Consider the following 57120-nt stretch of genomic DNA (forward strand, 5'->3'; position numbering starts at 1 on the left):
TGAGGACCCGAAGCCTGCCGATCCCAAGCCTGAGAATCCGAAGGAAGAAGCCGCTAAGGACCAGATTGTTCTGCCCTACACGTCCGAGTGGAAGTACATGGTCTCTACCCAGGCTCCCAACCGTAAGTACGGTTGGAAGTACAACTTCCACTTCAGCCTGGAAGATATTGCGCAGGAAGCATGGCAGACCGGCAAGACCCCGATTGGGGTCGGTACTGGTAACCTTAACACCTCCGTTAAGGTTCCGCTCGTGCGTTCCCGCCACAATATCTACGCCTACACCACCATCCAGCTCACTCGTGAGCAGGCCAGCCGTGATCTCGTGCTGACCACTTACGCGGATGACGCTATTGCGGTGGGTGTCAACGGTGAAGAGGTTGGTCGTTCCAACTTTGACACTCGTGGAAAGCTGTGGAATAGCGCGATTGCATCGAGCTCGATTGATACCGCTACGGCTCAGAAGACTCCGGTGACCTTCACCGTTCCGGCTTCTCAGCTGAAGGCTGGTGAGAACCTCATCGCTGTTGAGGTTCACCCGGGCATTAGCCGACGTAACGTTCGCCCGAATGTGAGCTTCGATTTGCAGGCTACCTCCAAGGCACCGGTTGCTGAGCAGCCCGCCGAGAAGGAAGGCGACAAGGAGGCGGATGCTCCCGCCGCACACGAGGCTGAGCAGCCCGTGGTCGACAACGCGAACAACGCGGCAGCCGGCCAGGGCGAGCGACGCATCGTCAATAACGGAGTCGGAACCCGCGTTCCGATGCAGTCTCGAAGGAACTAATACCTTCTAGATAATCTCAGCTAAATGGGGTTTGATTTTCTGAATGATTCAGGAAATCAAACCCCATTTGCGTATATTCCCCACTTTTCCGTGTTTTTTGCATCATTTATTCCCATTATTTGTGCTTCTGTCATGTGCCTCTCTGCACAATGTTCAGAAATGTTTTCTAAATCCACAATTCACGAGAACAAAGCGCCGATAACCCCCTCTAACAGCACACCAAGCCTACCCGAAGGATCCCGCAAATCTGCACCAAAGCGCATTGTCAGAGGGTTTTTACGACACAATTGTTGACCCTGACCACACGCCCCCTGTTGCACTTCATCTCGTTGTAAAATATCTATATAGTGGTGTACGTGAAAAAAGGGACCAACCACCTCTTTTTTCGCGTGCGAGACTTCCGGACTTTCTCGCAACCACCCCGAAAGGGAGTAATTCACTCTCCTTCACTCCTCTCACCGATTAAAAAGGAATGTGCATGTCCACCTCTGAGGCACCTCACGCCCCGAACTCCGCACCCGCATCGGGATTTTCTGCGAAGTTTTCTCACACCCTGCGCTCTCTTGAAGCAGCGCAGAAGCCCGGCATTGGCGTTCCCGCCTACACCCGCTGGGTCAACCGCCGAGTAGCACGCTACTTCGCCGCGGCAGCTGTCGCTCTGGGCATCACCCCCAACGGCGTCACCGCGATTTCCGCTGCATGTTCCGCTGCAGGCCTCATCGTTCTGATTACCTGCCCTCCCAGCATTGGTGTGGGCATCTGCGTTGCACTGCTTTTCGCTCTCGGTTACGGCCTGGACTCCGCTGACGGCCAGGTTGCTCGCGTGACCGGCGCGTCCTCCCCCGCCGGTGAGTGGCTCGACCATGTGGTCGACTCCATCCGTGTGCCCTCCGTGCACATGGCAACTCTGCTCTCCTTCCTGCTGTACCCTGCGCACTACTCCTTTACCGGTTCCAACGCATTCAACGGCTGGATCATTGCGATGCCCATGATTTTCACCGCGCTGACCGCCGGTCACTTCATGAGCCAGATTCTTGCTGAGCAGCTACGCAACAACCGCAAGACCGCTGCTCCCCCGACCGGTGGCCCCCTGCGCTCCTTCATCAACCTGCACATGGACGCTGGTACCCTCTGCTGGATCTACATTTTCCTTGGCTTCGGACCCGTGTTCGTCATCGTCTACGCGCTGCTTCTGCTGGCTAATGCCGCAACCGTCCTGCTGTCCATGCGTCGCAAGTACGTTAGCCTCGCGACCCCCGCTGAGTAAGGAGAACCCCAATGATGCACTTCACCTCTCGCAACCCTGCTGTTTCCGCCGTTATCGCAACCAACGGCAAGCGCCCCGAACTGCTTCGCGTGGCGGTCCGCTCCATCCTTGAGCAGAGCTACCGCGGCTTCGTTGAAGTTGTTGTCGTCTTTGACCGTGTTGAGCCCGACCGCCTCGAGGACATTGAGGTCGGCGAAAACCGTGCCCTGAAGATTGTCTCCAACACCCGCTCTGGCGGTCTGGCTGGCGGCCGCAACAGCGGCATCATTGCCTCCAGCGGTGAGATGATTGGCTTCTGCGATGACGACGACTATTGGATGCCGTCCAAGCTCACCCAGCAGGTCGCTCTCTGGCGCGAAAACCCCGAAGCAGCCGCTATCTCTTCGGGTATTACCGTCCGCTCCGGCGGTCAGGATATCGTGCGCCTGGCGCCCGAGCGCGCAACCTTCGCGGACTTCCTGCGTTCGCGCATCACCGAGATTCACCCTTCCGCTATGCTGTACTCTCGCGAGGATTTGCTCGGCGTTGACGGTAAGCCCGCTCGCATCGGCCTGGTCGATGAGGAGCTGCCCGCTGCCTACGGTGAAGACTACGACCTGCTGCTGCGTGCAACCCGCCACGGCGATGTGCTGAGCGTGCCCGAGCCGCTGATTCTGGTGCTCTGGGACCGCCCCTCATTCTTCTCCGGTAAGTGGCAGTCCATGGTTGACGGTCTGAGCTACATTCTGCGTAAGTTCCCCGAATTTGAGCAGGATCCCAAGGGTCTGGCACGTATCGCCGGTCAGATTGCGTACGCTCAGGCGTCGCTGGGTAACAACAAGGAGGCGCGTGCCTACGCTCGCTCCGCTCTGCGCCGCGACCCCAAGCAGCTTCGTGCTTGGGCGGCGTATGTTGTGTCCACCGGCATTATTAAGCCCGCTACTCTTCTTGATCTCGTCCAGAAGACCGGTCGAGGTCTCTAACCAGGTATCGCACAGACATGGTTTCCTCTTCCGTTCTTTCCCCTCCGGGTACTTCGCCTGTGGCTCTGAAGGATTCCGCCGGGTCGGTTAATACGCCGCCTAGCGGTATTCTGCGTGCCCGCGCGCGCATCCGCCCGGTGTCTACGGCGCAGAAGAAGCTCCCCGCCTGGCCTCTGCTGGCGTTGCTGTACGGCTTCCCGGCGCTGTGGGCTCTGGGGCTGCTTCAGATTGCACCGCTGGTACTGGCAGCGATCATACTTTTTTACCTCATCATTCGAGGTAATGTGCGTGTTCCCGGTTCCCTGTGGGTCTGGGGTGCATTCTGCGTGTGGGTTGTTGTTGCGGCACTTGCTCTGACCCGTTCCACCGACATTATTGGTTGGGGTCTGCGCTTTGTGAATATTCTCAGTGCCGGCATTTACGCCCTGTACTACTACAATGCGCGCTCCTCTATTAGCGTCAATAGGCTGCTGGGCGGTCTGGCAACTCTGTGGGTGACCCTGATTGTTTTGGGTTACGGCGGCGTTCTCTTCCCCGAGTTCCGTCTGCGTACCCCGATGAGCTTCATCATGCCTTCTGGCTTTATGCAGAACCTGCTGGTGCGCGACTACATGCTTCCTCCCCTGGCGGAGGTTCAGCGTCCTTGGGGTGCGCCTGAGGCGTATATTCGCCCCTCCGCGCCGTTCCCTTACGCGAATAGTTGGGGTCTGGCGTACACCCTGCTCACCCCGGTGATGCTGGCGTGCCTGCTGCGTCTGCGTTCCATCTGGTTGCGTATCGCACTGCTAATCGGCATGGCGCTTTCTACCGTGCCGGCAATTGCGACCAGTAACCGCGGTATGTTCATTGGTCTGGGTATCAGCGCAGCGTACGTACTGCTGCGTCAGTTCCTTGCAGCTAATTGGCGTGCTGTGGGTATGGGTGTTGCGGCAATCGTAGCTGTGGTTGTGGCGCTCTTTGCGTCGGGCACCGTGGATAATATTCTGGGTCGTCAGGACTACTCGGACTCCACCGGTGGTCGTGCGGCGCTCTACCGCGCTACTTGGAAAGCGACTTTGGAGTCCCCGATTATTGGTTACGGCACTCCGCGTATGGAACCGAGCATTGGCGTGTCAATGGGTACCCAGGGATACCTGTGGACTCTGATGTTCTGCTTTGGCTTCGTGGGTCTGGCGCTGTTCGCGCTCTTCATGGTGTGCACTGTGGCAAGCGGTGCACGAGTGAAGACCACGCCCGGGTATTGGCTCCATAGCGTGCCGGTAGCGTGCTGTGTTGTCTTCATCTTCTACAGCTTCGATATCGCTCAGCTGACCATTCTGATGCTCGCGTCGATGGCATGTATTCGTTCCATTCGGGATGGTGAGGGGCTATGACGAAGAATCAGTCCCCTCGTGGTTTAGAGACCTCTGCGGTTTCAGCTTTCGATGATGCCTACTCGACGGGTGGTCACCCTAGCCGCCGTGCACGCCTACGTGAGAGCGGCGAGTACGTGGAGCCGGTAGTGGAGCTGACTGATTCGCAGGTGGAATCTTCTGCTGATGAGTTCGCTCCGACGGTGGACGACATCCGTTCCGGTCGTTTTCCTGCGACCACGGCGCTGTCGATTGTGCCTCCGGCTCGAGGCTTTGCTTCCGAGGAGTCGTTGCCCGGTTCTTTGGAGGCGGGTTCCTCAGCGGCGAACGCTACCGCTGTAGCGGGTGCTCATCTGCCCGGTTCCCGGCGGATTGCCCCGGCTACTGCTGAGTCTGTAGAAAAGGCACAGGAAGAAAAGACTCTGACTGAGAAGGCTAAGCCTTCCGCGTCAGGTGTTCCGGCAGATAGCGCATCCGCAAAGAGCGCGCCGGTTAAGAAAGCTCCCGCTAAGGGTAAGCAGCCCAGCCTGGCGAAGAGCGGCTCTCTTGCTTCGCTGTGCGTGATGTACGGTGCGGGTATCGCATTTGTGACCACGATGGTGGTGTCGAATGGTATTGGTGCTGAGGGTTCGGGCGAGTTCTTCCGTCTGATGGCGTTGTTCGCGATTGCGATTTCACTGGTGACCTTCGGCGCGGATACTGGCTTGGTTCGTACGATGAGCGCTCAGCGGGCGCTGGGACGTTACGGTGTGTTGCCGCAGCTAATCCGTTACGGTCTGATTCCTTCGCTGGTGACTTCGGTGCTTCTGGTGACGGGTGTTTACATCTACACCGGGATTGTGCCGATGGCTCCCGAGTATCAGGCGGCGATGCGCGTCAGCTCCGCTTTCGTGCTGGTGGCGGCGTTGATGACGGTGTTCTTCGGCGCTCTGCGTGGTCTGCATCGTGTGGTGACTTTTACGCTCCTGCAGAATGTTCTGCTTCCTACTCTGCGTTTTGCGGCTGTGGGTTTGGTGGTTCTGTTCTCGGGTCAGCTCATGGATTTGGTTTACGCTTGGACCATTCCGGTGGCGATTACCGCGGTGGTTGCCCTGTGGCTTTTGGAGCGGGCGTTCCCCTCGGAGGAGCATCTGGAGGTTCTTCCTTCTGAGGATTCTCCGACCGAGACGTTCCGTTCGTTCTGGGGTTTCAGCTCTGCACGCGGTGTCGCAACCGTTGTGGAAACGATTCTGGAGTGGATTGACGTGCTGGTGGTGACGGCGTTCTTAGGTGCTGCTGCAGGTGGTGTCTATGGTGCTGTGAACCGTTGTGTTCGTGTGGGTGCCATGATTGAGCACACCGGACGTGTGGTGACCGGCCCGTCGATTAGTGCGGCGTTGGCGACTCGTCAGCTCGATCGTGCTCGAGAGATTTTCCTATCGACTACTCGCGTGTTGACTGCTCTGTCTTGGCCGTTCTACCTCTCCTTGGCGTTCTTTGGTCCGGTTCTTCTGGGCTTCTTCGGTAAGGGTTTTGAGGCTGGCGCCGGTATTCTCTGGGTGATTTGCCCGGCGGCGATGCTGTCGATGAGTGCCGGTGGTGTGCAGTCTGTTCTGCTGATGAGCGGTAAGAGTCGCTGGCAGCTGTTGAACAAGTTCTCCTCGCTGGTGGTGGCTGTGACTTTGAACTTCACCTTGGTTCCGGTCTGGGGCCTGTACGGTGCGGTGACGGCGTGGGCATCGGCTCTGCTGATTGACACCTTCTTGGCGAGCTACCAGGTGTTCCGTTTGGTGGGTATTCGTGCTTCGGTCCGTGAGATGGCTCCTTCGCTCTTCTTGGGTGCGGCTGTTCCGACAGCGTGTGCTCTGGTGTCTTTGACTTTCTTGGATCAGAGCGTATTGGGCGTCATCGTGTACGTGGTGCTTCTGGTGCCGGTGTACGGTGCGGTGCTGTACCGCTTCCGTAAGGCTCTCGGTATTGAGCGTTTCCTTTCCGCCCGCCGTGCGAAGTCTTAGTCTTCCGCTTCTTCTACGTTTTTCTCCGATATTTAGTGTCCGTTTCTCTTCCTCTAGGATGTCCTCATGGATAACACCTCTCATTCCTCCTCGGTTACCCTTGGCAGCCAGGTACGTCGCATTTTCCGACACCCTCTGCTAATTCTGCTGTCAGTCGTGGTTTTCGCTGTGGCGGGTGCCGTCTACGGCTACATGACCAATAGCAAGTACACTTCTAAGGCTTCGCTGGTTGTTTACCCGCTGGTGGTTGATCCCGCCGGTACCGGTAGCGCTAACTCCGCGAAGGTGGATATTGCGACCGAGTCTCGTGTTGCTTCCTCTCGTGAGGTTGCGCAGAACGCCGCGAAGTCTCTGATTGCTAATGGCGATACCCTCTCTGAGGCTCAGCTGACCAGCCGCCTGATGAACTCCGTCAAGGTGACCGGTACCTCCCAGACTGCTGTGCTGGATATTGAGGTAACCCGCCCCAACGGCACGGATGCTGCACGTTACGCTAACGCTATGGCAAACGCGTACCTGCAGGTTCGTTCCGAGTCTCTGAAGAGCAGCGTTGATTCCGCTCTGCACCAGATTGATGAGCAGATTTCTGCTCTCGAGGGTGATAACGGCCGTGCGGGTCTGCTTTCTCAGCTGCAGGAGCGTCGCGCCCAGATTCAGCTGACTTCCACCACCGGTGGCCGTGTGATGAGCGAGGCTCAGGTTCCTTCTTCTTCCTCGGCTCTTGGCCCGGTGAAGATGGCTATTGTTGGTGCTGTTGCCGGTCTGCTGATTGGTGCTGTGCTGGCTTACGGTCGTGACCGCACCATGCGTCACGTTGGTTACGCTGACCGTCTGGAAGATGCTGGCATCCCGGTTCACGAGCTGGGTTCCTCTTCGGAGGCGAATGACGCGTTCATGCTGCTGCGCACCATGGGTGCTCCCGACGGCGATGTGAAGAGCGCTGGCGCTTCCGGCATTGTCATTCTGCCCGGTACTGACCGCGGCGTTGAGCACCTGTACCAGATGCTGCAGCGTGTTCTGCCCACCGAGTACGCACGTTTCACCGATTACGCTTCGGTCCGTGACGCTCTGACCCGCCACACTCCCGAGTCGCTGGTTGAGAAGAGCGAGACTCCTCTGGTGATTAGCCTGAGCACCGCTACTCCCCTATCGACCCAGCTGCGTTTCGTTCAGGCTGGCGGCGTGGCTCTGGTTCCGGTGGCTGCAGCTACTTCTCTGCAGCAGGTTCGTGAGCTTTTCGCTCAGCTGGATCAGCTTGAGGGCGTGAACGCTCTGGCTGTTTTCCTGGACCGCGAATAACTAGACCGGGAGTAACTGGACCGCGCGTAATCGGGGTCTATTGATGGATGCCTCGCCTCTGTGCGGGTTCGTCCTTCGTCCTTGAGCGTAGGGTGCGGTGGTACCTGCTGAGGCGGATCTATTGTGATAGGTCTGTTGATGCCGGTTCCGTAGGGCCCGTCAGCTCACCCTTATCTTCTCTTCTTATTTTTCTCTTGTATTGGGGCTTTAGGAGAACACTATGACTGAGGCAACTTCCTCTCAGGCACCGAAGAAGCTTCTGCTGGTTTCTAGCAGTGGCGGACACTTGAAGCATCTGACAGCTACTTCTGCTGCGTGGCAGGATTATGACCGCGTGTGGGTTAGCTTTAAGCAGCCCGATGTTGAATCTTCTCTCGCGGATGAGAAGACCTATTGGGCGTATTACCCGACCACTCGAAATATTAAGAACGCTATTCGTAATCTGTTCTTGGCATTTCGTATTTTCCCGAAGGAACGTCCGGATGCGGTTGTTTCTGCGGGTGCAGGTGTTGCTGTTCCTTTCTTTGTTGCAGCTAAACTTTTTGGCGTAAAGACTCTTTATATTGAGTGTTTTGACCGCCCAACTCTGCCGACGATGACCGGCAAGATGCTGTACACCTTTGCTGATCGAATTATTGTTCAGAGCGAGGAACAGCAGGAGAATTTCCCTGATTCTCGTGTGATTCATCCCATTTTCTAAGAGTGATGAATTTATCCTGAAAATAGCGTCCCCGCGTGTGCTGAGGGCGTTATTTTCAGGGTATAGTATTTATTAATACATACAGATACGCATAAGTCGTGCGCTCCACTGTGGACTCACCATCCAAGCGAACTAACCACTCGCCAGAGAAGCGTATGCGGAGATTACTCACCATTTTCTCCGGCACGACGCCGCCACGTATACCAATGATGCCCTCCGGATTTTTGCGTCAGGTATACGGGGTTACTACCGATAAATACATAGAGAGGAATAGGCTATGTCTATTCAGAACTTCCCCCGCGTCAGCGTTGATACTTCCAAGTTCGACCTGCCCGTATTTACTCCTGCCGTCGCGCCCGTTCGTATTCCTACCAAGACTTACGATTTGGTGGTGTCCCTCGGCACCGACGTTCACACTTTTGATCGTCTTCTGCGTTGGGTTGAGGCTTATCTTGAGGCTCACCCCAAGGTCACCTGCCTCGTGCAGCATGGTCACACTGCGCCCATTAAGCACGCAGACAACCTCAAGCTTCTTCCCGCCTCCGAACTGCTGGACTACTACGCAACCGCGCGCGTAGTGCTGGTTCAGGGCGGCCCCGGTTCCATCCAGGATGCACGCCGCACCGGCGCTCTGCCCCTGGCTGTTCCGCGCCGCGCAGAGTTCGACGAGGTCGTTGACAACCACCAGGTCCCCTTCACCACTCTGATGGAGAAGCGCGGCCACGCTGTTGTTGTTGAAAGCCGCGAAGACCTCTTCGACAAGCTGGATCTTGCTCTGGCGAACCCCTCCCTGTTCCGCACCGCTGAGCCCTACATCTCCACCCCGGAGATTTCTGCAGCACAGCTGAGCGAGGAACTGCAGGATCTGCTTGCTGGCAAGACCCACCGTAAGGATTCCTTCTGGGGTCGCCTGAAGCAGGCTGCTCGCGCACACCGTGCGGGTAAGGCTGAGATGGCTCGCATCGACGCGATGGCTCCCAGCGCCTAAAAAGCTTTAGCTTTCTATGCCCCGCATCCTTAGCGATGCGATGTGGGAGCCGCCCGAAGGTGTTTCCCTCATTTTTAGACCGGCATGCGAATCCTCCAACCACCCTGTGAGAGGCTGTGGATGTTTTCCCTTGTTCACGGCATATTCTCAGGTGGATTCGCGTCTTTACATTGGTTGCGAAACCCCGCGCACCGTATCCTTAGAAGGGATAATGCGCGGGGTTTTCGCGCACTACGAAAGGAACAATTATGGCAGTTCAGGAATCGACCGTTATCAACGCAAACGTTGAGCAGGTTATCGAGGCATTCTCCAGCGAGGACTTCGCACGCTTCGTCTGCTCCGAGGTTGGCGTTGAGTTCGGTAGCTTCTCCGTTTCCGGTGACACCTCCGCTGAGTTCACCGCAACCACCGAACGTACCGTGCCCGCTGAGCGCGTGCCGGACATCGCTCGTAAGTTCGTCGGCAACGGCGTTGCTATGACCCAGGTGGACACCGTAAGCGCACCGGCTGCTGACGGCTCCCGCACCGTTTCTACCGAGGTCAAGGTCAACGGCGTTCCCGTGTCCGCTCAGGCTACTCAGAAGCTGACCCCCGAGGGTGAGCAGACCCGCCTGGACGTCAACGGTGAGGTCTCCTGCTCCATCCCGCTGGTGGGCAAGAAGATTGCAGCCGCTGCTGAGCCCCAGGTTGGCCGCGTACTGAAGGTTCTGGGCACCTCCGCTGAGAAGTGGCTGGCACAGCGCTAAAGCTTATGAGACGCTCACCTTTGAGGTGTAGCTGATATACGGCTAGATACACCAAGATACAGAGGATCCCCGTCGTAAGTAATTACGGCGGGGATCCTCTGTTCTTTATGGGTCTCTATGAGCTCTAGAGCCCTGATAAGGACATATAAGCATTAGGAGGCGACAGCGTTAGGAAGCGACAATCGCCTCGGAGTATTCGCGCTCGCCAAGCAGTTCGGCGAAACGGCGCATCTCTACGCGCAGGTCGTGCTCTGCTTCGAGCAGGTCAACGACCTTGCGCAGCTTGGTGCTGGAGGTGTGCTCGGTGTAGGGGAAGTAGTGTACTTCAACGCCAACCTCTGCGAAGCGTGCTTCCAGGGCGTTACCCTTGTCGGTGCCCTTCCAGTCGTCGCCCTTGAAGAAGACGTTGAAGGGCTTCTGCTTCCAGGTTTCGAGTTTGTCGGGGGTGGTTTCGACGTGCACTTCGTCCACGTAGTCGATGTGGCTGACGATGGCGGCACGCTCTTCGATGGGGATGACGGGGCGGCGGCCCTTGGTCACTTCCAGAACGTCATCGTGCACGACGCCTGCGATGAGGTAGTCGCAGTTTTCCTTGGCCTTGCGGAGAATCTCGAGGTGGCCGTAGTGGAAAAGGTCGTAGGCGCCTGCGGCGTAGCCAATAATCATGGGGGTTCCTTGTGGTTGGTAGCGGCGATGGGTATTCCGGTGTGGTTGAGGTACCAGAGCGGTGAAAAACATATCCGCGGTCTGGGGTGAGAGCCTAAGAATAAGTGAAGAATGTGCAATATTGAGAAAATATTTTCTTATTATTGCCCTATTTCTTCTCGCTGTCACCTCAGAGTGTGCGGGTCCGAAAAGAGTTTCTCGAGGGTGCTGGTTGGGCGCCCTTCGTCCTTTTATTTTACCAGTCACCTTTTTGGAGGAAAAAGAGAAAGATATAAAAATGAGGCGGATACAGTGTAGTATCCGCCTCATATTTTCTATACGTCGCTTGAAATCAAAGAAAGCTTATATAGATAAACAATTAACCGCTAGATTTTAGCGAAGAGTTTTAGCCAGTATTTTCTGCACGCTTTGACCGCATATACTTACGTTCTTGTGCAATATTTTAGGTTCAGTAGCCATTTGGTATTTTCGATTGGCGTTCAAATACTAGCTACTCCCCCACCGGTTCAGCCTACCTTCTCAGCAAAGGTTTAGTTCTTCGCAGCTGCTTCCTTAGTGGCTTCCTCAACGGCAACCCAGGAGAGCATCGCGCACTTCACGCGCGCCATGAACTTCGAAACACCGGAGAATGCAGCCATATCGCCGTACTCTTCTTCATCCAGGGTCACCTTACCGCGCGAGCGCAGCATCTCGCGGAACGCATCCACGTGGTGCTGAAGCTCGGAGGTGGTCATGCCAGGAGCCATTTCAGAGAGCACAGAAGCGGCAGCCATGGAGATAGAGCAACCGTCGCCTTCCCAAGAGATCGACTCGATGGTCTTCTCGCCATCCTTCAGCTCATCAGAGAGCACCACACGCAGGTTGATTTCGTCACCGCAGGTGGGGTTGTACTGGTGGTTATCGGCACTTGCGTGACCGGCGGGTACCTCTACGAGGTGCTCGCCGCTACGCTGCTTAGAATGCTCCAGAATAATTTCCTGGTACAGGGATTCAAGAGACACGGTGTTCTTCTTCCGTCAGTTGGTATGTCTGAAAAATTTGGGGCGCTAGCGTCTAACGCGTCTGCTTTAGAGGCCGAAGTAGGGGCGTACTTCGGCGAGTGCCTTCAGGAAAGCATCCACATCTTCGGTGGTGTTGTAGATGTAGGTGGAGGCGCGGGTCGAGGCAGTCACGCCGGCGCAGCGGTGTAGCGGCTGGGCGCAGTGGTGACCCACGCGCACGGCGATGCCCTGAGTGTCGAGTAGCTGACCCACATCGTGCGGGTGTACACCCTCGATGGCGAGGGCGACCAGGCCGGCACGCTTGGTGGGATCGGTGGGGCCAAGCAGTCGCACGCCTTCAATCTTCTGAACGCCCTCAACGAGGCGAGCGCCCAGTTCGTGTTCCCACGCCTCAACGTTCTCCATGCCCAAGTGCTGCAGGTAGCGCACAGCGGCAGCGAAAGCAACCGCCTGCGAGACGCGCTGGGTGCCCGCCTCAAACTTGATGGGGGCGGGCATGTACTCGGCGTCCTGCAGACCCACACGGGTAATCATGGAGCCGCCGGTCAGGAAGGGCGGCAGGGCGTTCAGCAGCTCTGCGCGGCCGTAGAGGGCGCCAATGCCGGTGGGTGCCAGCATCTTGTGGCCGGAGAACGCCGCAAAGTCGACGTCCAGGGCGTGGAAGTCTACGGGCATGTGCGGCACGGACTGGCAGGCGTCCAGTACAACGATTGCGCCGTGCTTACGAGCCATAGCAACCATGCGGGGCACATCAGTAATTGCGCCAGTCACGTTCGAGACGTGGGTGAACGCCACGATGCGGGTCTTCTCGTTGATGATGCTCTCGGCTGCCTCGTAGTCGAGCTGACCGTCCTCGGTGGAGGGGATGTGGCGCAGGGTTGCGCCGGTTCGCTGAGCAAGAATCTGCCAGGGAATGAGGTTCGCGTGGTGCTCAATCTCGGTGGTGACAATTTCGTCGCCAGGGCCCAGCGCGAAACGCTCAGCAGCCGGACCGCCGATACCCTGAGAGGCGTTGCCAATGGAGTAGGCGACCAGGTTCAGCGCCTCGGTTGCATTAGAGGTCCACACGAGCTCTTCATCAGTGGCGCCAACGAAGTTCGCAACGGTGATGCGCGCATCCTCGAACAGGTCGGTTGCCTCAACCGCGAGGGTGTGTGCGCCGCGGTGCACGGCAGAGTTAGCGTGCAGGTAGAAGTTACGTTCAGCGTCGAGCACCTGAAGCGGTTTCTGACTGGTTGCCCCCGAATCCAGGTAGACCAAGGGGTGCCCGTTGACCTCAGTGTTGAGGATCGGGAAATCCTGGCGAAGCTGGCGTACGATCTCGTCGCTCAGCGGGGTGTTGGCGGGGGTGGAGTATTCAGCCACGGGTACCTTCTTCTCTCGCTCATACGCTCCACGGGTCGGGTATTTTCCCGTCGTGGAGCGTATAACGTCATTCTTTTCTAGCTTATTCCCTCACCGGGCTCTTGCATAGTTAGGTAGAGCCTAGTTCACACATCGGCCCGCATCATGCATTACCCCAGTTCAGTGTTGACCCAGTTCAGTGTTTACCCGGCACGGGTCATACGGCTAGGAGCCTGCGCCGTGGTAGCGCTGCTGGGTTGCCAGCAGGCCTTCCTTTACGAGCATCATGGTTGCATCCGCTGCGTTTGAGATGAGGAAGGGCAGGTCCTTCGCTTCGGTGCTGCTGAAGGGCTTGAGCACGAAATCTGCGGTGTCCATGCGTCCGGGAGGTCGACCGATGCCGGTGCGCACACGGTAGTAGTCCTTGGTGCCCAGTGCTTTGGTGATATCGCGCAGGCCGTTATGGCCGCCCTCTCCCCCACCAATCTTGAGCTTAATGGTGTCGAAGGGGATATCGAGTTCATCGTGCACAACGATGATACGGTCGGGGTTAATATCGTAGAACTGGGCTAGAGCCGATACCGGGCCGCCCGAGGTGTTCATATAGGTCAGGGGCTTGGCCAGCACTACCTTGGGTCCGCCTATACCCAAACGTCCTTCCAGCACCTGGGCGCGCGCGCGTCCGTGCTCCTTGAAGCCACCGCCTACTTCACGCGCCAGTTCATCAACCACCATCTGGCCGATGTTATGGCGGGTTTTCTCGTACTCCGGGCCCGGGTTCCCCAGACCAACAATGAGCCACGCATCAGACATATCTTCGCCCTTTCCACGGCGCTGTAAAAGGTTTTTAGAAAATTCATGGACTACACCATTCTATGAGTATGGCCCGCTACCACCTCAGAAGAGAGGTAGCGGCGGGCCATCCACAAATCATTGTTGCGCTAGGCGCAGGGCGCGGTCTAGTGCTTTGAGTTATCTGAGTCGTGAGCTTCGCCAGCCTGATCTGATTCCTCGGAAGCTTCAACGATGTCACCCTCGGGTGCGTTTTCGCCTTCTTCACCGGGCTCGGGAACGTCGAGTTCCTCGGGCTCAGAAACGTTAACGATCAGCAGTTCAGCGTCTGCAACCAGGGTTACGCCTGAGGGCAGTTCAACGTCTGATGCCAGAACGTGAGCGCCAGCTTCGCGGCCTTCGATGCTCACGGTCAAAGCTTCGGGTGCCTTCAGTGCGTCAGCTTCAACCAGAAGAACGGTTTCTTCCTGGTTAGCAACGGCGCCAACAGCAGGCTCGCCTTCAACGTGTACAGGAACCTCAATCTCAACGCGCTCGCCGCGCTTAACGGTCAGCAGGTCGATGTGCTGCAGTTCAGGGCGGATTGCGTGACGCTGGATGTCCTTGATCATTGCGAGGTGTGATTCACCTTCGATGTCGAGGTCGAGGATAGCGTTGGGGACGCGGGCAGCCAGGGTGGTTGCGTGGCCGGGGAGTACTACGTGCTTGGGCTCTTCGCCGTGGCCGTAGATGACGGCGGGGATGTCGCCTGCCATGCGGATGCGGCGCGCGTAGCCCTTGCCGAAGTCGCTACGTACGGTAGCTGAAATTTTGATGGTATCTGACATGAGTTGTCCACCCTTTCTTGGTTAGAAGTTATGCGCCAAGTGGAATAGGGACTGGCGCCAGAAATCTCTTTCCAACCAGCCACCGTCAGTTACGGACCTACACGTTTCGTGTATTCCACCGCCTTGGCCAAGACAATATTGTACAGGTTCCCGGCTCTTCTTCAAGGGCCGGGAACCTGTGATATGGCGTTTTTCACGCCTTTTATGCTGTTGTCAGCAGATATAGAGCCAATTCCTTAGAGGATTAGGAGCCCATTTCTGCCAAGTAGGCGGCAAGCGCCTCGCGGTGATCACGCGGGGTGAAGCCTGCAGCAATCAGCTTGGACAGGTCCATTGCCGAGTTCGTCGGACGGTGAGCGAAGAGCTCAGCGTTGGCGAAGTATTCCTCGGTGGTGGTGTCGCTGACTCGTGCCGGGTCGTGGCCGGTGCCCTCGTACACTGCACGAGCGAACTGCGCCCAGTTGATGACTTCACCGGTGTTCGACACGTTGTAGGTGCCGTACTCTGCGCCGGAGAAGAGCAGGTGCAGGGCAGCTGCTGCCAGGTCCTGGGTGAAGGTCGGGCGGCCCCACTGGTCGGCGACCACGGACGGGTCGATACCGCGCTCAGCCAGGGATGCCATGGTACCCACAAAGTTCTTGCCGGCGCCAACAACCCAGCTGGTGCGCAGGGTGTAGTGCTTACGCCATGCGGCGGCGGCAACCTCACCGGCAGCCTTGGATGCGCCGTAGACGCTCAGCGGTGCCAGGGGGTAGTCCTCCGGGTATTCCTCGCCCAGGGGCAGGGAGCCGTCAAAGACGTAGTCGGTGGATACGTGAACCAGCGGCAGGTTAGCTTCTTCACAGATGGAGGCAAGAGCGCTCACACCCAGGGCGTTAGCTGCCCAGGCGTCACGGCGCCCCTCGGGGGTTTCTGCCTGATCCACTGCGGTGTACGCTGCAGCGTTGATGACCGCGCGGAAGGAGCGCCAGCGGAATGCGTCGCGCCACTGCTCGGGCTTGCCCAGGTCGAGGCGGTCGCGATCCACAGCCAGGAAGGGTACGTTCTGCTCGGTGAGCTGGCGAACCAGCTCGGTGCCGAGCTGACCGCCCGCACCAATAATCAGGATCGGGTCGGCTTCCAGGGGCTTGATCTCGTTCAGACGCGGGTGGTTACGGTCCTTCTCGGAGAGTTCTGCCTTCGCCAGGTCGATAGGCCAGTCGATTGCGACGGTCTCATCGGCAAGGTTCAGGAAGCTGTAGCCGGATACTGCATCCGCCGACCAGTGGTCGTTCACCAGGTAGGTGTAGGCGGTGTTCTCTTCCAGGGTCTGGAAGGAGTTACCCACGCCGCGGGGCACGAAGATTGCGGTGTCCGGGCCCAGCTCCACGGTGACGACCTTGCCGAAGGACTCGCCGGCACGCAGGTCAACCCACGCGCCGAAGATACGGCCGGTCGCAACAGAAACGTACTTATCCCACGGCTCGGCGTGGATACCGCGGGTGGTACCTATCGAAGCGTTGAACGAGATGTTGTTCTGCACCGGGTTGAAGTCGGGCAGACCGGCTGCGACCATCTTCTCGCGCTGCCAATTTTCCTTGAACCAGCCGCGGTTATCGCCGTGAACCGGCAGGTCAATGATGAGCAGGCCGGGAATCTCGGTTTCAGTAACCTTCAATTCCTTGGTCATTACTGGCCAGCCTTTGCGTACTTCGCCTCGACCTCAGCCTTCAGGGGCTCCCACCAGCCGCGGTTGTCGGTGTACCACTTAATGGTGTCGGCAAGACCGGATTCGAAGTCGGTGAACTTCGGCTCCCAGCCGAGCTCTGCACGCAGGCGGCTACCGTCGATTGCGTAGCGCAGGTCGTGACCGGGGCGGTCAACCACGTGCTCGAAGTCGTTCTCGTCCTTGCCCATCAGTCGCAGGATGGTGCGCAGAACCGTGATGTTGTTCTCTTCGCCGTCTGCACCGATGAGGTAGGTTTCGCCAATCTTGCCCTGCTCCAGGATGCGCAGCACAGCCGAGGAGTGGTCGGATGCGTGAATCCAGTCACGGACGTTCAGGCCCTCGCCGTACAGCTTCGGGGTCAGACCCGAGAGGATGTTAGTAATCTGGCGGGGGATGAACTTCTCGATGTGCTGGTAGGGGCCGTAGTTGTTGGAGCAGTTAGAGATGGTTGCTTCAATACCGAAGGAGCGGACCCATGCGCGCACGAGCAGGTCGGAGCCTGCCTTAGTGGAGGAGTAAGGGGAAGAGGGGTTGTAGGGAGTGGTTTCGGTAAACTTTGCCGGATCGTCCAGCTCGAGGTCACCGAAGACCTCGTCGGTGGAGATGTGGTGGTAGCGAGTGCCGTGCTTACGGACTGCTTCCAGGAGGCTGAAAGTACCGATGAGGTTAGTGTGGATGAACGGTTCGGGGTTGGACAGGGAGTTGTCGTTGTGCGATTCCGCAGCGTAGTGAACGACAGCGTCTGCCTTGCCGACCAGTTCGTCAGCCAGCTCGCGGTCGGCGATGTCGCCTACGACGAGCTTGAAGCGGGATTCAGGAAGACCCTCCAAAGACGCAGCATTTGCGGCGTAGGTCATCTTATCCAGCACAGTAATAGTGTGATCAGTGTTATCGATGAGGTGGTGAACAAAGTTCGAACCAATAAAACCGGCACCGCCGGTAACAAGAATGTGAGCCATACGGTATATTTTACCTGCCTAAATAGCGATTTTTATGCCTCAACAAAGAGATAAACATGACACAATAAGAAGTTATGAAGGGAATTATTCTTGCCGGCGGCACCGGAAGCCGTTTGCACCCTATCACTCAGGGTATTAGCAAGCAGCTCACTCCGGTCTATGACAAGCCGATGATTTACTACCCGCTGTCCACTCTCATGCTGGCGGGTATCCGCGATATTTTGATTATTACCACTCCTACCGATCAGGAGCAGTTCCAGCGACTGCTCGGTGACGGTTCCCGTTTCGGTATTAATCTCGAATACAAGGTGCAGCCTTCTCCGGATGGTCTGGCACAGGCATTTATTCTGGGTGCTGATTTTATTGGCAACGACCCCGTAGCCCTCGTGCTCGGTGACAATATCTTCTACGGTCCCGGTCTGGGTACTCAGCTTGCCACCTACGAGCAGAAGGATGGCGCGACCGTCTTCGCTTATCGGGTTGCTGATCCTCGCGCTTACGGCGTGGTGGAGTTCGATGAGAATTTCAACGCACTATCTATTGAAGAGAAGCCCGAGAACCCCAAGAGCGACTACGCTATTCCGGGCCTGTACTTCTACGACTCGAAGGTTGTAGAGTACGCACGTCAAATCAAGCCTTCCCCTCGCGGTGAGCTGGAAATCACTGACCTCAACCGTGTCTACCTGGAACAGGGTAAACTGAAGGTTGAGGTTCTGCCTCGCGGTACCGCGTGGCTCGATACCGGAACCTTTGATTCACTCGCTGATGCCACTAACTTCATCCGCACTGTTCAGAGCCGTCAGGGTCTGTCAGTTGGTTGCCCGGAGGAAATTGCGTGGCGCCACGGTTGGCTCTCCGATGAGCAGTTGCGCGACATTGCTACCCCCCTCGTCAAGAGTGGTTACGGTAGCTACCTGCTCGGATTGCTCCGCTAATAAACACCTGGGGATCTTCGCATCCCTTCACCGCCTGCAACAACACTCCACGTCGCAGGCACACTAACTCAAACTTTCTGGAGTATTCTCACTACCATGACCATTTTGGAATTTTTCCGCACCACGAGGGCTAACCTCTGGCTGCTGATTATTGGCATCGTTGTCGGTGCCGCAGCGGGCTTCGGCTATGCATCTCTCCAGCCGAAGGTCTACGCTGCATCATCCTCGGGCTACGTGACCGTGGGTGAGTCCGGTACGGTGGATGTTCTCTCGGGCTCTACGGCCGCTAAGGAGCGCGCTCGCTCCTACGCTGCTATCGTCTCCTCTGAGGCCGTGGCACAGAAGATTAAGCAGAACAACCCCGAACTGTCCCTGTCCACCGGTCAGATTCGTTCTAGCCTCACCGCAACCGCAGGTGATAACGCTGCACTGATTACCGTTAACGCGAAGGCTTCTTCCCCGAAGAACGCACAGGTTCTCGCTAACAGTGCGCTACAGGCTACCGCCGACTACATCAAGGAAATTGAGCAGAACCCCGGTAACGCTCAGGCTCTGGTAAACGGCGAAAACACCGGTGCATCCCCGACCGGCGGCAACACTGTTCGCGTGATTCCGCTGAATAACGCAAGCGTGAACCCCCCGCTGGTGGCTCCGAACTACCAGCAGAACGTACTCGTTGGTGCCGCTGCTGGCCTGGCGCTGGTGTACCTGGCTATCTTCCTGCGCCGCGCGCTGGATCAGCGCATCCGCACCCGTGACGACGCTACCAAGGCAACCGGCGCAAGCATCCTGGGTGTTCTGCCCGTCAGTGACGACCTGAACGAAGAGAACATCGTTAAGGGCAACACCGACGACCACATCGCTCAGGAGTCTATCCGCCAGCTGCGCACCAACCTGCGCTTCGTGAACGTTGACACTCCCCCTCGTTCGTTCATCGTCACCTCCGCAGTGCCCGGTGAAGGTAAGTCGACCGTGTCGCTGTCGCTGGCTCGCGCAATGGCTGACGCTGGTTCGCCCGTCATCCTCATTGACGCCGACCTGCGCCGCCCGACCGTGGCTAAGAAGCTGAAGCTCGACGCTAAGGTTGGTCTGACCCAGGTTCTGGCTGGCCAGGTTGAGATCGCTAACGCCGTGCACCAGCTGGGCGATTCGAACCTCTTCGTCCTACCTGCAGGTCGTATCCCCCCGAACCCCTCCGAACTTCTGGGCTCGGATAAGATGCGCCAGCTGATCAACGAGCTCTCCGAAGAGTTCATCGTGGTTGTCGACGTTCCGCCGCTGCTGCCCGTGACCGACGCTTCGCTGCTCTCCCACTCCGTGGATGGCGTGATCCTCGTTGGTTCTATCGGTCGAAGCCACCGTGAACAGATGACTGAGGCAGCAAGCATCCTGAAGAAGGTTAACGCTAACCTCTTCGGTATGGTTCTGAACCGTGCACCCCGTAAGGGTCTGGGTAACTCCTACTACGGCTTCGGTTACGCAAGCGCCTACGTTGGTTATGCAACCTACTACGGTTACGGCAAGGAAGGCGACAAGAAGTCGTCAAAGAAGTCCTCGACCAAGAAGTAACAACGTAATAAGCGCCCTAAACCATAGGGAGCGACTTAGGGCGGGATGGGCAGTATTTTCTGCCCGTCCCGCCTTATACTTATCTGGTATACATGTGCACCGAAAGGCTATTGTGACCACTCACTCACCCAATACCCCGGAGCCGCAGACTACTCCGCTCGCGGCACGGATTCGGCTTGCGCACGCCTACTTCCAGCGGATTGCCGACATGCACTCCATCGATATTCTGCATGTCAAAGGCTACGCTTTCTCCCAGGAAATTTACCGCAAGGGCAGGTACAGCTCCGACGCTGACCTGCTTGTCCGGCCCTCTCACGTGGACCGCTTTGTAGAGATCCTTATGGCAGATGGATGGCGTATCCAAGCCCACTTCGAAACAGGTTCCGTGTTCGAGCACGCGATGACGCTCTACCACGCTTCATGGGGCCTGACTGATATTCATCGTTTCTTTCCCGGTCTAGGACGCCACGGCGATTATGAGAAGGCGTTTGACCGCATCTGGGCGGCACGCAAGACCCGTATGATTGCTCACCGTCCCTGCACTGTCCCCAGCGATCTGGATGCGCGTCTTCTCGTGGTGCTTCACCGCGCCCGCGCTGCATCACGCTACAGTGCAGATATTAACTATCTAGTCTCTCTGCTCTCCTATAGCGATTGGCAGCGCCTACGAGCCCGCGCGGAGGAGCTTGACTCTTCCCTCGCATACAGCGCGGCTATGGGCGGTCTGGAGCAGTACCGTGACGACCGCGACTACCTACTGTGGCTGTCGGTCTCCCAGGATGTGCCCCACTACATCCAGTGGATCGGACGCCTGCAATCAGCAACGACCCTGCACGATAAGCTACGCACACTCAAAAATATTTTCTTTGTGAATAAGGACCATTTGGCGATGCAGCTGGGACGCACCCCTACTAAGGCAGAGATACGTGCAAAGTTCTTTGAGCGTTTCGGAATCAAGGTGAAAAAATGAGCAATCCGGTAGATTCCCGTCAGACCGTATACGGCATCCCCGAGAACATCGCGTATGTTCATTCTGAAGAGTTCGCTAAGTACTCCCCCACAGCAACTTATCTCGCGAATCTTGCCAACGGTGAGCTGTCTGTTCTTCAGGATTCTGCCTCCATTATTTGGAGTATTTTTGAGGACCCGATGCCGTTGCAGGACGCTATCGACGTGCTCTGCGAAATGTATGAACAGCCCATAGAGACTATGGGACCGCAGATTGAGGGTTTCATTCCTGAGCTGCTCTCCAAGGGGCTCTTAGAAGCCCGGTAAGGCCCTCAGAACGAATAAAGAAGGCGGGGCGGTAGAACTATATAGTTCTACCGCCCCGCCTTCTTCTATGGGCCGAGCTCTTTTAGTCTTCGGGCAAAGCCTGCACGTAGGTCTTCAAGCGGCTGATAAAACGAGCCTCCGAGAAACCGTCAACGTGCTCACGGATGTAGTCGGCGTCCCAGTCATCCGGGTTGAAAGCTTTGAGGGCTTCCACCAGCTGCTCCACGGTCGGCTGGTTGATGAACATGCCGGTCTTGCCTTCCTGAATGGTATCCAGGAAGCCGCCCGCACGGTAGGCAATCACGGCCTTGCCGCTAGCACCCGCTTCTAGCGGGGTAATGCCGAAGTCCTCATACGAGATAGCCAGCAGCGCCAGGCAATGACGGTACGCGTAACGAAGCTGCGCATCCGAAACACCCGAAGCAATACGAATAGTCGGGCCCGCAAGCGCTTCCAGACGTTCCTTCTCCGGACCGCGGCCAATCACCAGTAGCTTCTTACCCAACTCATTGCAGGCTTCAACAGCCTTATCAACATTCTTGTAGGGCAGCAGGCGAGAAACAATCAGGAAATAATCGTCCGATTCGGTGAACTCTTCCAGGCCCGGAATAGGCTCAACCGGTGCGGTGGTGTCTACCGAGTGCGGCGGGAAGAAAATCGGAACGTCCTTCTTGCCGTACACGTTCTCGATGCGCTTCTTAATCACGCTCGCGTTCGCCACATACACCGCCGAGCGGTGAGCCGCCCAGTGATCCCACAACATCAGTGCAGGACGCAGAGTCTTCAGCAGCAGCGGCACGGGGCCGGTGCTCTTCTCACCCAGGTACTGATCGCTCAGGTACAGCCAACGCGCCGGCGAATGGCAGTAAATGAACTTACGACCGGCAAAGTTGAAACCGTGTGCCCAACCGGTCGTCGACACCACAGCGCGTTCAGCCGGTACCTTCAAGAAAGAAGAAGCAAACGGCAAAATCGGCAACGCCATACGGTGGTTACGACGCAAATAACCAATCTTATTCAGCGGGCTGGTAATGATCTTCGCGTCTTTGAACTCAGGGAAGGTACCCTCCGGGTCGTACAGAGTCGTGTAAATCGGTGCATCCGGGAACGCACGGTGCATTGCCAGGACAACACGCTCCGCGCCGCCGCGCTGAGTCAGGTAGTCGTGAGCAATCGCAATCTCTTCAGTAGCCTCAGGCTTGACCAGCGGCACGTAACGGCGCGCCAGGCGGCCAAGCTTCTTGAGGCTCTTCGGGATATCCGCGAGCACCGCGTCGGGGTTCTTCGGCCCGGTAAACGGAGCGGAGGTCAAGAGCTGAGTGAGTGACATTTTCTTTTCCTCCTAGAAAACTTTCTGAGCTCGCTCAGGATAGTGAATACCGGCGTAAGATGCAGCCTCAACCTGCAAAGCCACAAGCTTCTCAGCCGCCTTAGCGGGCAGCTTGAGCAGAATCTTATCGCTCGCATCCCCCAGAGCCTTGATGGTCTTCTCCGTGGTGAAACGAGCAAGGGCCTTGACCAGCAAGCCCCATGCACCCGTCGGGTTCGGGGCGGGGTGCGCCGCATCGCCGTGCTTACGCACGAAGATGGTGCGGGCAGAACCCGAGTGCAGGGCACGCAGGGCACGCACTGCAGTGGTGGTAGCAGCCACGTAGTGCTTAGTCGCCAGCTCAGGGGCAATATGGATTTCGCCACCGTGCTGAGCAACCTCATAACCCATGTCTACGTCTTCCCAACCGTAGAGACGGTACGCGGGGTCATAGCCACCAATCTCGTCGAAGAGCTTCTTCGACATAGACACATTACCCGCCCAGTAAATCCAGCGCTTCTCAGGCGCAACTTGGTACGCAGCTTCACGGAACTTCTGGTCGCGGTAGTTACCGTACACACGAGAGTAGGGAGTGTCCGGGAACTGGTTCAAGTAGATACCGATTACGCCGTGCTCACCAGGAGCCTCATGGTACTTGAGGTGGTTCGCAACGTAGTTGGGATCGGGTTCCAGATCATCATCGCAGCGGATAAGGATGTCCGCATCAGCCGCACGGTGACCAGCGTTCAACGCAGCCACGCGGCCGCGGTTCTCCTCGAAAACAATCTTGGTCAAGTTCAGCTTGCCTTCTGCAATGTAGCGGTCAAGCACAGCTTCACTGTTGTCAATATCGCCGTCGAGGACCACGATAACCTGGAAGTCCTTCTCAGTCTGAGCGGCAAGCGCATCCAGCGGGTAGTGCAGAATATCTGCACCACCGCGAGAGGGAATGATAACCGCAGCCTTGTAGCGGTGAGTAGTCGTCATAATTTTCCTTCGGGGGTTTGAGCGAGAGGATATCCGTTGGGAATGGCCTATACGTTTAGAAGCACCTTAGCGGATAAAACGTTCCAGAATCTCACCAACACGGACCTTACCTGCTTCAGGCGAGTAATTCTCCTGCCAACGCCAGAACAGCTCGGAGGTTCGCTCCGCCAGCGCATCCGTATCTTCTCGAAGCTCAGTACCCAGGCTCTTAATAGCCTGGGCAAGAGCTACCGGCTGGTCAGCAGGCACAACGTACGGGTACGATGCACCGCCCAGTACCTCCGACAGAGCACCAGCATCACTGACGATCACAGGGACGCGTGCGCTCATCGCTTCAGCGACCACCAGACCAAAGGACTCGGGGGCAATCGAAGGTACAACGAGCATGTCGATGTCACCGAAAAGACGGTCCGGGGTAGTCCAGCCCAAACGAGTGCTGAAGGTGGCGACACGAGCTAGCGCCTCCTCAACCTCAGCTCGTTCTTCGTCAGATGCGAAGACAGGCTCGCCGCCAATCACCAGGTCGTATTCAATGCCGTTAGAGTTCAAGGAACTCATCGCCTGGCACAGGGTCGCAATGCCCTTAGAGGGAGTCAAACGCCCCAGGTAACCGACGCGAAGTCTGCGCTCCCCCACACGGTGATCAAGCTCGGTGGATACGCCGCTGACCCAGTTCGCAAACAGCTCGCTGCCGGGGCAGGCGCGAGCCACATAGCGGCTCGGGACCAGGGGGACGGACGCCTTATGGCGAGCAAAGGGTACGAGCTTCGCGTTCACGCCGGCAGGAAGCTGGTGCAGGTGCACGATGCGGTTCTTGCGACCGCCCGTTGCCGCTGCGGGAACCAGACCGTTACACCACAGCAGAACGTCCTTGTGGCGAGCGTGCCAGCTACGCAGAGCCACCATGTACTGTGCGCGGTTCTTAGCCGGCAAGACAATGCGGGGGAACCCCTCATCCGCAGCGGCTTCTACAAGCTGCTTCGGCTCGGAAGGGCCCACAATGGTGACCTTGTAGCCAAGGCTACGGGCCGCGCGGGCGATGTTCAGAAGCATGACCTCGCCTCCGCCCATGTCACCGTTATTGGTGGCGATGTAGAGTTCTTTCTCCATCCTTCTACTCCTTCACCAGCTTGCGTGCGGGCACATAATTCTTACCGGAGTATTTGATACTTCCGCGGATACGTCCCAGCGATGCAACCCAGTTGGCAACATCTCGACGAGCAACTTTACGTTGGGTCACAGCCTGACGCAGGATATTCAACAGCTGCTGAACGCTGCCAGTCACAGTAGACTTCAACGAATACGTTGCAGAATCATACTTCGGGAAACGACGGGCCATCAGCACACGTCCCACACCCAGCTCGTACTTCTTACGGATAGAGCTCTTCCCCTCCGAGAGAGTAAAACGAATCTCTGCTTCAGGGATAAAGCGCATCACACCGTCGGCTTCCTGATGACGCCACGAAATATCCACATCCTCGTAGCCGTAGCGGGGAAGGGACTCATCGTAGCCGCCAATTTCAAAAAAGCGTGCACGGGTAATAGCACAGTTACAGTTGCCCACGTGCGGCAGATAAGGAGTTGCAATCAGACCTTTGCCAAAGGCATCGGGGCGAGGGCTGCCATTAGCGTCAAAAGCGCGAATCCAGCCACCTGCCAGTTCCTTATCCTGCACCTCTGAAAACGCCTGAACCCACTGAGGAGATACTTCATCATCAGCATCGCAGAATGCTAAGACTCTACCCGATGCGGCACGTGCACCGGCGTTACGGGCCGCGGGAATACCTGGAGTTGCGGAGGCGTCCACGACCTTGACCGTGAACTTATCCTCTCGGGGTTCCTGAGCCCACGCTTCCATAACGGCGCGGGTGTCGTCCTCTGAACCGTTGTCTACCAAAATCACTTCGTACGGAAGCTCAGTTTCCTGGTTCTCCAGGGCCTTAAGCTGGCGAGGAAGAGTCAATGCAGCGTTCAGCGCACAAATAATGACGCTAACTTCAGGAGCTCGATCAGTCTTAGACATTTTCTTCCTTCCACATCGGCGCAGCGTGCTGCGACTTCTCTTCCGCCTCACGAATTTCAATTCGCTCGTCGAAGCCTTCGATATTCGCTTCATCATGGCCGGTGCCAAGACGCTGTTCGCGTTCAAGCAGCAACACGCGCAGAGCCAAACCACAGGCAACAGCCCACGGCCAGGTGTAGAACACCTCGCCCAGACGCGATGCACAAATCATGATGGCAACGCCAACGCCCTGTACAACATAGAATTTAGCCGGCAGAGTCTTCTGGCCGCTAAACACATTCACGATAAAGAGCAAGGTAATGGCAACGACCAGAATCATCCACGGCCAGCCGCCCTCCACAAGCGCAGACCAGTACGAATTGTGGAAGAACCAGGTCTTCGAACCAGTATGTGCCAGATATACATACGCTTCGCCCAAGCCCTGGCCGAAGAAGCCAGTTGCCTGAACCTTAATCTCAGATGCCTGGTCGATCAGTGAACGAAGCGCATCGGTACCGGTACGATCTGCGAAGGCACCAGACTGCGCGTAGTCACTAGTCAAGATATCAATTAACCAGTACAGGGCCACACCCAAGGCAATGCGGCCAAAAGTCTTCATACGGTGAGCAATAACGATCCAAATCAGACCCGCTGCATACGCCGCGATAGAGGTACGAGAACCCGTAGCCCATAGCAGCCCGGAGAAAACAACAATAGTGCCGATAACTTCAATTTTGTTACGGGCAAAGCTCAGAATTAACAGACCAAACAGACAGTACACCAGACCCGAGAAGTTTTTGTCACCCAGCCAGCCGGTCAGATAGCCAACATAACCAGTTGCCGGGGCAAAACCTGCAAAATACCCTACAGCGTTAAAAAGAATCGCCGATGAGTATCCCAGAACAATAGAGCGAATATGCAGACGTCCGGCTGCAATAGCCCAAATCAACACGGTTGCAGCCACAAGACGGAGCAAACGTCGAGTCCAATCCGATGCGTCCTCGGAATGTACACCGTAGAACGAGACAATTGCGAGGTAACCCATTGCAATAAACATAATTGCGCGCAGACCCGAAAAATGACTCACGTCAAAAGTTGGCTTACGGGTCAGACCGTACAGCGCCAGCAAAAGAATGATTACCTGGTTAAAGGGCAAACCAACACCCGGTACTGGGTCACCAAAAAGCAAGAGGAACGCCAGGATGAACTCAGGCATACGAATCTGGCTGGTCTGATGGCGGACGTAATTACTACCGCGAGACACAGTTTCAGAGAAACGCGAAACCTCTGGCTTCTCGGTGGGTTCGTTCAGATGCGCGTAAACCTGCGAAGTCTGGCTCATCATCGGCCTCCTCGAAGTACACGAGTGTAAATATCAACCGTCTGAGCAGCCATCTGCTCGTTCGAAATCCAGGTGAAAGGCTCAGTCTCACCCTTCTGCAGCTGCTGGCGCATGACCTGCAGAACATCCTGAGTCAGGGTTGCACTCTGGCGGTCCACCAGCTCGTCAGCACCCAGGATCTCCGGGTTACCACCCACAGCGGTAGCGACCGTCTTCAGGCCAGCAGCCTTAGCGTCCAGCAGAGTGTAGGAGCAGTTCTCCCACACCGACAGCTGAACAATCATGTCACTACGACCCATCGCCTCAATCGGGTTAACGAAGCCGCTGAAGGTCACCGAATCACCCAGGTTCAGACGCTGAGCCTGAGCCTGCAACTCGGACGCCAAATCGCCAGAGCCCGCAATCTCAAGATGAGCCTGCGGGTAATCAGCACGAAGCTGTGCAAAAGCATCCAGCAGCACGTCGATGCCCTTCTCAGGAGACAGGCGGGACAGCGAGAGAATACGCGGACCTCCCTCTGCGGGAACACGTTGCTGCTCAACAGCTGCATGCACCTCGGGGATATCCACGCCGTTGTACACCAGCTCCACGCCACGAGCGCCCCACTTGGCACGCATCTGATCAGCGGTAGAACGAGAAACAGCAATCGCCTGATCGGTACCCCACAGGCGCACACGGTGCACGGTCTCCATGAGCTTAGAACGCCAGGAGCTACCGTGGTACACCGAGTCATTACCGGCAATACCGTGCTCAGTGGTCAGAAGCTTCGGCACGCAGGTGCCGCGCTTGATGACGCTACGGATGCGTAGTGCGTTGACCACAGCGGTTGCGACAACGTCTGCATACGCCAGGTGGCTGTGGACAATATCCGGGCGGAGCTGCTCAACAGCCTTCTGCAAAGAAGCAAAAGAAGTCTTAAAACCGTAGTCAGGACCGAACTCAGCCTTGATGACGGTGACGCCCAGTTCCTCAAGACGGCTCGTGAGCTTACCCTCGGGTGCGAGAACCACCAGGTTAAAGCCGGGGAGCCCGGCACGTGCCATATCGACAACGTGCCGAGCTACTCCACCAAACTCGGGAACCGGAACGACCCACAGGGCAGTGGGAAATCCGTTTGAATTCATGAGTGAGTGTCTACTTTCTACAGCCACTTCTCGAGGCGGTCCAGTGCGGTGAAGAAGCCTTCACCGTTGTTGATGTGGCCCTGCCAGATTTCGGGAATGAAGGATGCCTTCGGTGCCAGCTCACGCAGCTGCTTGCCCAGGGATGCCCAGTCGACATCGCCTTCGCCGACCTGAACGCCCTCACCGTCAACGCCGGTGCCGTCCACCAGGTGCAGGTGGATGGACAGCGGTGCCAGCTGCTCAACAGCCTCCGACAGCGGAATGTTCAGGAAGTTGCAAGCAAGCATGGTGTGGGAGATGTCCAGACAGAGCGCGGTGTCGAACGCACGCGAGAACTCTGCAGTGTCCTTCGGATCCAGGAACAGGTTGTGGTACTGCTGACCACCCATCAGCCAGGGGTACGGGGGCAGAGTCTGAGCCGCCAGGCGAACGCCGGATGCGTCCAGACGCTTCAGCGCCTCACCGATACGCTCGTACTTCTCAGCACGTGCGGATGCGGGGATGTGCTTGTCCTTGGTGAAGCCACCCATGGTCACGACCATGACCGGATCCTCGTCTACGGTGAAGTAGCGGGTCAGGTCACGGGTGATGTCGATGGTGCGCTGAACCTCGGCGATGGAGCGCTCCCACACCTCGGGGTCCTTGGACGCGAGATCCACCAGGAAGTCGCCTGCGAACAGGTCGGGCAGGTGGGTGGTGAAACCCATGTCCAGCTTGGAGTCAAAGACGTCGTCGATGTTGATCTCGAGGTCCTTGTAGGAGAAGTGGAACTCCAGGAAGTCCGGCTTTGCCTCTTCAATCAGCGGCTTGTAGTCGTGGTAACGAACCGGCAGACCCCAGGGGCGGTCGAACTTGAAGTCGCGGCGGGTCACCAGATCGTCCTTCAGGTCGCCCTCGAAGAAGAACGAGCCTTCTTCAACGTCGCGCTGCATGGTGCGGCCCAGCAGCTGCGGCAGGTAGTTCGGCTGCAGACCGCGGCCGGGGGACTTCACAGCAACGTCAGCCTCGGTCACGACCTCGCCCTTAGCGATGTGGCGGGTAGCAACCAGGGACTTTGCCAGGTTCACGCGGTTCATCAGCTCACCGGTGGACACCTCACGAGGAGCAGCAGAACCAATAGCGGTCTCAACCTCACGAATCTGCTGAACCATTGCCTTGAATTCCTCAGGCAGCAGGGAGACGGTGTGGTCGTTACCCTCGAGGGTCTTGTCGGTGGTGAAGTGCTTCTCAATGATCTTCGCGCCGCGAGCAACAGCAGCAATCGGCACGTGGTAGCCACGCTCATGGCCGGAGTAGCCGACCAGGCACTGACCAATCTCAGCCAGGCGGTCCATGTACGCCAGGTTGACGTCCTTGAAGGGTGCCGGGTACGCGGACTGGCACTGCAGCAGAGCGTAGGATGCGCCAGCGTTACGCAGCAGAGCCACGGACTCGCGGATTTCCTCTTCACGGCTCATACCGGTGGAAACCAGCATGGGCAGGCCGCGGGAAGCCACGTCACGCAGCAGCTCGTGGTTGGTCAGGTCAGCAGAAGCAATCTTCATGCCCTGGATACCGTAGTCAACCAGTGCCTGAACGGAGGGTGCGTCCCAGGGGGTGCACATGATGTCCATGTCGTGCTGCTTGACGTGGTCGAAGACCTCGTACATCTGGTCAACGGTCAGGGAGAAGCGGGACAGCAGGTCCAGGGTGTACTGAACGCCCAGGTCCTCACCTGCGGTTGCTGCGCCGCGCTGGCGGTACAGAGCGTCCATATCGCGCAGCTGGAACTTCACAGCGTCTGCGCCGGACTCAACAGCCAGGTCCACCAGCTCCTTAGCGAAGTCAACGCTACCCTGGTGGTTGTTACCAATCTCAGCAATGATGAAGGAGGGGGAATCCTCGCTGATGGTGTGCTTACCGATGCGCAGGACGTCCTGCTCATCCATTGCCAGTGCCACGAGGTGACCGCGCTCGTCGGTCAGCGGCACGTGGTTGATACCCTTCGCGAAGTATGCGCGCAGGGTCTCGGGATCAGCATCAGCCGGTGCGGTCTGCGGGTTGGTGTTTGCAGCGTCCAGGGCGCTGGTCTCCAGGGATGCGGTCGGGTTAGCAATCAGCCAACGACGGAAGTCGCCGTCAGAGAGCGAACCGCGCAGGATACCGGACTCGTTCACCAGGAAGATGATGCGCTGGCCGTTAGCAGAAATCTTCTGCAGTGCGTTGAGAATCGGGTCTTCAGCGAAGACCACGTAGGGGGCAATATTGCGTTCAATAATCACGATTTTGACCTTTTCGTTTGAGCGTTTAGTTGAATGCCTGAGTGCTGGTCAAGCCGGAAGCGGCAGAAGAGGTACTGCCGCGGGTGAAGGTTACTTGCCTTCGGCCAGGATCTGAGTGAGCTGGTGCTCTGCCACGGAGAAGTCAATCGGCGCGTCAATGTCGACGCCCTCGACCTCGTCCAGCATGAACAAATCAATGGTACCGCCGGGGTAGCCCGCCAGGCGGTTGTGGTGGTCCGTGTACACGTGGGTCTTGGTGATGTACATTGAACCGTTCTCACGGTAGCGGAAGGTTTCCTTGGTCAGCTCCTGGCGGCGCGGGCGAGCCATAATCTCGAACGCCGCGGTGGGCTCACCGTCAGCGTGCCAAGTCCAGATGAACGGACCAATCGGAATCACACCGACCATGGAGTCCTTACCGTTCTCCGCGAACTGGCGGACCGCACGAGCCAGAGTACCGGGCAGACGCACCGGGCTGGTTGCCTGCAGCAACATGACAGCCTCGGGTTCCCAACCGTTTTCGGTGTAGAACTCGATGGCGTGCTCGATGACCGGCTCGGTTGCGGTGGTGTCTTCAGCCAGGTGTGCCGGACGAATGAACGGTACCTCAGCACCGTACTCGCGGGCGATATCAGCCAGCTCAGCATCGTCGGTGGAGACGACAACACGCAGCTCGTGCTCGCCGGCTACTTCTTCCTTAGCAGCCAGTGCCTGCTCGATGGTCCATGCGACCAGCGGCTTACCCGCGATGGGGCGCAGGTTCTTACGCGGAATGCCCTTTGAGCCACCGCGCACGGGGATGACGCAGAGAATACGCATTATGCCTCCAAAGTTTCAATCATGAGTTCAGCGATACGCTGTGCCGGTTCCTTCTTCGGCTGAACCGGTGCCGGGGTCGGTTCCTGACCCCACTGGTTCATGCCGTAGCGGTCCCAGAATTCCACGAGCCATGCCGGCGGTGCCGGGTGGTAAACCCACGCCGGGATACCGCGGATCGCAGCCTCCAAAACACCGGTAGAGAAGATGGACACCACCGGGTTTGGCACTTCGTTCAGCGGAGTGCCGGAGCGGTCAATGCGGATGCCTTCCTTCTCCCACAGCTTGTGGGTCAGCACCGACAGCTTGTCCTTCTCGCTCGGGTGCGGGCGGTAGGTTCCACCAAACTTCTTCAAGAAGGAGTGCGAAGCGTACGCGAAGGATGCGCGCGGCAGTTCCGCACCGTGCATCTGTCCTAGGAAGATCGGTTCCAGGTCGTTCTGTTTCTGCGCCTCAGCACCGGCAGCCTTCTGCGCCGCGAGGTAGAGCAGCTGCGAACCCACCGCGTGAGTGGTGACGTCGCGGCGACCCGATGCCCAAAATTCTGCGTCAGCTTCGCTGAAAGCCAGCAGGGTGCATCCGACCGGTAGCGGCGGCGCCTGAGGCACCAGTAGGCCATGCTGAACCATCCAGTACTCAGCGCCAATCGCGCGAGCGTACTCGTAGGCGGCCGCACCGCGTCCAAGGAACTGTGCGGCAGAAAGCACAATGCGAATATCAGGCAGGAGGCGCATCAGCTCATCGCCGGAGATCTCCTGCTCAGACCAGTCCTTGCGTGAGTAGCGCTCGCTGGCGTACTGCCCGTCCAGGTACTCGCTAGCGTCCTCAGGAACCCACAGGGCAACATCGACAGCATCCAGGTGCTTGAGAGGCTCCAAGATTGCGTTGCGGTTCGTCGGAGAGAACGAATCCATAACGATCAGCACCTGAGGCTTAGTACCGCGAGTGTACAGAAGGCCGTGTACGGGCTCCTCCGCAACGGTCCGAGAACGCGCGGAGGCAAGAAGTGAATTCAGCTTGTACTTAGCCCACTTCAGCTTCTTCTGACGCCTCTGCCATGCCTGCCAAGCATCCAAATCTAGAGGGTATTTAAGCATCCTGCTTCTCCCCAGAACGGACTCGAATAACGGTAGCCGGGATACCCACAGCCACGGCATTAGCCGGAATATCGCGGGTGACCACAGCTCCAGCACCAATCACAGCACCGTCTCCGATGGTGACACCACCGAGTACAGACACATTCTGACCGAGGAAAACGCGATCACCAATCACGATGTCGCCACCGGGCTGCACATCATGCAGAGAGTCCAGAGGGTGCTCGCCAGAATTGACCATCACGTTATCGGCAAAGACACAATCCTTACCAATAGTCACATTCGACAGAGCGTGAATATGGCTACGGTGACCGACATAGGTCCCAGAACCGATACGCAGAATACCTCCGGCTTCAGAAGCGATCCAGGCATCCTCGTAAATTGCGATTTGGTCACCAAGGTAGATGTTCTCTACACCGACCATACGCAGGGGGCGGACAAGAACAGTCCCCGAACCGAAAGAGCCGAACGCCCGCGAGTACAGGGTCTTGCCCAGCAGGTCTGCCATGTGCCAACGCACGCTCGGCATCTTGGTCACAATCTTAGAAAGGTTTAGGCCCATAGCTGCTCCAAAATCTTTACACGCTGATCGAAGGTGTGCTCAGCCAGAGTACGCTTCTGACCGGCTTCACGAATCTGACGAGCCCACTTCGGCTCACGGAAAATACGGGTACAAATCTCGATGAGCTCATCAATGCTCTCGTAGACCAGGACCTCTTCGCCAGGAATGTAGTAGCGATCCACATCAGCGCGGTCAATCACCTGCAGGGCGCCCACGCCGGGAGCCTCAAAGGTGCGCATGGTGAAACCATCCTGGTTATTGTGGATGTTCAGCGTTGCCGGGGAGGATGCCATAATGCCGTACGCCTCAGAGCGGTCAATATCGCGGCCTGCGGGCACGCCGGAATCCTTGAACTGCTTAGTGCGCAGAATGTCATAGGGGTGACGCGACCAAGCACGACCGTAAGCACGCACCGGCAGACCGGCTGCGACGAGCGCCTGCAGGGTCTCCTCACGGTTGGGGTACTTAGCGCCCACAAAGTTGATGGAGTCCTCGCGCATGGGGACAACCGGGCAGTGAGTGTCGTAGGCGTTGGGCATGTCGAGCACCTCGAAGCCCTGCTCACGCAGGTGCTGCGCGTCCAGCGGGCTGTAGCTTGCCAGCGAGCCCAGGTGGTGCAGGTCCTCTTCGGTGTAGCTCATACGGCGCATTTCGTCGTAGAGCCAGGTGCCGTAGCGAACGCCGGAGGTCTCCAGCAGGTCCCACCATTCGCGGGAGAGCATATCGCCCTTAATGACCAGCACAATATCGGGGCGGAATTCGTTGAAAGCGTCAATCGCCTTACGAGTAGCCTGAGCAGCGAAGCTTTCGGGGCGGTACTTCTCGGGCAGCTCGTGAGCAAGCTTGTTGAGGATACGCTCGGGCAGAGTACCCGGCGCATCGTAGATGTGGGTGCGCACTTCGTATCCGTGCACTTCCAGGGATGCTTGAATTGCCTTCCAGTACCCGTGGAATGCGGGTGAGAGCAGTAGAAGTTTGGGCTGAGTCATATGAGGATTGAATCCTGTCGGCGTTTGCTATGAGAACCCGCAGGGTAGAACCGTGCGGTGCTATGTGTTGGAGTGAAGAGGAACGGAAAGTTTCACCTGCAACTTGAGGCAAAACATACCTACTGAAATTTTACAACGAAAGCAGGAGACGACACACTCGAATGCACTGTGTCGCCTCCTACGTTCTATATGCACCTTCTGACGAAGAGGGCTAAAAATCTTGCGGAACTGCCGCTGTAGATTCCGCACGTTTCGCGCCTAGTTCTCGCGGCGCTCTGCCTTGGCGATACGCTCCAGCTCGGTGGCGAGGAAGCCACGAGCGTCCACGTCTTTATTGCGCAGAGCACGCACGGAGTTCACCAGGAAGTTTGCGTAGCTGGTAGCGCGCAGAGCCGTAGCAAGCTTCTTCTCCCAGCCCCACTTATCGGCATAAATAAAACGAGCAGTGGTTAGCCACTGTACACGGCGCTCGGAGGGCGAAGATCCGCCTCCCTCGTGGGTGACAGTTACCGAAGGAATCAGGTAGCGGTCCACACCAGCATTCGAGAGGCGGTACTGGAAGTCCACCTCTTCGCTGTTCATGTAGAAACGCTCATCCATGCCGCCGATGCGGTTGAAGGTCGCGCGAGGAACGACCATGCACGCACCCATAACCCAGTCGACCTTCGCGTCCGAGGTGCCGGTGCATGCCTCAACATCGTGGCCGACACCGCGGTGCCACCAGTTAGTCGGCTTGAAACGAGCCAGCAGGGTGAACCATTCCCACGCCACATGCGCTGCGGTGGGGAACTTGCGTGCGACCCACTGCTGCTTGCCGTCGTGGCCAATAATCTGCGGGCTAGCCAGCACCTCGCCGTGGCGTTCCACGGCTGCGAGCATGCGCGAGACAAAGGTGTTATCCAGTTCCAGGTCGCTGTTGAGGATGAAAACCCATTCACCGGTCGCGGCAGCAACACCGGAGTTCACAGCTTTACCGAAACCACCATTCACAGGGCGGCGAACCACGGTCACACCCTCAACCTCGGGGAAGGGGGTGGGCGAAACGTCATCCGAGACGACGATTTCAATATCGGCGGGGTCAATACCCTGCTGAGCACGCAGAGTGTCAATAATGGCAAGAACCGGCTCCGGCTCGCCGTAGAAAGGAATAACCGCAGATACGCGGGGATGGAAGGTCATGTATTACAATCTTTCTTGAGTGAGAGGGATGATAGAAACCACCGTAAATGTGGGCGCTATCGTCTCTAGGATTATACAACTTCACTACTTTTTTAGCTGCACTTTTCAATTACCTATGCAGTCGATAAATGCTCACCCACTATCAACTCACTGTCTTACACATCCGAAAGGGGACTTTCTCATGGATTCTGATACCCAAGCCATCACTGAATCAGAAAGGGTCGCCGTATACACTGTTCAGCAACCCGCTTTCAAACGTGCTGTCAATACGGCTTACAACTCTATTCGCCATAAGTATCTGGCGAAATATATTAACCTGCTACGCCGCGGCGAAAAATTTATTCTCCTTTCCTACCCTATCTCCCGGGGAGGTAATTGGCTGTATCTATGGGCCCGCGCGGCTACTCTGCGCCATCACGGTACTGACAAAGCATCTTTGCTTTATGGTCCCGGAATGGAGGCATGGACCGAGGAGTTCCCGAAGCTTGCCTCCATTACGGCTTCTTCGTCAGAGTATACGTTCTTTACCCGCCGTAGCGGCTACTTCCCGACGGATATTGAGAATGATATCAGCGAAGAAGATTTGCACTTTTTTATTCGCGAATACCTTCTTTCTTCAGAATCCTTTAGCAAGCGCCTTGCAAGAATGCAGAACGTAGTGGATGAAAATTCTCTCGTTATTAACATTCGCCGTGGCGATTACTATTCTGTGCCTCAAATTAATGAGGTTTTCGGAATTGATACGGTGACCTATGTGGAGGAAGCGCTGAAGAAGCTTCAGGAGACCGTTACTCCTTCAAAGATTATTTTTGTATCGGACGATCTTCAGTGGTGTGAGGAAAATCTCTCACATCTAAATTCGGTTGCGCCATGCATTTTCGAAAAGCAGGGTTCCGGCATGTTCGATGACCTGGCGCTTGTGGCCAGCGCACCTTACCTAATTCTAACCAATACGACCTTCGGCTATTGGGGTGCTTACATCGGTGAGTTGTTGACTCAGAAGATTGTCCTTTCCCCTGATATTCATCAACTTCTTCCTAAAGATGCCCATATCTATCAGCGCCGCCCAAAGATGCACCGCACTCATTGGGTTGCAGTGCATCACCCCGAAGGTAAAAACTGGATTACGGGTGAGTAGCTGTGATTAACATTCTTAAATCCCTCAAGCACCAGCTTTTCCTGCTAAAGATAAATCATGATAATAAACGCGAAGCCATTGCACTTCGTGAGAGTGCTGAGTTTAAAGAACGTTACGCTTCGCTTAACAAAACATTTACCCACACGGTTCTCCCCTCCGGCCCCTTTATCTGGGGCATAACCATGGTGAAGAACGAAGCAGATATCGTCGAGCAGACAATCCGACATCTGCTCGATCAAGGTGTGGACCATATCTTAGCAGCTGATAATGGCTCTTCAGATGGGACCGATGAGATACTGCTCGAGCTCAGCAAGATTCTACCTGTGCACGTTATTAAGGACCTTTCCAGACGGTAAAAATACAATATAAAACCAACAGAAGGGGCTCTCGTTCATGACGAGAGCCCCTTCTACTTTAGATATGCAAGCTATGAGACTAATCCGGCAACTGGCCCAGCTTCACCAGGTTAGCGAACTCTGCGTTTGCTCGCTGCACCTCAGCGAAGGTTCCTTGATTAGCAATTCGGCCATTGGAAAGGTAAACCAGCTGATCAACATTGCGGACCGTTGACAGACGGTGGGCAACAATAATCACGGTGATATCCTTCGAGATTCGTTCAATGGTCTTTGTAATCTTGTACTCAGTCTCGTTATCCAGGGCACTAGTAGCTTCATCAAGAATCAACACACTCGGATTCCGGTAGAGGGCACGGGCTATGCCCATACGCTGCTTCTGGCCGCCTGAAAGACGGGTCGCATTGTACCCAAGTTTAGTGTCTAAACCATTTTCCAATGATTCTACTACCTCAGTCAGTGCAGCAACCTCAAGACAGTACTTAACACGCTCTACATCAATCTCATTGGGCTCAAGGCCAAAAGCAACTGCTTCAAGTACAGAGCAGTCTGCAATAAAAACATCCTGAGGCACATATCCAATACGCTGATGCCAAGAACGCAAATCCTTCTGGATCGGCTCACCATTCTTGAGCACTTGTCCATGGGTCGGAGCGATAAGACCCAAGATAAGGTCAATTAGAGTCGTCTTACCCGATCCTGAGCCGCCTACGAAAGCAATTGAAGAGCCCATTGGGATATCCAGCGTAATGTTATTAAGAACCGGCTTATCACCATCCGGGTACTGGAAGCTCAAATTATCAACCTGAATGTTAATCGGTTCAATAGTTTTATTGATGTACTCATGGCCTTCCGGAACGACAGGCTTAGAAGCCAGGTTAAACATTCGGGCTTCAGGTGAGAGCTGCTCGATCTCCTTCACGAGTTCATTGCTAGCATGCTCACCAGCGCGGATGCCACCAAGAGAGGCAACCATACGGGTGTAGTTAGGCAAAATACGAATGCAGGCACCAGCGAAGAGAAGCAAATAGCCAGTGCTATCAGCACCTTGCGTAGCGCTCATAAAGGCCATGAGAGCAGCAATACCAATAATGAAGATGATTTCCAAGGTGTACTTAGGAAATTCCGCAAGGAAAGCACTACGCATAGAAGCGCCTACCGAATCCAGACGCTTTTCCTGGTAACGATACATGTAACGATCGGTCGCATCGTACAGACGAATCTCACGGAAGCTGTCTACCGACTCAACCATGGCAGACCATGCACCCCTAGTCGCATTCAGGGCGATAACACCCTGTTCGCGGTTCTTACGCTTAAGAACGCTCTGCAGAACGAAGGACGTCAGCCCGAAATAAACCATTGCCAGCAACGCTGGAACAGGCATAATAACCAGCAACATGACCATAAGCATTAGAATTGACAGCAATTCACCGATAAGTCCTAAGACACCACCAACATAGGCGCCATATGCTTGGGCAGTAACGTCATTCACCGCGTTATAAATTGGGGCTATGCCACGCTTGCGATGATCCAGATAAGGCTCACGAGTGTACCGATTCAAGAGGGCTACCGACACCGCGCTCTGCTGGGTTGCAAGAAAGCTAAGACTCCAGCGACGGACAACCAGCGAAAAAACGCCTTTAAGTACAAACGCAGCAACAAGAGTCAAACCGAAGATAATAATCAAGGTCGGAGTATCTGGGTTGCCAAAGAAATTAGAAACTTCCAAGATGAAACCCTCACGGGGAGCTCCCATAGCAAGGTTCACCAGGGGAAGCACCAGCGCAACACCAAGCATCTCCAACAGCGATACAAGGAAAAGGCCAATGATATTGACGATGAGGAGCCTAAATTTCTTACCTGGGAAGAAAAGTCGGATCTTAGAGTACATAGTCTTCACAATAAAACCTGCACCTTCTGCAGATAACAATCCGCAATAGAATAAATGACTTGAGTGAGAGAAGAAGCATTACAATTATCTGTAGTAAATTCAGAGTTTTAATCCAAATTTTACTATTAGACACAAAGTTAAGCCTTCAACAATAAACAAGTTTGAAATAGATATTCCAAAATTCAACATTCTGCACCATAAACATCGTTTCTGGTGCCGCGAGCCTGTTTAACTTCTACTACCCGCCATAGAGGGATACGATCTCCGTGCCTCCCTTACTATCGTCGCATAGAGAAGAGAAATGTAACAAGCTGTAAAGAAACCCGTTAAATCTCAGCATCTTTTACCAAAAGACGAATCTAGTGTTTGCGGATAGAACCGAGGTTTCGCTGCGAGAAGGTTCATGATGCCTTTCTCGACCCGTCACAAATTGCAGACGGGCCCATGTAATTGAGGAGTGATGAGTAGAGTCTAGGCATAATTTTAGCACGCAGGCTTTCCTCAGCTTTAGAGGGTTTTCTGTACTTTAGGTCATCTTTCGTGGAAAAAACTGGGAGAGATGTCAACTTTACGTACACCTGTAGGGTATTCGCCACACGCAGGAGAAGGAACCGTTGAAGGTGCAAGTAACTCGGTATGATAGATACTATTCATTCAGCAAACCCAGCACTTCCGGCTTCCCTGTTCACTGTTGGGTACGTCAATTAGAAAAGGCTTTTTGATGGGCATCTTCAACATCAAGTCCCTCAAGGACAAGTACGCGTGGGGTTCCTCCGAGGACAAAACCAACTCAGCAGAAACTGCCGAGGCGCAGCAGGCAACCGCCGCCTCTCCCTCCGCAAATATTGCTGATGGAGTCCGCTCCCTCATTAAGAGCAACCCCGAGCTGGCAGGCAAGAACCGCCACGGGGTAGCCGGTCGCACCATTTCCCCTGACGGTTCCCTCCTCGAAGCAGTAGACGACTACGAGGCATACACCGCTACGCAAACCCATCAGCAGGAAGTCACCCCGGAAGAAGAACTGAGCGCCGACGGCACCGCAACCGTCTCGCAGCCTCTCACCCATACCGATATCGAGGCAGCCCCCGGTGACATCCTCGATGTAGACGGTAAGCCCACCGGCCCCAGCATTATCCGTGTGAGCCAGCACAACGCGCCCATCGTTGATGCCGAAGAGCTCGCCAACCCCGAAGAAGCCAACAGCCAGAACGCACAGGCTTCCCGCCCGGCTACCACGCCCCGCGGCGAACGCCCCTCCCTCTTTAAGTTCTCCCCCAAGACTCTCAACCGTACCGACAGCGCCCGCAAGGACGGCCCCTTCGAAGCGCTCTTCGTGTGCACCGGCAATATTGCCCGCAGCGCATCCGGTGAGGTAATCTCCAAGCACCTCGCCGCAGAGTACGGTCTGGAAGACAAGTGGATTTTCTCCAGCGCGGGCACCGGCGCTCTCGTCGGCCACGGCGTCTACGAACACGTAGCCAACGAACTCATCGAACGAGGATACAACCCCGAAGGTTTCGCCTCCCGCCAGCTCAACGAGCAGATTATTGAAAACGCCACCATCATTCTGGTGGCCGAGAAGGTACACGCCGACTGGATCGTGCGCGAATGGCCCCAACACCACTCCAAGATTAAGCTTCTCAAGCAGGTTGCACGAATCCGCGAGGACGCACGCCGCGCCGAGCCTCTCTCTTACCTCTACTCGCACGGCGCCCGCCCGCTTGATAGCGACAAGCTGGAAGACCCCTACCGCCGCGGCCCCGCAGCAGCAAAGGTTGCAGTGGATGAGGTGGAGCAGTCCCTCCGCGTGATTCTGCCTTGGCTCGCACAGGCACACCGCTAAGCACGCGGCGCTAAATACAGCACTAACCCGGCAGGAACAGATATCTATTCCTGCCGGGTTAGCTTTAGCCTCATACAACAGAAAATCCCCCACCGACCTAACGGTCAACGGGGGACTTTCTTTAGGCTTTAGAAGCTTAGTGCTCGAAAATCTCGGTCACAGAGCCCTCATCGAAGACCTCGCGAATAGCGCGAGCAATCAACGGAGCAATGGAGAGAATAGTAAGGTTATCGAACTGCTTCTCTTCCGGCACGGGCAGGGTGTTGGTCACGACGACCTCCACAGCACCGCACTGAGACAGACGCTCAGCAGCCGGATCGGACAGAACCGGGTGGGTTGCCGCGATGATAACTTCCTTCGCGCCCTTGTCCATGAGGACCTTCACGGCGCCAGCAATGGTGCCGCCGGTGTCAATCATGTCGTCAATCAGCACGCAGGTACGACCCTCAATGTCACCCACAACAGTCTTAGAAACAGCCTGGTTGGGGACGTTAATATCGCGGGTCTTATGCACAAACGCCAGAGGCGCGCCGTCCAGCAGGTCAGCCCAGTGCTCAGCCACGCGGACACGACCGGTATCCGGGGACACAACGGTCACGTTGGACAGGTCATCCACGCGCTCGCGGATGTGCTTAGCCAGAACCGGAATTGCGAAGAGGTGATCAAGCGGACCGTCGAAGAAGCCCTGAATCTGCGAAGTGTGCAGGTCCACGCACATCAGGCGGTCAGCACCCGCGGTCTTGTACAGGTCCGAAATCAGACGTGCCGAGATGGGCTCGCGACCCTTGTGCTTCTTGTCCTGACGAGCGTAGGGATAGAAGGGAGACACCACGGTAATGGAACGAGCGGATGCACGCTTGAGCGCATCGATCATAATGATCTGCTCCATGAGCCATTCGTTGATGGGTGCCGGGTGCGACTGAATCACGAAAGCGTCCGCACCGCGCACCGACTCCTCAAAGCGGACGTAGGTCTCGCCATTGGCGAAGGTGTATGCGGAGGTGGGCAACAGGTCGTGATCAAGTGCCTGTGCAATCTCCTCGGCAAGCTTGGGGTGTGCTCGACCGGAGACCACTACAAGCTTGCGCTCACCGGGGTTGGTAATCTCGCTACTCATGGTGTTGTTCTTTCCTCGAATTAGGATTCTGCCGGTTCCTGCGCGCCAGCAGCCTTAGCGGCCTCGGCGGGTTCGGTACCGGCACGGTTCTTCAGAACCCAGCCATCGATGGTGCGCTGGGAAGTCTCAGAGTAGGCGAGGGCGCCAGCAGGAACATCCTTACGGATCAGCGCGCCCGCGCCGGAGTAGGCACCGTCACCGACGGTAACAGGTGCAACGTAAATGCCCGCAGAACCCATACGGGCGTGCGCGCCGATAACGGAGCGGTTCTTCACCAGACCGTTGTAGTTCGCGAAAATAGATCCAGCACCAATGTTCGCGCCCTCACCGATGGTGGCGTCACCAACGTAGGACAGGTGCGGAATCTTTGCGCCATCGCCAATCTGCGAGTTCTTAGCCTCACAGAAGGTGCCAAGCTTAGCGTCCTTGCCCAGGGTGGTACCGGGGCGCAGGTATGCGAAGGGACCAACAGTTGCGCCCTCACCAATGACAGCGCCGTAACCGTGCGCGCGGATGATGGTAGCGTCAGCCTCAACGGTCATGTCAGTCAGGGTGGTGTCCGGGCCAATGGTGGCACCGGTAGCGACGGTGGTGGAACCGTGCAGCTGAGTGCCCGGCAGCAAGGTTACGTCGTTTTCAATGGTGACGGTAACGTCAACCCAGGTGTTCTGCGGATCAACAATAGTCACGCCGTTACGCATGTGCGCCTCAAGGATGCGGTTGTTGAGCATACGACCCAGCTGAGCCAGCTGCACGCGATCGTTAGCGCCCTCAACTTCCCAACGGTCCTCAATAGCCAGAGCGGAGGTGCGGTGGCCCTTCGAACGAGCGATGGACAGAACGTCGGTAATGTACTTCTCGCCCTGAGCGTTGTTGGTGGTCACCTCAAGCAGCGCCTCACGCAGGACTGCAACATCAAAAGCGTAAATACCGGAGTTGATCTCGGTGATTTCGAGTTCTTCGGGGGAAGCGTCCTTCGCCTCAACAATGGCGGTCACCTCGCCAGCCTGGTTACGCACGATACGGCCGTAGGAGCCGGGCTCATCAATGTGGGTGGTCAGGACAGTTACGGAGTTCTTGTCTTCCTCGTGGAAGGCAATCAGTTCGCGCAGAGTCTCGGGGCGCAGCAGAGGAACATCGCCGTAGGTCACCAGAACGGTGCCGGAGACGGTTGCCTGCGCATCCAAGGCATTCAGACCGACCTCAACCGCACGACCAGTACCCGGAATCTCATCCTGATCAACGATGGTTACCTCAGGGTCAAACGCAAGCACATGCTCAGCAACCTTATCGCGCTGGTGACGTACCACAACAGCGAGGCGCTCGGGGTTCAGATCGCGTGCAGCAGCGACAGCATGCTCAACCATGGATCGACCACCAATGCCGTGCATGACCTTGGGGGTAGCGGACTTCATGCGCGTACCAGCGCCTGCAGCGAGAACGATCACTGCAGAGGGTGCCAGTTCAGTGTTCACTGGGAAGACTCCTTAGACGAGGTTGTAAGAGTGAGGAGTGAGCGCGGACCGCCAACTCTCTATCAACGGTGCCGTTGAGTGCTTACGCTCCGCCACTAGGACTCGAACCTAGACAAACGGCTCCAAAGGCCGCTGTGCTGCCATTACACCATGGCGGATTATCCTTACATTCACGACAAGCCCCCGCTAGCGGGTCCTCATCGTCATTGACCGCCATTTTGGGCACAGAACAGCGCAATGCAGGAAATGCTTTCCTCAGTTTATCAAATATCTGTGCTCAACTTAGCCGCGCGCCCCGCAATCCCCACAGCTTTTCTCAGCACCGCCAAGTAGCCCCTCATCAAAGCTTGGAGCGCTACTTGAACTGAACACTCACCCTGTACCCTAGAAGGCGTGGCACATCTACTTGGCGGCGAATCGCTGCACCTCGAATTCCCTACCCGAACCATCTTTGAAGGCATCACGGTCGGCCTGAACGAAGGCGACCGCATAGGCATTGTCGGTCGCAACGGCGACGGCAAGTCCACCCTCATGAAGATCCTTGCCGGCCGGCTCGAACCGGACTCCGGCCGCGTTACCGTGCGCGGCGGCACCCGCATCGGCTACCTTGACCAGTCAGACGTCCTCGACGACGACCACACCGTCGGCTACGCGATTGTGGGCGACACCCCCGAATACGAGTGGGCCTCGCAGTCCCGTATCCGCGATGTCATCTCGGGCTTGGTTTCCGATCTGCCCTGGGATGCACCTGTCTCTTCGCTCTCTGGTGGTCAGCGTCGACGCGTAGCGCTCGCCTCCCTGCTCGCGCAGGAGTGGGACGTGCTGATGCTCGACGAGCCCACCAACCACCTGGACGTTGAAGCCATCACCTGGCTCGCTAACCACCTGAAGTCCCGCTGGTCCAAGAATGCTGGCGGACTCATGGTCGTCACCCACGACCGCTGGTTCCTCGACGAAATCTGTACCGACACTTGGGAAGTGCACGACCGCATCGTCGAGCCCTTCGAGGGCGGCTACGCGGCGTACATCCTGCAGCGTGTGGAGCGTGACCGTCAGGCAGCCGCAGCGGAGGCAAAGCGTCAGAACCTGATGCGCAAGGAGCTCGCTTGGCTGCGCCGCGGTGCGCCCGCGCGTACCTCCAAGCCGAAGTTCCGCATTGATGCCGCCAACGCCCTCATTGCGGACGTTCCGCCGGTGCGTGACACCGTGGAGCTGAAGAAGATGGCGGTCTCCCGCCTCGGCAAGGACGTGGTCGACCTCGAAAACGTTTCCGTCGTCTACGACGACCTCTCGATGCCCGGCGGCAAGCGTCCCGTGCTGAAGAAGGTCACCTGGCGTATTGCCCCCGGCGAGCGCACCGGAATCCTGGGCGTGAACGGCGCAGGTAAGTCCACTCTGCTTTCTCTGGTGACCGGTGATCTGAAGCCGACCGAGGGCCGCGTCAAGCACGGTAAGACCGTGAAGATCGCGACCCTGACCCAGCAGCTCGACGAGCTCAACGAGGTCGCTAACGACCGCGTCTCGGATGTGATTGGCCGCAAGAAGCGCAGCTACATTGCAGACGGCAAGGAGCTGTCCCCCTCGCAGATGCTGGAGCGTCTGGGCTTTACGAGTGCGCAGCTGTCTACACCGGTCAAGGACCTTTCGGGTGGTCAGAAGCGTCGCCTTCAGCTCATGCTGATTCTGCTGGACGAGCCGAACGTGCTGATTCTCGACGAGCCGTCCAACGATCTGGACACCGATATGCTCGCTGCGATGGAGGATCTGCTGGACACCTGGCCGGGTACCCTGCTGGTGGTCAGCCACGACCGTTACCTCATGGAGCGCGTCACCGATCAGCAGTACGCCGTGATTGACGGTTCGTTCCGCCACCTGCCCGGCGGTGTGGACGAGTATCTGGCGCTCTCGGCGGCAGGTGCTGGTGGCTCCGCTGCCGGTAGCGTGCAAGCGCGTGCCGCCTCCTCGGCGCAGGCTTCTGCTGAGCCGGATACCCCGAAGGTCTCCGGTGCCGAGCTGCGTGCGGCGCAGAAGGAATCCGGTGCGATTGAACGCCGCCTCGCCAAGCTCGCTGCAGAACAGGAGAAGCTCTCCGAGCAGATGAGCGCGCACGACGCCTCGGACTACGCCGGTTTAGCGGCACTCGGCGAGCAGCAGCAGACACTTCAGGATGAGATTGACGAGCTAGAAATGCGCTGGCTCGAACTCTCCGAACTGCTGGGCTAAGGTCTACTGATATAAGGAATGCCGGTTCTAGATTGAATCTAGAACCGGCATTCTTCATATATTCAGCGCTCAGCTACAGCGGCGGCTAACGGTGAATGGATCCGAAAAGCTTCTCCCAATGCCGAACAACATATTCGGGAGAGAAAGTGCGAGACTTTTCAAGACACAACGCAGACTTTTTAGCCGCCAATGCAGCTCCCAAAGGACCGGGATTGGTGTACACCAGTCGGTTATGGGTCATTTACTAATGATGCAGAATCGCACTAACCGCGCTCACAGCGTGGTTGCCCGCAGCGCGAAGAGTGGAGGCAAGAGCCTCCGCCCGAGCCTGCGAAGAAACCAGCAGAAGCACCGTCGGACCGGAACCGGACACCAGGGAGGCGTACACGCCCTCGCTCTCGCGCAGGTTCAGAGTCTGTTCCAGCTGCGGGGCGCACGAAAGTGCGGGTGCCTGCAGGTCGTTACGCAGCAACGGTGCCAAGGAGGCGAGCGCCCCCTCCGAACCGTCATAAGAATTCAGGGCGCTCAGAAGCTCTACGGGTTCCACCAGCTCACCGGAGGCGGGATACTCACCGGCGGCACGGCCGGCATCCAGCTGCTTGAACACGCTGGGGGTTGAGAGGCCAAACTGTGCGGCAACAATCACCAGGTGCAGGGGCTCCCGAGGCGCAGCAACGTTCTGAAGCTCGGTGCCGGTCCCCTGCCCCAGTGCGAGGGTCTGCCCGAGCGCGGCACGCACGCTAAAGGGAATATCGGCGCCCAGTTGCGCGGCAAGACGTTCATAATCCGTCTGGGTCAGGAGCACACCGGTGCGGCCGGTTGCGTGCAGGTAGCGGTCCGTGGCGATGAGAGCCGCCGCCGCATCCGCTGAGCCGCCAGCCATGCCGCCTGCCACGGGCACAGCCTTCGCAATATGCAGGTGCAGCGCCGGGACAGATTCGATGCCGTGCTCCGCAAGAATCAGCGCAGCGGCACGGTACACAAGATTCCGCTCATCCATTGGCACAGCGGCAGGGTCGAACTGCCCCGCCTGCATCTGCTGATCCACCAGGGAGCCGGGCACAATATCCATGCTCAAGCTCAGCCCCGGTGCCTGCCCCTCAGAGACCGTGATGGTCTCCGTCAAAGAGACCGCCGCAAAAAGCGTAGTCAACGGGTGGTAGCCGTCCGGACGAACATCCCCCACGGCAAGGTACAGATTGACCTTGCCGGGAGCATCAACCGAAATAGCGGTCTGGGAGGCGGTACTCATCAGCGCATACACCTTTCGCGAGGGAACTCGCGTGAGAACGTCAGTGAAAAATTTAGAGCGGGAAGAAGCTATTCCACTACAGGCTCAGCCGGGACAGTCAGCGAAGCCTCCGCAATGCGGATAAAACCGTGAATATCCAGCTTCTCGCCGCGCTCCGTCGGAGCGATACCGGCAGCCACCAAAATCTGCTCCGCGCGCGCTCCGGAGCCCGCCCAGGAGCTCAACGCGGCACGCAGGGTCTTACGGCGCTGAGCGAAGGCCGCGTCCACGATCGTGAACACCAGGTCGCGGTCAACGGTAGAGAGCGGCTCTTCGCGCATGCGGAAGCCGACCAGGCCAGAGTTAATCTTCGGTGCAGGCCAGAACACGTTCTTGCCAATCACGCCCGCCTTATACACCTCGGCATACCAATTAGCCTTCACCGAGGGCACACCGTAAATCTTTGAACCCGGGGTCGCCGAAAGACGGTCGGCGACTTCGTCCTGAACCATCACCAGGGCGTGACGAATGCTCGGGAACTGCGCAAACAGGTGCAGAAGCACCGGAACCGCCACGTTATAGGGCAGGTTCGCCACCAGAGCATCCGGAGTGCGAGGCAGCTCGGTGACCTTCAGGGCGTCCATGAGCACCACGTCAATATCGCCCGCCTTCTCAGGGCGGAACTTCTCAATCGTGTGCGGAAGCTGCTGAGCCAGGGGCGGGTCAATCTCCACCGCCACCATATCCTTCGCAGCGTCCAGGATGCCGAGGGTCAACGAACCCAGGCCCGGGCCGACCTCCAGCACCGTCTCCTCCGGTGAAATCTCTGCCGCGTTGACAATACGACGAATCGTATTGGGGTCAATCACAAAGTTCTGCCCAAGAGTCTTCGTGGGACGAATACCGAGCATCTCGGCGAGCTCGCGAATCTCAGCAGGGCCGAGCAGGGGCAGATCGTTCACAGCGTTCCTTCACATAGGTGGATGGTGGGGAGGTTACAGTTTAGGTTACCGCGAGAAACGCTGCTTTACCTCATCAAGAGTGGCTTCCAGAGCGTTCTTAGCGTTTGTAATACGCTTCTTCGGAGCCAAAGCAATGCGCAGTCGATCCAGCGGACCAGTACCGTGCTGGAGGCTATTCACCTTATCCAGATGACGCTTACCGGATTCCAAAATGACGCTGCTGCCTTCCCAGCCGCACAGGCCAGGCTGCACAAAACGCACATCCACACCCCACTGCTGGTACAGCTTGTAATCATCAGCTACGGTGCCCGGTACCTTATCCTCAAATTGCTTGAGCAACAGCTCAGCACCCGAACGGGAAATCAGGTACAGACCGGTGCAAATCAGGGGCCAAGTACCGTACGGCTTACCCATACGGTACTTACCGTGTACAAAAGGAGACAGCAGAGACAGGCGGATGTATTCCACCTGCGGGTTCAGCTTGCCGGCATCATTCGCAAAAGAATCGCTGAGGTTCACCAGCTGCACCTGCGGGTACTTCGTGATGATTGCGTTCACCACCGCCTCAGCATCCGGAGAAAGAAGAATGTCGTCTTCAGCAATCAGTGCCCAGTCGGCGTCGCTCGCAACAAAGTCACGCCACATCTTCACGTGGCTAAGCATGCAACCCTTCTCCGCGGGGCTCGGGTCGCGATGCCAGCGGCTACGGAAAAACTCAACGTCAAATTCTTCATCAGTGACGTGATTATCGCGGTTATCCACCGCAGAATAACGGACAAAATCCTGCGCGGGTGCGCCCACCGAATAGAACGAGTCAAAACGGTTCGCGCCATCCAGGCCCAGAACATACTTCAGAATCTTTGCCATGTTTTTCCCTTCAATAGCTCATCCAGAAGACCTAAGCAGTAGAAGATCGCGTCGGTTAATGATGAGTTTTCAGAACTTCAGACCACCTGCACAACAGAGGGGTTCATCAATCTTAAAAATCAGTGCGTAAACGGCAGGGAGTCTGAAATATTGAGCGTGTGATAAATACGCACACTACTGTGCAACGTAGAAAAAATTCTATCATTCACCATGCACCAATCTCTTGTGTCCGCAGGTTAAAACGCGGTACGGCACGCGTGTACCGGTGCACAGCAAAAACAATCCCCTCCCTACCGCATATACACGATAGGGAGGGGATAAATGACAGGGCAGAAGATCCACGTATTCACATTTTTATGCGATAGTAGTAGCCCAATCCGTCTCTGGGTTACCGTCTCTGGATTATCGTCCTAGACGCTGCTTCACATCTTCGAGAGTGGCATCCAGAATATTCTTCGCGTTCACAATACGCTTCTTCGGCGCCAGGGCGATGCGCACCCGGTCGATAAAACCGGTGCCATGCTGCGTGCTCTTAAGACTTTCCAAGTGACGAACGCCAGAAGTTTGAATGAGGCTGGTGCCTTCCCAGCCGCACAGGCCGGGCTGCACCAAATATACGTCTACTCCCCATTCTCGGTAGAGAGAATAATCATCAGCAACAACGCCGGGAACCGTCTCGCCATAACATTCTACGAGTCGTTCAGCCCCAGAACGCGAAAGAAGATACAAGGCAGCACCATACAGAGGCTTTGAACCATAGGCACTACCCATACGGTACTTGCCGTACACAAAAGGAGAAAGCAACGAAAGACGGGGGTAATCAACCTGCGGGTTGAGCTTGCCAGCTTCAGAAGCGTAGATATCGCCCAGGTTAACCATCTGCACGTGAGGATACTTTTCGATAATCCTCTCCACTACAGGCTGCAGGTCAGGGGAAATGAGAACATCGTCCTCTGCCAGCAAAGCCCAGTCGGCATCTGAAGCGAGGAAGTCCTTCCACATGTGGTAGTGGCTCAAAGCGCAACCCTTTTCGGCAGGCCTCGGCTCTTTACCGTAACGAGCCAGGAACAGTTTGCTATCGAATTGTGCATCAGTGACGTGATTATCACGGTTATCCACCGCAGAATAACGCTGAAAACCTTGAGCGGGTGCCCCCACCGAGAAGAAAGAATCAAACCGGTTAGCGCCGTCCAGTCCCAGAACGTATTTCAGAATTTTTGCCATGAATTTCCCTTTGCTTGGCGCACCCATACGGTCCTGATCTGAAACGACAGAAGCCATGCATGAGTGCCGAGTATTGACTTGGCACCGACAAACACAAAGCACGCCGAAAATATGCGCGCACGATAACAAAATGCCTAGTCAGTGAGTGATGAATTGTATGTATAAAAATACCCTATCACTCATGTGAAGATAGTACCCAACAATTGGCGTGCAGCCCCCTGTTATGTCTCGCACGTTACACGATACCTCACGCGCTAAAGCTGAAAATAACTACAAAAAGCCCCTCCCCGCCATACATATATGACGAAGAAAGGCTTTCTCAAAGAGGCTTACTTATTTCGCCTTGCCCAGACGCTGCTTCACCTCATCAATGGTGGCGTCCAGAGCATTCTTTGCATTCACCAAACGCATCTTCGGAGCCAACGCAATACGCACTCGATCCAGGGCGCTCGAACCTTTCTGATTCTCAGCCAGCATCTCCAGGTGGCTCTTACCAGATTCCAGGATGACGCTGCTACCCTCCCAGCCGCACAGGCCAGGCTGCACAAAACGCACATCCACACCCCACTGCTGGTACAGCTTGTAATCATCAGCCACGGTACCCGGCACCTTGTCCTCAAGCTGCTTAAGCAACAGCTCAGCACCCGAACGAGAAATCAAATACAAGCCGGTGCAAATCAGGAGCCAGGTACCGTACGGATTACCCATGAGGCTGCCCAGAGTAGCTATCCGCTACAGGCTGTACGCGCCTACCACTGACCGTAAACCCGCTCCGAATTCTCACGAATACGGCGGCAGAGCGCCTCCAGCTCCTCACCGCGATGAGCCGCCATAAACCGCACCGTGTAGTTCGTCATGTAGGACGCATTCGGGCGGCCGCGGAACGGATGCGGGGTCAAGAACGGTGCATCCGTCTCAGCCAGCATCAGCTCCGGGCGAGCCATCGCCAACGACTCCTGGATTCCCTTCGAATTCTTGAAAGTCACCGTGCCGGCAAAGCTCATGTACCAGCCACGCTCATTGCAGATCGCGGCAAGCTCCGGACCACCCGAGTAGCAGTGGAACACGGTACGTTCCGGTGCGCCCTCTTCATCCAGGATGCGCACAACATCCTCGTGCGCGTCACGGTCGTGAATCTGCAGCGCCAGATTGTGCTTCTTCGCAATGCGAATATGCTCGCGGAAGCTGTAGTGCTGCGCCTCCTTGCCTTCCTCACCGGTGCGGAAATAGTCCAGGCCGGTCTCGCCAATAGCGCGCACACGGTCGGCGGTGGCGAGCTCGTCGAGGGTGGCGAGCGCCGCCTCCAGCTGACCGGCTGCAGCCAGCTCAGGAGCGGTGTTGGGGTGAATCGCAATAGCGGCGAGGACGCGCTCATCAGCCTGCGCGGCGGCGACCGCGTATAGGGAGGAGGGGATATCGCATCCGACCTGCACGATGGCGGCGATGCCGAGCTTCTCACCGGCATCGAGTGCATCGCGGGCGCTGATTTCTACTTCGCCGTCGAGCAGGTCCATGTGGGTGTGGTTATCCACGATGGGGTACGGCAGCGGTTCGGGGGCGGGCGGGAAGACCAGATTGCGGCTGCGGCCGTTCTCGCCGGTGGTGGAGCGGCGGCGGGTTCCTTCTCCGCCTTCGGCGTCGCTGATGCCGGTGTAGAGTTCCGCCTTATAGGGTGCGGGTACTTCACCGGGCACCGGCTCCCAGCCGTTAGGCAGGGCGGTTGCCTGGAGTGCCGCGGGGGTGGGCAGGGTGTAGTTCGCCAGGGCGGCGAGGGAGTTCAGGTACTCCTGGGTGATTTCAGGACCGGGATGGCTCTGACACATTGATAAATCCTTGGGATAAAACTGCGGGGTAAAGCTGGGGAGTGTTTCTGGGTTATTCGGAGCGGGCAGCCAGTGCCGCCTCGTACAAATCACGCTTGGAGGTACCGGTCTCGGCGGCGACCGCAGCGCAGGCGCTCTTGAGGCGCTCGCCGCCAGCCACGCGGTCGAGGACCAGCTGCACTACGTCCTGCGCTTCGGGGGTTTCGGGGGCTTGCGCACCCTCAACGATAATGACGATTTCGCCTCGGACGCGTTCAGACTCAGCCCATTCGGCAAGCTCAGCCAGGGTACCGCGTCGAACCTCTTCGTGAAGCTTAGTTAGCTCACGGCTGACCGTTCCGCGGCGGTTGGCGCCGAAGGTCTGCACGAAGTCTGCCAGGGTTGAGGCAGTGCGGTGCGGAGATTCGTAGAAAATCATGGTGCGTTCCTCCCCCGCCAGCGAGGCGAGGCGGCGCGAACGCTCGGAGCCCTTGCGGGCGAGGAAACCCTCAAAGGTAAATCGTCCGGTGGGCAGGCCGGAGAGCGCGAGCGCGGTCAACGCTGCGGAGGGGCCAGGCACAACGGTGACGGGCAGGTCGGCTTCCGCGACGGCTGCGGCGGCAACGTAGCCGGGGTCGGAGATGGTGGGCATGCCCGCATCCGAGAGCAACAGCACGCGCTGACCGTCCTGTACCGCCTGCACGATGGTTTCGCTACGTTCGGCTTCGTTGTGGTCGTGGTTGACGATGATACGGCCGCGGGTGCGCACGCCAAGCCCGGAGGCGAGAGTGCGTAGCTTGCGGGTGTCTTCAACGGCGATGAGGTCTGCGGTGGCGAGGGCTGAGCGCAGTCGATCGGAGGCGTCAGCGAGGTTGCCAATGGGGGTGCCGCCGAGGATGAGCACGCCACCTTCTTCTGAGGTGACGGCGGTATCAGCGGTGTCAGCCTGGGGTGCCTCGACCGTTTCTGAGGGGTCGGTGGTTTCTTCGGTGTATTCTGCGGGTGCGGTCATGGCAGGCCTCGTGTCTGTGTCTGGTCTTCGTGTACCCACTAAGTGTAACGCCCGCACTCAATCCGGTGCCGGGTGGGGCGCAGGTCAGAGCTCTGCGTCAGGCCCAGGTTCCGGGTGCGTCATATAAGCCATTCACGGGCTGAAATGGTGCATCGTGCGTTCTGACCCTTTAGGATTGATGGGGTGAAGATACCTAAGTTACTTTCCCCCGCATCTGCCGCTCCGGCTGGTTCGGCTGATTCGACCCGTTCTTCGTCTGAACGCGGTCGTTACGGCCTCGATTCTCTGCTGGATGCGCTCGCTGTTGCCTATATTCGTGCCCCGCGTTGGGGTTGGTTGGCGCCTGCATTGATTGTACTGGTTGCCGGCATTCTGCGTTTTTATAATTTGGCGCATCCGAATGCCATTGTTTTTGATGAGACGTACTACGCCAAGGACGCCTACTCGTATGTGCATTATGGCTATGAGTTGAGCTGGTCGAAGGACGCTAATGCTTCCTTTGCGGCGGGTCACCCGTCGGGTCTGTTGACGGATTCGCCGGAGTATGTGGTGCATCCTCCGTTGGGTAAGTGGATGATTGCCGCGGGCATGGCAATTTTTGGTGATAATAATCCCTTTGGTTGGCGTGTTTCTGCTGCGGTGATTGGCACCCTGTCGGTGGCGTTGATTGCCTATGTTGGCTGGTTGCTGTTCCGTTCGATGACGGTGGCGACTATTGCGGCGCTGCTGGCTGCTGTGGATGGTCTGATGCTGGTGGAGTCTCGTTTGGCTCTGCTGGATATTTTCCAGATGTTCTGGATTTTGGCGACTTTTGCGTGTCTGGTGCTTGACCGTATTCAGGCGCGGCGCGTGTTGGCGCGCCATATTGCGGAGGCGGCACGCCAGAATGGCGGTGTGCTTCCGCCGATGCCGTGGGGCCCGAGCATGGGTCTGCGCCTGTGGCGTTTCGCTGCCGGTGTGTGTGCCGGTGCCGCGGTGGGTGTGAAGTGGAATTCGCTGTTCTTTATTGCGGCGATGGGTCTGCTGACGGTGTTCTGGGATATTAATGCTCGCCGTATTGTGGGTCTGAACAAGTGGGGTTTGACGGCACTGGTGCGTGACGGCATCCCCGCATTCTTCCAGATGATTGGTGTGGGTCTGCTGGTGTATTTGAGCACTTGGGCGGGCTGGTTCCAGTCGTCGAATGCGTATTTCCGCCGCTGGGCGGTTGAGAACCCGGGCAAGGGTGTCATGTGGCTTCCTGAGGATTTGCGTTCCTTGTGGGAGTACCATGTCTCGGCGTTTAAGTTCCATTCTGGTTTGAGTAGCCCGCATACGTATTCTTCGCAGGCGTGGCAGTGGCTGGTTTTGGGTCGCCCGACCTCGTACTACTATGAGTCGCCGAAGTTGGGTTCTTCGGGTTGTACCGTGAAGTCCTGTTCCGAGGCTATTTTGAATATCGGCAACCCGGCGATTTGGTGGGCTTTTATTCCGGCGATTATTGTGGCGCTTCTGGTTTTGGTGCTGAAGCGTGATTGGCGTTTTGGTGCGCTGCTGGTTGTGTTCGGTGCGGGCTATTTCCCGTGGTTTATGTACCCGAATCGCACGATGTTCTACTTCTACGCTCTGTCCTTTGAGCCGTTCCTGATTCTGCTGTTGGCGGGTGTTTTGGGTCTGGCGCTGTCGGGTGCTCGCGGTTCGGTGTTGCGTGCCCGTTTGGGCGTGACGCTGGTGGCGATTTACCTTGTGGGTGTGCTGGTGTTGAGTGCATACTTTATGCCGTTGTGGACTGCTCAGGTAATTCCGTATGAGCAGTGGTATTCGCATATGTGGTTTAAGTCCTGGATTTAGGCTCAGGTTTTTAGGCTGGGGTTTTAGACCTGGTCTTAGACGTGGGTTCAGACGCGAGCAATGCGAGCTTGGGTATAGCGAAGGGGGCTGGGTTCTACCGTGTGGTAGAGCCCAGCCCCCTTTGTTGTGCCCTTTCCGCGCTGGTTTGCACGGTGAAGTGGCTGATGATTTTTAGTTGTCGCCGACTCGTGCGGAGGCGAGCTTGACACGCAGTTCCTGGCGTTCCTGGCGGCGGCGTTCTGCCTTGAGCTTGCGGTATTTGGTGGGCCAGGTGGTCACGAGCAGGAGCGTGATTTGCGCGGCTACGAGGACTGCTACGGCGATTGCCGCGTCGATCCAGAATTGCGGCGGGTAGAGGCGGATCAGGGAGCTTCGTACGGAGAATTCCCAGTTGCCCTGCGGGAAGAACACCTGGTGGAAGGTGGTAAACAGCCATTCCCAACCGAAGACGCCCACAACGCCGAGCACCGCGATGAGTCCCAGGGTAATCCACGCGCCACAGAAGAGGCTGCGGCGGATGGTTCCGGGGGCGCGTTCACGCAGGGAGATGCTGCTAAAGAGCGTCAGCAGGAAGAGTGCGGCAACAGCTACGGTGGCGATGAGCAGTACCCATTTCACGTCGTGCATGTGGTTCACTTCTGCTTCGGTGAAGGCGAGGGTGTTGTCGGCGCCGGTGGTGACGCGGGCGAGGTATTCGCGCGGTGCGAAGTTGTTGATGTAGTCCACGCCGTAGGAGCCCAGGCGCATCCTCTCGACGAGGTAGTAGCCGTAGCTGTCTTCGGGGAATCCGGGGCGGTGGTATTCGAGCCAGAGGAAGGGCGCGGAGGCTACAGCGCGGATCGCGATCATGAGTACGGTCAGCGGTACGGTGAGCGCAATAAGGGTTGCGCGGAGCTTGAGGAAGCGCGGGGTGTCTTCCACAGCGTCTTCGCGGGCTGCGGCGCGTTCTGCAGCTTCGGGCGAGGTTGCCAGGGAAGACAGCGGTGCGTTGGGGTCCGCGACCGCGTGGGTGTGACCGGTGCGGGTGGTTTCGGTGCGGTACTTGCGTCCCGCGGTGGAGGCGCTTGCCGCCTCCGCGGTAGCGACGGTTTCCACTTCGGTCGCATTTTCGGCTTCAGCTACTGCAGCTGCTTCGGCTGCCCTCTGCATGGTTTCGCGGTTGAGGTCGCTGAGCGTCGGGTTTTTGGGGGTGCTCTGCGAGTCGCGTACGAGGGGCACGAAGCCGGTGGAGACGTTGGTGCGGGTGCGTACGCGGGTGCCGACTCCCTGTTCGCGTAGTTTGCTGCGTGCGGGGACGACGGGTACGTTCCCGGTGGGCAGGTCGGGTTCTTCGGCGACGGTGGGTACGTCTGCTGCGATGCGTCCGAAGGCGCCGGTGTGCGGTGCCGGTTCGCTGGTTTTAGTTTCGGTGCGGCGGGCGTGGAGTAGTTCTTCGGCACTGGTGCGGCGGATGGCCGGGCGCAGTGCGCCCCACATTCCTCGGTGTGTTTCTTTGGTCATGGATCTCGCGTTCTTTTCGAGTGATCGGTGTTTGAGTGAGTTGCGGGTGTCTGTACTATCTGCCAGTTTCTCATACGCAAAGAACCTTCCGCATGAATTCGCGGAAGGTTCTTTGCATTCGGGTGTTTAATTCTTGGTTTTGAATTCTAAGATTCGGTGGTGTCCTGAACGGGTACCTTGTAGACCACTCGCCAACCCTGGGGTGCCGTCAGCCGTGCGGCGTGTTCGTCGCAGAGGTCGTAGGCGTGGGGTTCGCGGAATTCAGAGAGTGCATCGATAAGTGCCGTGGAGTCTGCGTAGGAGTAATGGAGAGTAACAGTCGCCTCTCGCTGGCAGGTTTGGCGGGAGCACAGTCGTGCGGTCTGCATGTAGATGGTACCTTCCTGGCTTAGCTCGCCTGCTTGCGCAGTCGGCGGCGTTCACGTTCTGACAGCCCGCCCCAGATTCCGAAGCGCTCGTCATTGTCCATTGCATATTGTAGACATTCTTCGCGCACGGGGCATACACCGCATACCCTTTTGGCGTCTCGGGTGGAGCCGCCCTTCTCGGGGAAGAAGGCTTCGGGGTCGGTCTGGGCGCAGAGTGCTTCAGCTTGCCAGGCGAGTTCTCCGTCTTCGCCTTCGGTTCCGTAGAGTCCTGCCGCTGCGGTCCAGATGTCAGTGCAGAGAGGGGGGTTGAGCCGCTTGGCTCGTTCTGCTTCTGAGAGAAAGACGTCGGCGACTTTTTCGAGAGATTGAGTGGGATTCATGCTACGGTGCTGAGCGCCTGATGCGCGCGCGGCCGCGACAGAGCGGTCGGATGCAATGTAGGAGCCCATGGGTTTTCCTTCCGTGTTCTCATTGTGAACTTAATGAGTCTGCGGATCCGTCGTGGACGGAATCTTCGTGTGTATGGTGTGGAGCGGTTTGCTCTGGCCTCTACGGTCCCTTCCGGAGCAAACGCAGTTATACATCTATTAGACGTGCGACACGCCGTTTCGTCAAACTAGACTTAATCAATGTTTAGATGTATGTGTTACAAGCGTCATATTTAATGTGATTTTGACCTTTATATATTTTTCCTCCCCTCACTTGCCCTGTATCACATCTTGAGCCGGTCTCAAGTTTCCCCTTTTCAGGGCTAGTTTCCATCGCCGGTAAATTCTGCATCTTGACTGCAAATATAAGGGAAGTCAGCTCAGCAGGGGTCTGCCAAACCCCCGCTACCAGAAATTTTCAGGAAATTCGAAAAGAAAAGTTTATCTTTTTGGCGTCCATGCCTTGCATATTTTCCGCGCTTATTGCGAAACATTTATATTTACAATTTATATATATGCTGTATTTCAAAACAGGACCTTCGTTAGTGCAAAGGTTTTTCATCATTAGGTTTTTTTAAGCCCCATTAGAAGTTTTTACTTTACCCCTGTACTTTCTAGCCCGGTGACCGACGCTCTACTCCCTCATAGAACCGCATCACCTCCCCCGCAGACCCCCCGAACCTGTCCCCGTGCCTCCATTCCTTCTGAACCGTGCGGTAGAGTGAAACCCATGGTTACTCTCTCCCCCACCGGCGCATCCGTGCCTACAACTCTGAACCGTTTCTTTGAGAAGCTCAGCAGCCAGCAGACCCCCGCCCTCATCTGGTATTCGGCGGCAGGCGAGCGCATTGAGCTCTCCGGCAGGGTTCTCATGAACTGGATTGATAAGAGCGCAAACCTGCTGGTTGAAGAATGCGAGCTGGAGTCCGGCGAGGGTTTTGACCTCCAAGCACCTCTGCACTGGCGCACTATTGTTCTGGGACTGGCGGCACTGCGCGTGGGCGCTCTCCTCGATCAGGATGAGCC

Annotated in this window: 50 protein-coding genes, 1 tRNA gene and 1 pseudogene (1 of these 52 only partly in view); 19 read left to right on the forward strand and 33 right to left on the reverse strand. The window is 57.1% G+C overall.

The features are described 5' to 3' along the window. The 9 genes and pseudogenes from HMPREF2980_RS09665 to HMPREF2980_RS08520 form a co-directional block, all read left to right on the forward strand. Positions 1-781: pseudogene (locus HMPREF2980_RS09665) on the forward strand (hypothetical protein); the annotation flags it as partial. A 478-nt stretch (positions 782-1259) separates the two neighbouring features. Continuing rightward, positions 1260-2048: a CDP-alcohol phosphatidyltransferase family protein gene (locus HMPREF2980_RS08485; RefSeq protein ID WP_049345169.1), complete on the forward strand. Its 789-nt coding sequence runs from the start codon at positions 1260-1262 to the stop codon at positions 2046-2048. 11 nt (positions 2049-2059) lie between these two features. Continuing rightward, a complete protein-coding gene (locus tag HMPREF2980_RS08490) occupies positions 2060-3010 on the forward strand; it encodes a glycosyltransferase family 2 protein (protein WP_049345168.1) in 951 nt (316 codons plus the stop codon). Between the two features lie 17 nt (positions 3011-3027). Then, positions 3028-4383 carry an O-antigen ligase family protein gene (locus tag HMPREF2980_RS08495; RefSeq protein WP_070691402.1) on the forward strand — a complete coding sequence of 452 codons (1356 nt, stop codon included), beginning with the start codon at positions 3028-3030 and terminating at the stop codon, positions 4381-4383. Then, positions 4380-6356, forward strand: coding sequence for a lipopolysaccharide biosynthesis protein (locus HMPREF2980_RS08500; protein WP_070691404.1), 1977 nt, complete (start codon positions 4380-4382; stop codon positions 6354-6356). Before HMPREF2980_RS08495 ends, HMPREF2980_RS08500 begins: the two co-directional genes overlap by 4 nt. Positions 6357-6422: 66 nt before the next feature. Next, positions 6423-7655 (forward strand): Wzz/FepE/Etk N-terminal domain-containing protein, encoded by a 1233-nt coding sequence (locus tag HMPREF2980_RS08505; RefSeq protein ID WP_070691406.1) that lies wholly within the window; start codon positions 6423-6425, stop codon positions 7653-7655. Positions 7656-7875: 220 nt separating this feature from the next. After that, entirely contained in the window at positions 7876-8355 is a 480-nt protein-coding gene (pssD, locus tag HMPREF2980_RS08510; protein ID WP_049350003.1) for a PssD/Cps14F family polysaccharide biosynthesis glycosyltransferase, read from the forward strand. A gap of 277 nt (positions 8356-8632) precedes the next feature. Continuing rightward, entirely contained in the window at positions 8633-9343 is a 711-nt protein-coding gene (locus HMPREF2980_RS08515) for a glycosyltransferase (RefSeq protein ID WP_070691410.1), read from the forward strand. A gap of 248 nt (positions 9344-9591) precedes the next feature. Continuing rightward, positions 9592-10089, forward strand: a complete 498-nt coding sequence (locus tag HMPREF2980_RS08520; RefSeq protein WP_049338798.1) for a DUF2505 domain-containing protein — start codon at positions 9592-9594, stop codon at positions 10087-10089. 168 nt (positions 10090-10257) lie between these two features. Here HMPREF2980_RS08520 and HMPREF2980_RS08525 read toward each other — a convergent pair whose 3' ends face one another. The 7 genes from HMPREF2980_RS08525 to rfbB all read right to left on the reverse strand — a co-directional run bounded on the left by HMPREF2980_RS08525 (position 10258) and on the right by rfbB (position 17386). Continuing rightward, on the reverse strand, positions 10258-10755 hold the full coding sequence (locus HMPREF2980_RS08525) for an FAD synthase family protein (RefSeq protein ID WP_005508886.1): 498 nt from the start codon (positions 10753-10755) through the stop codon (positions 10258-10260). 530 nt (positions 10756-11285) lie between these two features. Beyond that, positions 11286-11756, reverse strand: coding sequence for a Fe-S cluster assembly sulfur transfer protein SufU (gene sufU / locus HMPREF2980_RS08530; RefSeq protein WP_070691413.1), 471 nt, complete (start codon positions 11754-11756; stop codon positions 11286-11288). 66 nt (positions 11757-11822) lie between these two features. Then, positions 11823-13121, reverse strand: coding sequence for an aminotransferase class V-fold PLP-dependent enzyme (locus HMPREF2980_RS08535; protein ID WP_070691416.1), 1299 nt, complete (start codon positions 13119-13121; stop codon positions 11823-11825). Positions 13122-13325: 204 nt separating this feature from the next. Next, a complete protein-coding gene (gene pth / locus HMPREF2980_RS08540; protein ID WP_070691418.1) occupies positions 13326-13913 on the reverse strand; it encodes an aminoacyl-tRNA hydrolase in 588 nt (195 codons plus the stop codon). Between the two features lie 146 nt (positions 13914-14059). After that, positions 14060-14719: a 50S ribosomal protein L25/general stress protein Ctc gene (locus tag HMPREF2980_RS08545; protein ID WP_012904012.1), complete on the reverse strand. Its 660-nt coding sequence runs from the start codon at positions 14717-14719 to the stop codon at positions 14060-14062. A gap of 244 nt (positions 14720-14963) precedes the next feature. After that, a complete protein-coding gene (gene rfbD, locus HMPREF2980_RS08550; protein WP_070594036.1) occupies positions 14964-16388 on the reverse strand; it encodes a dTDP-4-dehydrorhamnose reductase in 1425 nt (474 codons plus the stop codon). Then, the gene (rfbB, locus tag HMPREF2980_RS08555; RefSeq protein WP_044142793.1) at positions 16388-17386 is read right to left on the reverse strand and encodes a dTDP-glucose 4,6-dehydratase; all 999 of its coding nucleotides are present in this window, start codon (positions 17384-17386) and stop codon (positions 16388-16390) included. The genes rfbD and rfbB overlap by 1 nt, the downstream gene beginning before the upstream one ends. 74 nt (positions 17387-17460) lie before the next feature. Here rfbB and rfbA point away from each other — a divergent pair, with 74 nt between their 5' ends. The 4 genes from rfbA to HMPREF2980_RS08575 all read left to right on the forward strand — a co-directional run bounded on the left by rfbA (position 17461) and on the right by HMPREF2980_RS08575 (position 21165). Further along, the gene (gene rfbA / locus HMPREF2980_RS08560) at positions 17461-18321 is read left to right on the forward strand and encodes a glucose-1-phosphate thymidylyltransferase RfbA (RefSeq protein ID WP_070688334.1); all 861 of its coding nucleotides are present in this window, start codon (positions 17461-17463) and stop codon (positions 18319-18321) included. Positions 18322-18417: 96 nt separating this feature from the next. Next, positions 18418-19890, forward strand: a complete 1473-nt coding sequence (locus tag HMPREF2980_RS08565) for a tyrosine-protein kinase domain-containing protein (protein ID WP_070688335.1) — start codon at positions 18418-18420, stop codon at positions 19888-19890. A gap of 112 nt (positions 19891-20002) precedes the next feature. Then, positions 20003-20860: a nucleotidyltransferase family protein gene (locus tag HMPREF2980_RS08570; RefSeq protein WP_070688386.1), complete on the forward strand. Its 858-nt coding sequence runs from the start codon at positions 20003-20005 to the stop codon at positions 20858-20860. Continuing rightward, positions 20857-21165, forward strand: a complete 309-nt coding sequence (locus HMPREF2980_RS08575) for a PqqD family protein (RefSeq protein WP_070676147.1) — start codon at positions 20857-20859, stop codon at positions 21163-21165. Before HMPREF2980_RS08570 ends, HMPREF2980_RS08575 begins: the two co-directional genes overlap by 4 nt. An 82-nt stretch (positions 21166-21247) precedes the next feature. On the opposite strand, the gene HMPREF2980_RS08580 is transcribed toward HMPREF2980_RS08575, so the two are convergent. From HMPREF2980_RS08580 to HMPREF2980_RS08635, 12 genes are all read right to left on the reverse strand, one after another. After that, positions 21248-22495: a glycosyltransferase gene (locus HMPREF2980_RS08580; RefSeq protein WP_049346733.1), complete on the reverse strand. Its 1248-nt coding sequence runs from the start codon at positions 22493-22495 to the stop codon at positions 21248-21250. 12 nt (positions 22496-22507) lie between these two features. Then, positions 22508-23461: a glycosyltransferase family 2 protein gene (locus HMPREF2980_RS08585; protein ID WP_049327945.1), complete on the reverse strand. Its 954-nt coding sequence runs from the start codon at positions 23459-23461 to the stop codon at positions 22508-22510. 66 nt (positions 23462-23527) lie between these two features. Beyond that, the gene (locus tag HMPREF2980_RS08590) at positions 23528-24571 is read right to left on the reverse strand and encodes a glycosyltransferase family 4 protein (protein ID WP_070691421.1); all 1044 of its coding nucleotides are present in this window, start codon (positions 24569-24571) and stop codon (positions 23528-23530) included. A gap of 4 nt (positions 24572-24575) precedes the next feature. Further along, complete coding sequence (locus HMPREF2980_RS08595) at positions 24576-25484, reverse strand: glycosyltransferase family 2 protein (RefSeq protein WP_070688337.1); 909 nt, start codon at positions 25482-25484, stop codon at positions 24576-24578. Then, positions 25477-26808 carry a hypothetical protein gene (locus HMPREF2980_RS08600; protein ID WP_070688338.1) on the reverse strand — a complete coding sequence of 444 codons (1332 nt, stop codon included), beginning with the start codon at positions 26806-26808 and terminating at the stop codon, positions 25477-25479. Before HMPREF2980_RS08600 ends, HMPREF2980_RS08595 begins: the two co-directional genes overlap by 8 nt. Next, positions 26805-27929 carry a glycosyltransferase family 4 protein gene (locus HMPREF2980_RS08605; protein ID WP_070688339.1) on the reverse strand — a complete coding sequence of 375 codons (1125 nt, stop codon included), beginning with the start codon at positions 27927-27929 and terminating at the stop codon, positions 26805-26807. The genes HMPREF2980_RS08600 and HMPREF2980_RS08605 overlap by 4 nt, the downstream gene beginning before the upstream one ends. Before the next feature lie 17 nt (positions 27930-27946). Continuing rightward, positions 27947-30190 carry an N-acetylneuraminate synthase family protein gene (locus HMPREF2980_RS08610; protein ID WP_005506934.1) on the reverse strand — a complete coding sequence of 748 codons (2244 nt, stop codon included), beginning with the start codon at positions 30188-30190 and terminating at the stop codon, positions 27947-27949. Between the two features lie 90 nt (positions 30191-30280). Then, positions 30281-31009, reverse strand: a complete 729-nt coding sequence (locus tag HMPREF2980_RS08615) for an acylneuraminate cytidylyltransferase family protein (protein ID WP_005508906.1) — start codon at positions 31007-31009, stop codon at positions 30281-30283. After that, positions 31009-32103: an RNA-binding protein gene (locus tag HMPREF2980_RS08620; RefSeq protein WP_070691423.1), complete on the reverse strand. Its 1095-nt coding sequence runs from the start codon at positions 32101-32103 to the stop codon at positions 31009-31011. The genes HMPREF2980_RS08615 and HMPREF2980_RS08620 overlap by 1 nt, the downstream gene beginning before the upstream one ends. Continuing rightward, positions 32096-32662 carry an acyltransferase gene (locus HMPREF2980_RS09535; RefSeq protein ID WP_012904026.1) on the reverse strand — a complete coding sequence of 189 codons (567 nt, stop codon included), beginning with the start codon at positions 32660-32662 and terminating at the stop codon, positions 32096-32098. Before HMPREF2980_RS09535 ends, HMPREF2980_RS08620 begins: the two co-directional genes overlap by 8 nt. Then, entirely contained in the window at positions 32653-33651 is a 999-nt protein-coding gene (locus tag HMPREF2980_RS08630) for a CgeB family protein (RefSeq protein WP_005506928.1), read from the reverse strand. Before HMPREF2980_RS08630 ends, HMPREF2980_RS09535 begins: the two co-directional genes overlap by 10 nt. A 258-nt stretch (positions 33652-33909) precedes the next feature. Next, positions 33910-34830, reverse strand: a complete 921-nt coding sequence (locus HMPREF2980_RS08635; RefSeq protein ID WP_070691426.1) for a glycosyltransferase family 2 protein — start codon at positions 34828-34830, stop codon at positions 33910-33912. 181 nt (positions 34831-35011) lie between these two features. On the opposite strand from HMPREF2980_RS08635, the gene HMPREF2980_RS08640 reads away from it, so the two are divergent. Both HMPREF2980_RS08640 and HMPREF2980_RS08645 read left to right on the forward strand, forming a co-directional pair. After that, positions 35012-35968 carry an alpha-1,2-fucosyltransferase gene (locus HMPREF2980_RS08640; protein ID WP_070691429.1) on the forward strand — a complete coding sequence of 319 codons (957 nt, stop codon included), beginning with the start codon at positions 35012-35014 and terminating at the stop codon, positions 35966-35968. 2 nt (positions 35969-35970) lie between these two features. Next, entirely contained in the window at positions 35971-36324 is a 354-nt protein-coding gene (locus HMPREF2980_RS08645) for a glycosyltransferase family 2 protein (protein ID WP_070691432.1), read from the forward strand. A 79-nt stretch (positions 36325-36403) separates the two neighbouring features. On the opposite strand, the gene HMPREF2980_RS08650 is transcribed toward HMPREF2980_RS08645, so the two are convergent. Beyond that, positions 36404-38212 (reverse strand): ABC transporter ATP-binding protein, encoded by a 1809-nt coding sequence (locus HMPREF2980_RS08650; RefSeq protein ID WP_246823717.1) that lies wholly within the window; start codon positions 38210-38212, stop codon positions 36404-36406. A 721-nt stretch (positions 38213-38933) separates the two neighbouring features. Between HMPREF2980_RS08650 and HMPREF2980_RS08655 the strand changes: the two genes are divergently transcribed. After that, positions 38934-40055 carry an arsenate reductase/protein-tyrosine-phosphatase family protein gene (locus HMPREF2980_RS08655; RefSeq protein WP_070691436.1) on the forward strand — a complete coding sequence of 374 codons (1122 nt, stop codon included), beginning with the start codon at positions 38934-38936 and terminating at the stop codon, positions 40053-40055. A 136-nt stretch (positions 40056-40191) separates the two neighbouring features. Here HMPREF2980_RS08655 and HMPREF2980_RS08660 read toward each other — a convergent pair whose 3' ends face one another. From HMPREF2980_RS08660 to HMPREF2980_RS08670, 3 genes are all read right to left on the reverse strand, one after another. After that, positions 40192-41172: a ribose-phosphate diphosphokinase gene (locus tag HMPREF2980_RS08660; protein WP_049327934.1), complete on the reverse strand. Its 981-nt coding sequence runs from the start codon at positions 41170-41172 to the stop codon at positions 40192-40194. A gap of 20 nt (positions 41173-41192) precedes the next feature. Next, a complete protein-coding gene (gene glmU / locus HMPREF2980_RS08665; protein WP_070691439.1) occupies positions 41193-42647 on the reverse strand; it encodes a bifunctional UDP-N-acetylglucosamine diphosphorylase/glucosamine-1-phosphate N-acetyltransferase GlmU in 1455 nt (484 codons plus the stop codon). 87 nt (positions 42648-42734) lie between these two features. Continuing rightward, a tRNA-Gln gene (locus HMPREF2980_RS08670) sits at positions 42735-42805 on the reverse strand. A gap of 235 nt (positions 42806-43040) precedes the next feature. On the opposite strand from HMPREF2980_RS08670, the gene HMPREF2980_RS08675 reads away from it, so the two are divergent. Next, on the forward strand, positions 43041-44870 hold the full coding sequence (locus HMPREF2980_RS08675) for an ABC-F family ATP-binding cassette domain-containing protein (protein ID WP_070691443.1): 1830 nt from the start codon (positions 43041-43043) through the stop codon (positions 44868-44870). Between the two features lie 244 nt (positions 44871-45114). Here HMPREF2980_RS08675 and HMPREF2980_RS08680 read toward each other — a convergent pair whose 3' ends face one another. The 7 genes from HMPREF2980_RS08680 to rsmI all read right to left on the reverse strand — a co-directional run bounded on the left by HMPREF2980_RS08680 (position 45115) and on the right by rsmI (position 51968). Continuing rightward, positions 45115-46122 carry a GHMP family kinase ATP-binding protein gene (locus tag HMPREF2980_RS08680; RefSeq protein WP_070691446.1) on the reverse strand — a complete coding sequence of 336 codons (1008 nt, stop codon included), beginning with the start codon at positions 46120-46122 and terminating at the stop codon, positions 45115-45117. A 68-nt stretch (positions 46123-46190) separates the two neighbouring features. Then, positions 46191-47063, reverse strand: a complete 873-nt coding sequence (rsmA, locus tag HMPREF2980_RS08685; protein ID WP_070667115.1) for a 16S rRNA (adenine(1518)-N(6)/adenine(1519)-N(6))-dimethyltransferase RsmA — start codon at positions 47061-47063, stop codon at positions 46191-46193. 45 nt (positions 47064-47108) lie between these two features. Further along, positions 47109-47930 (reverse strand): glycosyltransferase family 25 protein, encoded by an 822-nt coding sequence (locus tag HMPREF2980_RS08690; RefSeq protein WP_070691449.1) that lies wholly within the window; start codon positions 47928-47930, stop codon positions 47109-47111. Between the two features lie 402 nt (positions 47931-48332). Beyond that, positions 48333-49154, reverse strand: a complete 822-nt coding sequence (locus tag HMPREF2980_RS08695; RefSeq protein ID WP_070691452.1) for a glycosyltransferase family 25 protein — start codon at positions 49152-49154, stop codon at positions 48333-48335. 333 nt (positions 49155-49487) lie between these two features. After that, on the reverse strand, positions 49488-49862 hold the full coding sequence (locus tag HMPREF2980_RS08700) for a hypothetical protein (RefSeq protein ID WP_049338733.1): 375 nt from the start codon (positions 49860-49862) through the stop codon (positions 49488-49490). Between the two features lie 41 nt (positions 49863-49903). Further along, positions 49904-50977, reverse strand: a complete 1074-nt coding sequence (locus HMPREF2980_RS08705; RefSeq protein WP_070691455.1) for a TatD family hydrolase — start codon at positions 50975-50977, stop codon at positions 49904-49906. 52 nt (positions 50978-51029) lie between these two features. Beyond that, positions 51030-51968: a 16S rRNA (cytidine(1402)-2'-O)-methyltransferase gene (rsmI, locus tag HMPREF2980_RS08710; protein WP_070691457.1), complete on the reverse strand. Its 939-nt coding sequence runs from the start codon at positions 51966-51968 to the stop codon at positions 51030-51032. A gap of 183 nt (positions 51969-52151) precedes the next feature. Between rsmI and HMPREF2980_RS08715 the strand changes: the two genes are divergently transcribed. Beyond that, a complete protein-coding gene (locus HMPREF2980_RS08715; protein WP_070688350.1) occupies positions 52152-53798 on the forward strand; it encodes a dolichyl-phosphate-mannose--protein mannosyltransferase in 1647 nt (548 codons plus the stop codon). A gap of 171 nt (positions 53799-53969) precedes the next feature. On the opposite strand, the gene HMPREF2980_RS08720 is transcribed toward HMPREF2980_RS08715, so the two are convergent. From HMPREF2980_RS08720 to HMPREF2980_RS08730, 3 genes are all read right to left on the reverse strand, one after another. Continuing rightward, entirely contained in the window at positions 53970-55298 is a 1329-nt protein-coding gene (locus HMPREF2980_RS08720; protein WP_049341552.1) for a DUF1461 domain-containing protein, read from the reverse strand. A gap of 146 nt (positions 55299-55444) precedes the next feature. Beyond that, the gene (locus tag HMPREF2980_RS08725) at positions 55445-55666 is read right to left on the reverse strand and encodes a DUF3499 family protein (RefSeq protein ID WP_049341550.1); all 222 of its coding nucleotides are present in this window, start codon (positions 55664-55666) and stop codon (positions 55445-55447) included. Positions 55667-55686: 20 nt separating this feature from the next. Then, positions 55687-56115, reverse strand: a complete 429-nt coding sequence (locus HMPREF2980_RS08730; RefSeq protein WP_070688351.1) for a WhiB family transcriptional regulator — start codon at positions 56113-56115, stop codon at positions 55687-55689. Between the two features lie 709 nt (positions 56116-56824). Between HMPREF2980_RS08730 and HMPREF2980_RS08735 the strand changes: the two genes are divergently transcribed. After that, positions 56825-57120, forward strand: the 5' end (the start) of a protein-coding gene (locus HMPREF2980_RS08735) for a TIGR03089 family protein (protein WP_070691461.1). 505 nt of this gene lie beyond the right edge of the window; only the first 296 of its 801 coding nucleotides appear in the window; its start codon is at positions 56825-56827; its stop codon lies beyond the right edge, outside the window.

Source organism: Rothia sp. HMSC076D04 (assembly GCF_001814645.1).
Lineage (GTDB): Bacteria > Actinomycetota > Actinomycetes > Actinomycetales > Micrococcaceae > Rothia > Rothia mucilaginosa.

What these genes read in the sequence shown, in the direction of transcription:
- rfbD (WP_070594036.1), bottom strand. Translation starts at nt 16,388, where the DNA reads ATGACCAAGGAATTGAAGGTTACTGAAACCGAGATTCCCGGCCTGCTC.
- HMPREF2980_RS08520 (WP_049338798.1), top strand. Translation starts at nt 9,592, where the DNA reads ATGGCAGTTCAGGAATCGACCGTTATCAACGCAAACGTTGAGCAGGTT.
- HMPREF2980_RS08620 (WP_070691423.1), bottom strand. Translation starts at nt 32,103, where the DNA reads ATGCTTAAATACCCTCTAGATTTGGATGCTTGGCAGGCATGGCAGAGG.
- HMPREF2980_RS08650 (WP_246823717.1), bottom strand. Translation starts at nt 38,212, where the DNA reads ATGTACTCTAAGATCCGACTTTTCTTCCCAGGTAAGAAATTTAGGCTC.
- HMPREF2980_RS08565 (WP_070688335.1), top strand. Translation starts at nt 18,418, where the DNA reads ATGACCATTTTGGAATTTTTCCGCACCACGAGGGCTAACCTCTGGCTG.
- HMPREF2980_RS08490 (WP_049345168.1), top strand. Translation starts at nt 2,060, where the DNA reads ATGATGCACTTCACCTCTCGCAACCCTGCTGTTTCCGCCGTTATCGCA.
- HMPREF2980_RS08680 (WP_070691446.1), bottom strand. Translation starts at nt 46,122, where the DNA reads ATGAGTACCGCCTCCCAGACCGCTATTTCGGTTGATGCTCCCGGCAAG.
- HMPREF2980_RS08695 (WP_070691452.1), bottom strand. Translation starts at nt 49,154, where the DNA reads ATGGCAAAAATTCTGAAATACGTTCTGGGACTGGACGGCGCTAACCGG.
- rfbA (WP_070688334.1), top strand. Translation starts at nt 17,461, where the DNA reads ATGAAGGGAATTATTCTTGCCGGCGGCACCGGAAGCCGTTTGCACCCT.
- HMPREF2980_RS08575 (WP_070676147.1), top strand. Translation starts at nt 20,857, where the DNA reads ATGAGCAATCCGGTAGATTCCCGTCAGACCGTATACGGCATCCCCGAG.
- pssD (WP_049350003.1), top strand. Translation starts at nt 7,876, where the DNA reads ATGACTGAGGCAACTTCCTCTCAGGCACCGAAGAAGCTTCTGCTGGTT.
- HMPREF2980_RS08660 (WP_049327934.1), bottom strand. Translation starts at nt 41,172, where the DNA reads ATGAGTAGCGAGATTACCAACCCCGGTGAGCGCAAGCTTGTAGTGGTC.
- HMPREF2980_RS08640 (WP_070691429.1), top strand. Translation starts at nt 35,012, where the DNA reads ATGGATTCTGATACCCAAGCCATCACTGAATCAGAAAGGGTCGCCGTA.
- HMPREF2980_RS08600 (WP_070688338.1), bottom strand. Translation starts at nt 26,808, where the DNA reads ATGATGAGCCAGACTTCGCAGGTTTACGCGCATCTGAACGAACCCACC.
- HMPREF2980_RS08580 (WP_049346733.1), bottom strand. Translation starts at nt 22,495, where the DNA reads ATGTCACTCACTCAGCTCTTGACCTCCGCTCCGTTTACCGGGCCGAAG.
- HMPREF2980_RS08500 (WP_070691404.1), top strand. Translation starts at nt 4,380, where the DNA reads ATGACGAAGAATCAGTCCCCTCGTGGTTTAGAGACCTCTGCGGTTTCA.
- HMPREF2980_RS08690 (WP_070691449.1), bottom strand. Translation starts at nt 47,930, where the DNA reads ATGGCAAAGATTCTGAAGTATGTTCTGGGCCTGGATGGCGCGAACCGT.
- HMPREF2980_RS08730 (WP_070688351.1), bottom strand. Translation starts at nt 56,115, where the DNA reads ATGGGCTCCTACATTGCATCCGACCGCTCTGTCGCGGCCGCGCGCGCA.
- HMPREF2980_RS08595 (WP_070688337.1), bottom strand. Translation starts at nt 25,484, where the DNA reads ATGTCTAAGACTGATCGAGCTCCTGAAGTTAGCGTCATTATTTGTGCG.
- rsmI (WP_070691457.1), bottom strand. Translation starts at nt 51,968, where the DNA reads ATGACCGCACCCGCAGAATACACCGAAGAAACCACCGACCCCTCAGAA.
- HMPREF2980_RS08635 (WP_070691426.1), bottom strand. Translation starts at nt 34,830, where the DNA reads ATGACCTTCCATCCCCGCGTATCTGCGGTTATTCCTTTCTACGGCGAG.
- HMPREF2980_RS08605 (WP_070688339.1), bottom strand. Translation starts at nt 27,929, where the DNA reads ATGAATTCAAACGGATTTCCCACTGCCCTGTGGGTCGTTCCGGTTCCC.
- HMPREF2980_RS08655 (WP_070691436.1), top strand. Translation starts at nt 38,934, where the DNA reads ATGGGCATCTTCAACATCAAGTCCCTCAAGGACAAGTACGCGTGGGGT.
- HMPREF2980_RS08700 (WP_049338733.1), bottom strand. Translation starts at nt 49,862, where the DNA reads ATGGGTAATCCGTACGGTACCTGGCTCCTGATTTGCACCGGCTTGTAT.
- HMPREF2980_RS08630 (WP_005506928.1), bottom strand. Translation starts at nt 33,651, where the DNA reads ATGACTCAGCCCAAACTTCTACTGCTCTCACCCGCATTCCACGGGTAC.
- HMPREF2980_RS08725 (WP_049341550.1), bottom strand. Translation starts at nt 55,666, where the DNA reads ATGCAGACCGCACGACTGTGCTCCCGCCAAACCTGCCAGCGAGAGGCG.
- HMPREF2980_RS08545 (WP_012904012.1), bottom strand. Translation starts at nt 14,719, where the DNA reads ATGTCAGATACCATCAAAATTTCAGCTACCGTACGTAGCGACTTCGGC.
- HMPREF2980_RS08720 (WP_049341552.1), bottom strand. Translation starts at nt 55,298, where the DNA reads ATGACCAAAGAAACACACCGAGGAATGTGGGGCGCACTGCGCCCGGCC.
- HMPREF2980_RS08505 (WP_070691406.1), top strand. Translation starts at nt 6,423, where the DNA reads ATGGATAACACCTCTCATTCCTCCTCGGTTACCCTTGGCAGCCAGGTA.
- HMPREF2980_RS08585 (WP_049327945.1), bottom strand. Translation starts at nt 23,461, where the DNA reads ATGACGACTACTCACCGCTACAAGGCTGCGGTTATCATTCCCTCTCGC.
- HMPREF2980_RS08515 (WP_070691410.1), top strand. Translation starts at nt 8,633, where the DNA reads ATGTCTATTCAGAACTTCCCCCGCGTCAGCGTTGATACTTCCAAGTTC.
- rfbB (WP_044142793.1), bottom strand. Translation starts at nt 17,386, where the DNA reads ATGGCTCACATTCTTGTTACCGGCGGTGCCGGTTTTATTGGTTCGAAC.
- HMPREF2980_RS09535 (WP_012904026.1), bottom strand. Translation starts at nt 32,662, where the DNA reads ATGGGCCTAAACCTTTCTAAGATTGTGACCAAGATGCCGAGCGTGCGT.
- HMPREF2980_RS08615 (WP_005508906.1), bottom strand. Translation starts at nt 31,009, where the DNA reads ATGCGTATTCTCTGCGTCATCCCCGTGCGCGGTGGCTCAAAGGGCATT.
- HMPREF2980_RS08705 (WP_070691455.1), bottom strand. Translation starts at nt 50,977, where the DNA reads ATGTGTCAGAGCCATCCCGGTCCTGAAATCACCCAGGAGTACCTGAAC.
- HMPREF2980_RS08495 (WP_070691402.1), top strand. Translation starts at nt 3,028, where the DNA reads ATGGTTTCCTCTTCCGTTCTTTCCCCTCCGGGTACTTCGCCTGTGGCT.
- HMPREF2980_RS08485 (WP_049345169.1), top strand. Translation starts at nt 1,260, where the DNA reads ATGTCCACCTCTGAGGCACCTCACGCCCCGAACTCCGCACCCGCATCG.
- HMPREF2980_RS08525 (WP_005508886.1), bottom strand. Translation starts at nt 10,755, where the DNA reads ATGATTATTGGCTACGCCGCAGGCGCCTACGACCTTTTCCACTACGGC.
- HMPREF2980_RS08590 (WP_070691421.1), bottom strand. Translation starts at nt 24,571, where the DNA reads ATGGAGAAAGAACTCTACATCGCCACCAATAACGGTGACATGGGCGGA.
- pth (WP_070691418.1), bottom strand. Translation starts at nt 13,913, where the DNA reads ATGTCTGATGCGTGGCTCATTGTTGGTCTGGGGAACCCGGGCCCGGAG.